At 63.5% G+C, this 57,671-nt stretch carries 50 protein-coding genes (1 of these 50 cut by a window edge); 35 read left to right on the top strand and 15 right to left on the bottom strand.

The genetic code is table 11. The features are described from left to right. Window positions 1–521 precede the first annotated feature (521 nt). From GC162_02305 to GC162_02285, 5 genes are all read left to right on the top strand, one after another. The gene (locus GC162_02305) at window positions 522–1,544 is read left to right on the top strand and encodes a prepilin-type N-terminal cleavage/methylation domain-containing protein (GenBank protein ID MBI1367466.1); all 1,023 of its coding nucleotides are present in this window, start codon (window positions 522–524) and stop codon (window positions 1,542–1,544) included. A gap of 235 nt (window positions 1,545–1,779) precedes the next feature. Next, a complete protein-coding gene (locus GC162_02300) occupies window positions 1,780–2,409 on the top strand; it encodes a hypothetical protein (protein ID MBI1367465.1) in 630 nt (209 codons plus the stop codon). A 57-nt stretch (window positions 2,410–2,466) separates the two neighbouring features. Then, window positions 2,467–3,819, top strand: coding sequence for a hypothetical protein (locus GC162_02295; protein ID MBI1367464.1), 1,353 nt, complete (start codon window positions 2,467–2,469; stop codon window positions 3,817–3,819). After that, window positions 3,820–4,947, top strand: coding sequence for a rhomboid family intramembrane serine protease (locus GC162_02290; protein MBI1367463.1), 1,128 nt, complete (start codon window positions 3,820–3,822; stop codon window positions 4,945–4,947). 17 nt (window positions 4,948–4,964) lie between these two features. After that, the gene (locus tag GC162_02285; protein MBI1367462.1) at window positions 4,965–5,636 is read left to right on the top strand and encodes an N-(5'-phosphoribosyl)anthranilate isomerase; all 672 of its coding nucleotides are present in this window, start codon (window positions 4,965–4,967) and stop codon (window positions 5,634–5,636) included. On the opposite strand, the gene GC162_02280 is transcribed toward GC162_02285, so the two are convergent. Continuing rightward, window positions 5,628–6,653, bottom strand: a complete 1,026-nt coding sequence (locus tag GC162_02280) for a tetratricopeptide repeat protein (GenBank protein MBI1367461.1) — start codon at window positions 6,651–6,653, stop codon at window positions 5,628–5,630. The genes GC162_02285 and GC162_02280 overlap by 9 nt on opposite strands. A 136-nt stretch (window positions 6,654–6,789) precedes the next feature. Between GC162_02280 and GC162_02275 the strand changes: the two genes are divergently transcribed. Then, complete coding sequence (locus GC162_02275) at window positions 6,790–8,262, top strand: hypothetical protein (GenBank protein ID MBI1367460.1); 1,473 nt, start codon at window positions 6,790–6,792, stop codon at window positions 8,260–8,262. A 63-nt stretch (window positions 8,263–8,325) separates the two neighbouring features. Here the strand turns inward: GC162_02275 and carB are convergent, their stop codons facing one another. Beyond that, complete coding sequence (gene carB / locus GC162_02270) at window positions 8,326–11,802, bottom strand: carbamoyl-phosphate synthase large subunit (GenBank protein ID MBI1367459.1); 3,477 nt, start codon at window positions 11,800–11,802, stop codon at window positions 8,326–8,328. A 183-nt stretch (window positions 11,803–11,985) separates the two neighbouring features. Between carB and glsA the strand changes: the two genes are divergently transcribed. Then, window positions 11,986–12,990 (top strand): glutaminase A, encoded by a 1,005-nt coding sequence (gene glsA / locus GC162_02265; protein MBI1367458.1) that lies wholly within the window; start codon window positions 11,986–11,988, stop codon window positions 12,988–12,990. 136 nt (window positions 12,991–13,126) lie between these two features. Here glsA and GC162_02260 read toward each other — a convergent pair whose 3' ends face one another. Then, the gene (locus GC162_02260; GenBank protein ID MBI1367457.1) at window positions 13,127–13,900 is read right to left on the bottom strand and encodes a P-loop NTPase; all 774 of its coding nucleotides are present in this window, start codon (window positions 13,898–13,900) and stop codon (window positions 13,127–13,129) included. 23 nt (window positions 13,901–13,923) lie between these two features. Next, window positions 13,924–14,775, bottom strand: coding sequence for a GAF domain-containing protein (locus GC162_02255; GenBank protein MBI1367456.1), 852 nt, complete (start codon window positions 14,773–14,775; stop codon window positions 13,924–13,926). A 144-nt stretch (window positions 14,776–14,919) separates the two neighbouring features. Here GC162_02255 and GC162_02250 point away from each other — a divergent pair, with 144 nt between their 5' ends. After that, the gene (locus GC162_02250) at window positions 14,920–15,984 is read left to right on the top strand and encodes a Cof-type HAD-IIB family hydrolase (protein ID MBI1367455.1); all 1,065 of its coding nucleotides are present in this window, start codon (window positions 14,920–14,922) and stop codon (window positions 15,982–15,984) included. A 7-nt stretch (window positions 15,985–15,991) separates the two neighbouring features. Here GC162_02250 and GC162_02245 read toward each other — a convergent pair whose 3' ends face one another. The 4 genes from GC162_02245 to GC162_02230 form a co-directional block, all read right to left on the bottom strand. After that, window positions 15,992–16,837, bottom strand: coding sequence for a hypothetical protein (locus tag GC162_02245; GenBank protein ID MBI1367454.1), 846 nt, complete (start codon window positions 16,835–16,837; stop codon window positions 15,992–15,994). A gap of 229 nt (window positions 16,838–17,066) precedes the next feature. After that, on the bottom strand, window positions 17,067–18,677 hold the full coding sequence (locus tag GC162_02240; GenBank protein MBI1367453.1) for a hypothetical protein: 1,611 nt from the start codon (window positions 18,675–18,677) through the stop codon (window positions 17,067–17,069). Window positions 18,678–18,693: 16 nt separating this feature from the next. Beyond that, window positions 18,694–19,512: a hypothetical protein gene (locus GC162_02235; GenBank protein ID MBI1367452.1), complete on the bottom strand. Its 819-nt coding sequence runs from the start codon at window positions 19,510–19,512 to the stop codon at window positions 18,694–18,696. A gap of 77 nt (window positions 19,513–19,589) precedes the next feature. Next, window positions 19,590–20,159 (bottom strand): hypothetical protein, encoded by a 570-nt coding sequence (locus tag GC162_02230; GenBank protein ID MBI1367451.1) that lies wholly within the window; start codon window positions 20,157–20,159, stop codon window positions 19,590–19,592. Window positions 20,160–20,251: 92 nt separating this feature from the next. On the opposite strand from GC162_02230, the gene trxB reads away from it, so the two are divergent. Together trxB and GC162_02220 are read left to right on the top strand one after the other, a co-directional pair. Beyond that, window positions 20,252–21,292 carry a thioredoxin-disulfide reductase gene (trxB, locus tag GC162_02225; GenBank protein MBI1367450.1) on the top strand — a complete coding sequence of 347 codons (1,041 nt, stop codon included), beginning with the start codon at window positions 20,252–20,254 and terminating at the stop codon, window positions 21,290–21,292. Window positions 21,293–21,403: 111 nt separating this feature from the next. Further along, window positions 21,404–22,663, top strand: a complete 1,260-nt coding sequence (locus GC162_02220; GenBank protein MBI1367449.1) for a hypothetical protein — start codon at window positions 21,404–21,406, stop codon at window positions 22,661–22,663. Window positions 22,664–22,673: 10 nt separating this feature from the next. Here GC162_02220 and GC162_02215 read toward each other — a convergent pair whose 3' ends face one another. Both GC162_02215 and GC162_02210 read right to left on the bottom strand, forming a co-directional pair. Continuing rightward, entirely contained in the window at window positions 22,674–26,027 is a 3,354-nt protein-coding gene (locus GC162_02215; GenBank protein ID MBI1367448.1) for an MMPL family transporter, read from the bottom strand. Window positions 26,028–26,117: 90 nt separating this feature from the next. Continuing rightward, the gene (locus tag GC162_02210; protein MBI1367447.1) at window positions 26,118–27,260 is read right to left on the bottom strand and encodes an efflux RND transporter periplasmic adaptor subunit; all 1,143 of its coding nucleotides are present in this window, start codon (window positions 27,258–27,260) and stop codon (window positions 26,118–26,120) included. A 463-nt stretch (window positions 27,261–27,723) separates the two neighbouring features. Between GC162_02210 and GC162_02205 the strand changes: the two genes are divergently transcribed. From GC162_02205 to pilO, 7 genes are all read left to right on the top strand, one after another. Beyond that, window positions 27,724–28,323: a prepilin-type N-terminal cleavage/methylation domain-containing protein gene (locus GC162_02205; GenBank protein MBI1367446.1), complete on the top strand. Its 600-nt coding sequence runs from the start codon at window positions 27,724–27,726 to the stop codon at window positions 28,321–28,323. Window positions 28,324–28,437: 114 nt separating this feature from the next. Further along, a complete protein-coding gene (locus tag GC162_02200) occupies window positions 28,438–28,968 on the top strand; it encodes a hypothetical protein (protein ID MBI1367445.1) in 531 nt (176 codons plus the stop codon). Between the two features lie 40 nt (window positions 28,969–29,008). Then, window positions 29,009–29,266, top strand: coding sequence for a hypothetical protein (locus GC162_02195; GenBank protein ID MBI1367444.1), 258 nt, complete (start codon window positions 29,009–29,011; stop codon window positions 29,264–29,266). Between the two features lie 24 nt (window positions 29,267–29,290). Beyond that, window positions 29,291–29,791, top strand: coding sequence for a prepilin-type N-terminal cleavage/methylation domain-containing protein (locus GC162_02190; protein MBI1367443.1), 501 nt, complete (start codon window positions 29,291–29,293; stop codon window positions 29,789–29,791). Between the two features lie 3 nt (window positions 29,792–29,794). Next, window positions 29,795–30,940, top strand: coding sequence for a hypothetical protein (locus tag GC162_02185; protein ID MBI1367442.1), 1,146 nt, complete (start codon window positions 29,795–29,797; stop codon window positions 30,938–30,940). Next, a complete protein-coding gene (locus GC162_02180) occupies window positions 30,937–31,671 on the top strand; it encodes a hypothetical protein (GenBank protein ID MBI1367441.1) in 735 nt (244 codons plus the stop codon). The genes GC162_02185 and GC162_02180 overlap by 4 nt, the downstream gene beginning before the upstream one ends. Further along, window positions 31,661–32,203 carry a type 4a pilus biogenesis protein PilO gene (pilO, locus tag GC162_02175; protein MBI1367440.1) on the top strand — a complete coding sequence of 181 codons (543 nt, stop codon included), beginning with the start codon at window positions 31,661–31,663 and terminating at the stop codon, window positions 32,201–32,203. Before GC162_02180 ends, pilO begins: the two co-directional genes overlap by 11 nt. 356 nt (window positions 32,204–32,559) lie before the next feature. Here the strand turns inward: pilO and GC162_02170 are convergent, their stop codons facing one another. Continuing rightward, window positions 32,560–32,832 (bottom strand): hypothetical protein, encoded by a 273-nt coding sequence (locus GC162_02170; protein MBI1367439.1) that lies wholly within the window; start codon window positions 32,830–32,832, stop codon window positions 32,560–32,562. On the opposite strand from GC162_02170, the gene GC162_02165 reads away from it, so the two are divergent. From GC162_02165 to GC162_02130, 8 genes are all read left to right on the top strand, one after another. After that, window positions 32,831–34,852 (top strand): hypothetical protein, encoded by a 2,022-nt coding sequence (locus GC162_02165; protein MBI1367438.1) that lies wholly within the window; start codon window positions 32,831–32,833, stop codon window positions 34,850–34,852. The genes GC162_02170 and GC162_02165 overlap by 2 nt on opposite strands. Window positions 34,853–34,933: 81 nt before the next feature. After that, window positions 34,934–36,136 (top strand): tetratricopeptide repeat protein, encoded by a 1,203-nt coding sequence (locus tag GC162_02160; protein MBI1367437.1) that lies wholly within the window; start codon window positions 34,934–34,936, stop codon window positions 36,134–36,136. Between the two features lie 47 nt (window positions 36,137–36,183). After that, entirely contained in the window at window positions 36,184–37,668 is a 1,485-nt protein-coding gene (locus tag GC162_02155; protein ID MBI1367436.1) for a PAS domain-containing protein, read from the top strand. Continuing rightward, window positions 37,665–38,060, top strand: a complete 396-nt coding sequence (locus GC162_02150) for a response regulator (GenBank protein MBI1367435.1) — start codon at window positions 37,665–37,667, stop codon at window positions 38,058–38,060. The genes GC162_02155 and GC162_02150 overlap by 4 nt, the downstream gene beginning before the upstream one ends. Next, complete coding sequence (locus GC162_02145; protein MBI1367434.1) at window positions 38,057–39,709, top strand: HD domain-containing protein; 1,653 nt, start codon at window positions 38,057–38,059, stop codon at window positions 39,707–39,709. The genes GC162_02150 and GC162_02145 overlap by 4 nt, the downstream gene beginning before the upstream one ends. Next, window positions 39,706–40,041 carry an anti-sigma factor antagonist gene (locus GC162_02140; GenBank protein MBI1367433.1) on the top strand — a complete coding sequence of 112 codons (336 nt, stop codon included), beginning with the start codon at window positions 39,706–39,708 and terminating at the stop codon, window positions 40,039–40,041. Before GC162_02145 ends, GC162_02140 begins: the two co-directional genes overlap by 4 nt. 38 nt (window positions 40,042–40,079) lie before the next feature. Next, window positions 40,080–41,810, top strand: a complete 1,731-nt coding sequence (locus tag GC162_02135; GenBank protein MBI1367432.1) for a type II/IV secretion system protein — start codon at window positions 40,080–40,082, stop codon at window positions 41,808–41,810. Between the two features lie 32 nt (window positions 41,811–41,842). Next, the gene (locus GC162_02130; GenBank protein ID MBI1367431.1) at window positions 41,843–43,072 is read left to right on the top strand and encodes a type II secretion system F family protein; all 1,230 of its coding nucleotides are present in this window, start codon (window positions 41,843–41,845) and stop codon (window positions 43,070–43,072) included. A 249-nt stretch (window positions 43,073–43,321) separates the two neighbouring features. Here the strand turns inward: GC162_02130 and GC162_02125 are convergent, their stop codons facing one another. Further along, window positions 43,322–43,915 carry a hypothetical protein gene (locus GC162_02125; protein MBI1367430.1) on the bottom strand — a complete coding sequence of 198 codons (594 nt, stop codon included), beginning with the start codon at window positions 43,913–43,915 and terminating at the stop codon, window positions 43,322–43,324. 40 nt (window positions 43,916–43,955) lie between these two features. Then, window positions 43,956–46,880 carry an excinuclease ABC subunit UvrA gene (gene uvrA, locus GC162_02120; protein ID MBI1367429.1) on the bottom strand — a complete coding sequence of 975 codons (2,925 nt, stop codon included), beginning with the start codon at window positions 46,878–46,880 and terminating at the stop codon, window positions 43,956–43,958. Between the two features lie 243 nt (window positions 46,881–47,123). On the opposite strand from uvrA, the gene GC162_02115 reads away from it, so the two are divergent. The 10 genes from GC162_02115 (at window position 47,124) to GC162_02070 (ending at window position 55,429) form a co-directional block, all read left to right on the top strand. Beyond that, a complete protein-coding gene (locus tag GC162_02115) occupies window positions 47,124–47,519 on the top strand; it encodes a hypothetical protein (protein ID MBI1367428.1) in 396 nt (131 codons plus the stop codon). Window positions 47,520–47,538: 19 nt separating this feature from the next. Beyond that, a complete protein-coding gene (locus tag GC162_02110; protein MBI1367427.1) occupies window positions 47,539–47,919 on the top strand; it encodes an acyl carrier protein in 381 nt (126 codons plus the stop codon). A gap of 90 nt (window positions 47,920–48,009) precedes the next feature. Next, entirely contained in the window at window positions 48,010–48,528 is a 519-nt protein-coding gene (locus GC162_02105) for a beta-hydroxyacyl-ACP dehydratase (GenBank protein MBI1367426.1), read from the top strand. A 120-nt stretch (window positions 48,529–48,648) separates the two neighbouring features. Further along, entirely contained in the window at window positions 48,649–49,182 is a 534-nt protein-coding gene (locus tag GC162_02100; protein MBI1367425.1) for a sigma-70 family RNA polymerase sigma factor, read from the top strand. Then, complete coding sequence (locus GC162_02095; GenBank protein MBI1367424.1) at window positions 49,179–50,519, top strand: hypothetical protein; 1,341 nt, start codon at window positions 49,179–49,181, stop codon at window positions 50,517–50,519. The genes GC162_02100 and GC162_02095 overlap by 4 nt, the downstream gene beginning before the upstream one ends. 149 nt (window positions 50,520–50,668) lie before the next feature. Then, window positions 50,669–51,583 carry a hypothetical protein gene (locus tag GC162_02090; GenBank protein MBI1367423.1) on the top strand — a complete coding sequence of 305 codons (915 nt, stop codon included), beginning with the start codon at window positions 50,669–50,671 and terminating at the stop codon, window positions 51,581–51,583. A gap of 220 nt (window positions 51,584–51,803) precedes the next feature. Further along, on the top strand, window positions 51,804–52,607 hold the full coding sequence (locus tag GC162_02085; GenBank protein ID MBI1367422.1) for a prepilin-type N-terminal cleavage/methylation domain-containing protein: 804 nt from the start codon (window positions 51,804–51,806) through the stop codon (window positions 52,605–52,607). Between the two features lie 64 nt (window positions 52,608–52,671). Beyond that, window positions 52,672–53,952 (top strand): xylosidase/arabinosidase, encoded by a 1,281-nt coding sequence (locus GC162_02080; protein ID MBI1367421.1) that lies wholly within the window; start codon window positions 52,672–52,674, stop codon window positions 53,950–53,952. A 61-nt stretch (window positions 53,953–54,013) separates the two neighbouring features. After that, window positions 54,014–54,313, top strand: coding sequence for a metal-sensing transcriptional repressor (locus tag GC162_02075; protein MBI1367420.1), 300 nt, complete (start codon window positions 54,014–54,016; stop codon window positions 54,311–54,313). A gap of 9 nt (window positions 54,314–54,322) precedes the next feature. Beyond that, complete coding sequence (locus GC162_02070) at window positions 54,323–55,429, top strand: hypothetical protein (protein MBI1367419.1); 1,107 nt, start codon at window positions 54,323–54,325, stop codon at window positions 55,427–55,429. 1,026 nt (window positions 55,430–56,455) lie between these two features. Here the strand turns inward: GC162_02070 and GC162_02065 are convergent. Together GC162_02065 and GC162_02060 are read right to left on the bottom strand one after the other, a co-directional pair. After that, on the bottom strand, window positions 56,456–57,115 hold the full coding sequence (locus tag GC162_02065; GenBank protein ID MBI1367418.1) for a DedA family protein: 660 nt from the start codon (window positions 57,113–57,115) through the stop codon (window positions 56,456–56,458). 147 nt (window positions 57,116–57,262) lie between these two features. Continuing rightward, on the bottom strand, window positions 57,263–57,671 hold the final stretch of the coding sequence (locus GC162_02060) for a TetR family transcriptional regulator (GenBank protein MBI1367417.1). 530 nt of this gene lie beyond the right edge of the window; 409 of the gene's 939 nt are visible here — the last part of the coding sequence; its start codon lies beyond the right edge, outside the window; its stop codon occupies window positions 57,263–57,265.

The raw sequence follows: 57,671 nt of genomic DNA, 5'->3' as shown, positions 1-57,671 counted from the left end.
GGGCATGAAATAAGCGACTCCCGTCAATCCGGCGAATCTGGGGCGATTGTCAAAAATGGACAAAACGTAAAAACGCCACTTGACAGGCCCGCTCCCTCTCCGTATTCTGAATGATGTAAGAGAGTGGCAGCATCCTGCTCATACCGCAATCATCTACCTATTCGATCCTTGTTCTACGCTGCACACTCCGCTTACGCGTTCGCTTCCGGGGCTTGACTCCGGGGGATTCCGGTGGTTTCCGGGGATGCGGAGTTCGCTTGGGGAAAAACCGTTGTCTGGACGGTCGTCGATGTCGCATCGATGCGGTCCGCGACGGGTCAAGCGGCAACAGGCCTCGATCAACGTGATCGGGGCATTGCAAGTGTGGCACTGGAGCGTCTGGATCCCGCGAGGCCGATTTATCATCCCGTCCGTCTGATCAGACCCCTCGCCGAAGGTCGGCGTGCGAGTCTGGCGGTCATCGCGAGCATCCCATTCGTCACCAGCCCAAAAACCGGTTCTCTCTCTTTTGGAGTCTCGCAATGAAACGTCAAGGTTTTACCCTCATCGAGCTGCTGGTGGTCGTGGCGATCATCGCGCTGCTCATCGGCATTCTTCTGCCGTCGCTGAGCCGCGCTCGTGAAGTCGCCAACCGCACCGTCTGCTCGACCAACCTGTCGGGTATCTACAAGTCGATGTACACGTACTCGATCACCGACAAGAATCAGCGCTTCCCGATCTATCACTCGACCGGCGGCACCGCTGCCATCAAGATTCAGGGCTTCGCCCTCGTCGGCGCGGTCAACGGCCGTGGCATCGCCAACCCCTCCGACGTGACCAGCACCGGTGCGTCCAAGGCCCTGGCGGACAGCAACGCGACGGCCGCTCTTTGGAGCCTCGTCCGCAATGGTTCGACCGCTTCCAAGCAGTTCGTGTGCCCCTCTGACAAGGGTTCGGAAGTCGATCCCCTCGTCGGCGGCACCGGCACCCCGTTCGTCTTCGACAGCAGCAAGACGATCCCGCTGGATCAGCTCTATGACTTCGTCTCGTCCAAGAGCTTGAGCTACTCGATGATGAACATGTACGACCTCCAGACCGGCGGTCAGTGGAGCGCCGACGTCAAGCCCGACTGGGTTCTGATGTCCGATGATAACTCCAACGACGGCACGTCCAACACCAAGCCCACCGGCTGGACGCAGAACCTGCACGAAGCCGTCAAGGCCACGGCCAGCCAGAGCCCCGAAGCCCTGGCTTCGACCGAAAACAGTCTGACCCACTCTGAAGGTGAAGGTCAGAACTTCCTGTTCGGCGACGGCCATGCCTCCTTCGAGCAGAACCCCTTCATCGGGCCCTCCAACGACAACGCCTACGCGGTCAACAGCAACGCTGCCGCCGGTGGCGCTGAAACCGCCAAGCAGGTCCTTGCCCCCGGCACGGCTGCTCTGTCGCTCGGTACGGCCATGGTGAACACCAACAACCGTAAGACGGACACCCTGATGGTCCCGATCCAGATCGGCGGCACCATCTCCGCTTCCGGCGCCAAGGACATCAGCCAGGGCAAGTAATTCCCTGCTGATGCGGACATGCACCGCATGTCCAAATCCGTGTGATCCCAAAGACCGGTCGCCCTCGGGCGACCGGTCTTCTTTTACGCGCCGCGCACCGGTGCAAGGCGGGGGGACTTAAGTCCCCCCGCCTCGGGGGGGATGGGGCGACGCTCGGTGTTGCGCCCGCGTGTTTTTATGAGGCGGGGAGACTTCAGTCTCCCCGCTTCGGACTGTTCGGATATACTCCGCTTTCATGGGGTACACGCGCAAGTCTTCCGGGCACGACCGCGCCCATCAGGGCGAGCCCCATTTTCAACACTGGTACCGCGACAATCAGGCCTATTTCATCACCGCCCGATGCCATGAGCGCTTCCCCGCGTTCGCGTCCGAAGCGGCCAAAGTGATCTTCTGGCGGCAATTCGAGAAATACACGGCGGCGCATCACTTCGAGCCGTGGGCGACATCGCTTATCGACAATCACTATCACGCGATCGGCTATCTGCATCGCGGCGACGACTTGGCGCCGATGATGCGAAAGATTCACGGATCGGTGGCGAAACTCGTGAACGATCAACTCGAATCCGAATACAAGACGGGGGGACTTAAGTCCCCCCGCCTCGTGAACGGGAGGTTATCGCCGTTTTGGCATGACTCGAAATCGAAGACCTATTTTGACGGATGTCTGCGTGACGACAAACAGGGCCGCGCGGCCTATCGGTATGTGCTCATCCAGCCGGTGCGTCACGGGGTATGTGAACAGTGGGAGGACTACCCGCACACGCGGATTCGTGTGGATATCGAACAAGCGATGCGCTTCGCACGCGCGCGGGGTGCGTTTCTGGAGGGGGTGAAGTATCGTCGGTATGAAGGCGGGGGGACTTAAGTCCCCCCGCGTCTTGTGCTAAGATGGGTGGGCTTAACGACGGAGATTTCCGATTCGATGTTCGTCCTGACTTGTCCATCCTGCGGTCATTCGGTCAGCACGCGGTTCGCGCGCATGGGCGCGGTGGCGACGTGCGCTTCGTGCAAGCAGCAGTACAAAGTCGACAGTCAGTCGCTGAAGGTCGAGGCGGACGTGGCCGAGGCCGCGCCGCCGCCGACGCAGGAGGAACTCAAGCTTCAGGCGGCCCCGGTGGAGGAACTGAAGGTGCAACGGGCGCCCAAGCCCGCGCCGCCGCCTTCGGAAGCGGAACCGGCGGCCGAAGCGCCGAAGGAATCACCAAAGGAAGCGCCGCCGACGCCCGTCGCGCCGGATGCGGCGGCGGCGCTGGCGCAGGCCGCCGCCGAAGTCACCAAGCCCGCCCCCGCGCCCGAGCCGGCCGCGCGTCCGACGCGCGCCGCCAAGGGGGCGAAGCCGACGCGATCCGCCAAAGCGCCCGACGCTCAGCAGTCCGCCGTCGCGCGCGAGCGACTCGTGCGTCGCAAGAAACGCAAGCTCAACGCGCCGCTGCTGATGGTGATCTTCGCGATGGTGTGCATGATCTTCGTGATCGTGTTGATGGTGTTCAAGCGGGGCGGGGGCGTGACGGATGTGACGCCGGAGCAGGGCACGAACAAGCCGCCGGTCGCCGTCACGCCGACGACGCCCGACAAGCCGGCGCCGCCGCCGGGTCCGAAGCTCGATCCGAATCTGCCGGTGGTCGAGTTGTCGGTGCCTCCGCTCTTCAACGCCAGTTGGTCGAAGATGTCCACGCCGGTCGACCCGATCAAGCCGAGCGTCGGTTCGGACGTGGTGCTCTGGTCGACGGACCTGCTCAACTACGGCGCGCCGGACCGCGCGATCATCAGCGGGCTTTTCGTCGCCGACTCGCCCAAGGTGTATCAGCGCGGCGTGCTGCACGTGCAGCTTCTCAACAGCGACGGCATGGTCTACGCGGAGAAGCAGGTGTTCGTGCCGGTGGTGTGCGCGAAGCAGGGGCTTGCGATGCGGCTGCCGGTGCCCAAGGATCTGATGGCGGGCAAGCCGTCGGTCGTGGCGGAGTTCACGCCGCTGGAGCCGGTGGCGGACGCGGCGCCGCTTGAGATGGTGCAGGGCGGGGTGGAGCGCGTGGGCGATCCGGCGTCGGGCGCGCTGAAGCTCAGTGTGCATAATCCGTCGGATGCGACGCTCAAAAATCCGACCGTTGTCGTCGAGGTCATGACGCAGGACGGTTGGCCGCTGGGCCTGTGGCAGGGCAAACTGGCGGAGACGATCGGACCCAATCAGACGCTGACCTTCCAGGCGGTGACGAGCGTCGATGACGCGACGCGCATCGGCCGGGTCGTCGTGCGCGGCTACGGCCTCAAATCCTGAATGTTCATCATCCCCATCCGCTCCGATCGCCGTCTCGCCCACGCCGTCTGGGTCAATCACCTTCTCATCTTCGCCAACATCGCCTTCTTCATCGCCCAGATCGTCGGCCAGTCGCGACAGGTCAATCCCTGGTTCAACAGTCTGATCCTCACACCTGTCCAGCCCCACTGGTACCAGTTCTTCACCTATCAGTTCCTCCATCAAAGCTGGGACCATGTCATCCTCAACATGCTCTTCCTCTACGTCTTCGGCGACAGTCTCGAAGACCGGCTGGGCCCGATCGGGTACATGTGTTTTTATCTGGCCGGCGGCGTCGTGGCGGGCGTGGGACATTGCGCGGTCGGTTCGACGGCACCCGTGCTCGGCGCCAGCGGGGCGGTTTCGGCGGTGACAGGGGCGTACCTGGTGCTCTTCCCGTTTTCGTACCTGACCTTCACGCTCTTTTTCCTGAGGCAGTTTGAAGTCGCCAGCTACGTCGTCGTGCTCTTCTCGTTCGCCCGCGATCTGTTCTATCAGCTCGCGGGGCAGTCGGGCGTGGCGTACATGGCGCATGTGAGCGGCAACGTGTTCGGGTTCGTGATCGCGATGGGGCTGCTCGTCACGCGACTCGTTCCGCGCGAGCCGTACGATCTTCTGACGTTCGTCGGTCGCTGGCGTCGCCGGCGGCAGCGACGGGTGTTGCATGACGGATCGGATGCGCCGGCGGTGTCGGCGGGCGCGGAGCTGCGCAACATGACGGTGCAGATGAAGGAGCAGGTGGCGCACGTGCGGTCGGCGGTCGAGCAGGCGCTGCGCGAGCGCGATGCGGTCGCTTCCGTCGAGGCGTACGAGGAACTGCTTGATCTGGACCCGCAGCAGGTGCTCACGCGGCAGGAGCAGTTGGATGTGGCCAACGACGCCATGGAGCGCGGCCGCTACGCTACCGCCGCCCGCGCCTATGAGTTGTTTCTCGCCACCTTCGCCGGCGACCCCTTCGCCGATCAGGTCCAGCTCATTCTCGGCCTCATTTACGCCAAATACCTCGACAATCCCCGACGCGCCCGCCCGCTGCTCACCGCCGCCGCCGAGTCGCTCACCGATCCGCGCCGCCGCCAGCAGGCCCGCGAAATGCTCGAGCAACTCGAATAGCGCATATCATTGACGACATGACTGGCGCCCCGCACATCAAAATCTGCGGCCTCAAAACGCTCGACGCCGCGCAGACCGCCGCGCAGTTCGGCGCGGACGCCATCGGCTTCGTCTTCGTCGCCCAGTCGCCGCGCTGTATCAGCATCGCCGCCGCCGCGGCGATTGCACACATGGTGCGGCCCCGCGTGCAGATCGTCGGCGTCTTTCAGGGCGCGACCGTGCCGGAGATCGCCGAGCATGCGCGGCGCGTGCCGCTCGATCGCGTGCAGATCCACGGCAAGGTGGACGAAGCGATGATCGCCGCGCTGGCGCCGACGCCGCTCGTTGTGGCGATTTCGTTCGAGCCGGATACGATCGAGGCGGATCTGCGCTTGTGGAATGATGTGCGGAGCCGTCACGCCCACCTTGTCGCGCTGCTCATCGACACGCCCGACCCGTCGCGCCTCGGCGGTGGGACGGGCAAGACGTTCGATTGGCCGATGCTTCGGGCGGCGATGGATCGCGTGCCCGTGACGCTGCCGATCTACCTCGCGGGCGGACTCAACGCCGTAAACGTTGCCGACGCCGTGCGCACCGTGCGCCCCCAAGGCGTCGACGTCTCCAGCGGCGTCGAATCCGCGCGCGGCGTCAAAAGCAACGCCAAAATCACAGCGTTCTGCGAAGCGGTCCGGCACATGACTTCAGTTTGATTTGGCCAGCGCGTCGCGCAGCGCATTGGCCTTCGCCTCGCGCGGATCGATGCGCAGCGCCATGTCGATATACTGGCGGGCGTGACGATCGTCGTCGGCCCGGTGATAGGCCCAGGCCGCTTCCCCGGCGGCGCGGGCGTTCGTCGGCTCCAGCGCGAACAATTCCGACCACACCGCCGCCGCCTTCGCCGGCTGATTCATCATCTGGTAGCAGTCGGCGATGTGCTCGACGACCGCGCCCTTCTGCTGATCCGCCGTGTCAAGCGAAGTGAGCAGACTCAGCGCCGCAGCCGGATCATTGTTGCGACGCAGAAGCTGCGCCTTCTGAAGCACGTAGTTGAGGCGCTTGGCCGCATCATCCTTGCTCAGGTCGATCGCCTTGTTGACCTCCTCGATAGCCATGTCGATCTTGCCCCGCCGCGCCGCGATCTCCGCCTGCATGGAATACGCCACCGCTAATGACGTGTCGATCCGCTGCGCCCGCAAAAGCTGAAGCTGCGCCGCGTCGAGGTCGCCTTGGCGCAGCAGCACCGCGCCGAGATAGAGCGGGTACTTGGCCTGATTCGGATCGAGCATCGAGGCGCGGGTGAAATGAAACTTGGCCTTGTCGAGGTTGTCCAATTCCTGCGCGAGCCGGCCGGCGAGGAAGTGCGCCTCGGGATTGCCTTCATCGTACTTGAGGCCCTCGGCCACATGGTCGTACGCGTCCTGCGTCTTGCCCTCGGCGATGAGCACCTGCGCCAGAAGCACATGACTGGGCGCATCATTGGGATAGTCGGCGAGCACCGCCTCGAGAATCTTCCGGGCCTTGGCGTGCTCGTTGGAGACGATGTAATGCTGCGCGGCGGTGTGGGCTTCTTCGAGTTTGTCGCGGACGACGGGGTCGGTGATGGAGGGCGAGGCCTGCGTGTGCTCGGGGCCGCGCGTGTAGTGCCACGTCCCGCCGATCACGCCCGCCAGCAGCACCATGGCGACCACGACCCCCGCCCGACGACGTTGTTTGGCATCCATGCTCATGTTTCAAAGAATAGCCGATCCGATGACCGAGTCCACACAAGCCGGCCCCGCGCCTCGCCGATGCATGTATAATCAGGACATACACGCTCGATCGATGGAGCGTGCCCGCTTCTCTCACCCGCCAAGAGAGCCCCTTGTGAGCGATCCCAACGACCAATTCAAGCAACTGGCCCAGGCCGCGTCGCGCAAAAGCAGCGGCCCCTCCGCTCGTCACCGCCTCCCCAAAAAAAAGAAGAAATCGATCGCGTCGATCGTCGTGCCCATCATCGCGCTGGGCGGGATGATCATCGTGGTGGTGGTGCTGGTTCAGCATCGACCCAAGGACGAGCAGGTCGAGGCCCCGCCGCCTCCGCCGCCGGTTGCCGCGCCGGTCGATCTGGTCGCCACGCCGCGGCAGATGGAAATCAAGAATCAGGCGGACGCGCTGTGGGCCAAGCTCAGCAAGCTGGACAAGACGCCGCGGTTCGCCCCGCTGATTCAGGAGGCGTCGGATCGCATGGCGCATCTGCAGCAGCTTTGGGACGAGAAGAAGTTCGACGAAGTGCAGGACTATTTCCCCAAGGCGTCCGATGCGCTGGGCGCGGTGGAGCAGCTTGACATCGCGCGGTCGCAGGCGATGGACGCGGACAAGGCCTCGGCGGCGATGCGCGGCGAGGCAGAGAAGCTCGGCGCCCCCGATCTGACCAAGGCGCTTTGGGCCAAAGGCAATGAGCAACTCGCCACGGCCAAACAGGAATACGACGCCGAGAAATACCAGGAAGCAGGCGCGACATGGCTCGCTGGAAAGAAGTCGTTCGAGCAGTCGCGGGATCTGTCGCAGATGGCGATCACGGCTCAGGACATGAAAAAGGAATTCGCCACGCGCAGCGTGCAGAATTTCTCGAAGGACGAACTTGACGAAGTCGGCGGCGAGGCATGGGTCAAGGCCAACGCCCTGATGAAAAGCGGCGAGGAATCCTTCAACGCCCTTGCGTATGACAAGGCGTTCAACGATTACAAGGAAGCGCGCGGGCTCATCGACGTCTACGAAGCGCGCGTCAAGCAGATTTACGGCACATACATGTGGGCGGTACGGGCGGGGTATGACGCGACGGGCTTACTGCTGTCGGTCGCCGCGGGCAGGAAGCTCGACGACAAGATGATCGAGCCGCTCGGCACGGCGATGACGAACATGCGACTCACGCAGACGGCCGCGCAGCTTGTCCCCGGAGCCGGGGCGCCGTTCGCTTCGTACTCGCAGGCGCTCTTCGAGAAGCTTCCCGCCACGCTCGAGTCCGCCCACGGCCCCGTCGCGCGCAATTGCTTCAACATCGGCGTGCAGCTCCGCCTCATCGCCCGTATTGTCGAGGAAGATCGCGAAGTCCTCGACCCCAACGATGCGTCGGAAATCAGAAAGTCGCTCACCATCGTGCAGACCGAAGCGGAGTCCGCCCAGTTCGCGGACCCGGCGTTCGAGGTCATCAAATCCATCGGCACCGCCCTGAATGAGAAGCCGCAGTTTCAGGCGATCCGCCACATGCGCCAGCTTGTCGCCGACCTGATGGAAAAGCTCTCCGACTATGACGAAGCGCTCAAGCTCGTCCCGCGCGGCGGCAAGAAAAAGAAGTGAACCACACCCATGTTCATCAAGGCGGGGGCACTTCAGTGCCCCCGTTTTCATATCACCACAAACTCACCGCGCCGCCGTCTCCTGCGCCGCCCGCGTCCGCCCGGTCTGATACACCGGGTAGTAGTCCTGCAGCGCTCGGACGGTCCATTCGCCGCGGCGCAGTGCGGTGATCGCCTGTGCGGCGGCGGCGCCGCCGGTCGTCGTCGTGATGATGGGCACGTTGAATCGCACGGCCGCGGCGCGAAGCTTGCCTTCGTCCGTGTTCATGCCCTTGCGCGTGGGCGTGTTGAGAATCAGATCGATGGTGTCGTTCTTGATCAGGTCCAGCGCGTTGGGCCGGCCCTCGGAGATTTTCTTGACCAGTTCCGTCTCGACGCCGTGCTCGGAGAGCCACTGGTGCGTGCCGACGGTGGTGTAGATGTGCATGCCGCAGGCGAGCAACTGCTTGGCGACTTCGACCACGTGCGACTTGTCGCTGGACCGCACGGACAGGAACACGTTCCCGCTCGTCGGCAGCGGGGAGTTGGCGGCGATCTGACTCTTGGCGAACGCCACCGCGAAGTCCGTATCCGCGCCCATGACCTCGCCCGTCGAGCGCATCTCCGGCCCGAGGATGACGTCCACGCCGGGGAACTTGCTGAAGGGGAAGACCGACTCCTTCACGGACGTATGCGCCGGCAAGTAGTTTTCGCCGACGCCGATGTCCTCGAGCGTCTGCCCCGCCATGACTTTCGCCGCCACGCGCGCCCAGCTTACGCCCGTCGCCTTCGACACGAACGGCACGGTGCGCGACGCGCGCGGGTTGACCTCCAGCACGTAGATTTCGTAATCGGGATGATCCTTCGACGGGCGCGTGATGGCGTACTGGATATTCATCAGTCCGCGCACGTTGAGCGCCTCGGCGAGCCGGCGGGAGGAATCGACGAGCTTGTCGATCGTCCGCTTCGGCAGCGAGTAGGGGGGGATCGCGCAGGCGGAGTCGCCCGAGTGAATGCCCGCTTCCTCGATGTGCTCCATCACGCCGCAGATCAGCGCCCGGGGATTCGGCGAGCCGAAGTCGCCGACCACATCGACATCGCACTCGATCGCCTCGGCGAGGAAATCGTCGATGAGCACGGGGGCGTTGGCCAGTTCGCTGACATCGACGGCGGTCTTCATGTAAAGGCGAAGCTGCTCTTCGGTGAAGCATGTTTCCATGCCGCGCCCGCCGAGCACATAGCTGGGCCGCACCAGCACGGGGTACCCGATGCGAGCGGCGATTTCGACCGCCTGATCGAGCGACCGCGCGATGCCGTTGGCCGGCTGCTTGATATTCAGTTCGTGCAGCAATTTCTGGAAGCGGTCGCGATCCTCGGCGAGGTCGATGGAGTCGACACTTGTTCCGATGATCGGAACGCCCGCTTTTTCGAGTCCATGCGCGAGATTCAGCGGTGTCTGCCCGCCGAACTGCACGATCGCGCCGTACAGATGCCCCGGCTGCCCCAGCGGCGCGCCATTGAGGCGCTCGCAGATGTTGAGCACATCCTCGAGTGTCAGCGGCTCGAAGAACAAGAGGTCCGACGTGTCGTAATCCGTTGAAACGGTTTCGGGGTTCGAGTTGACCATCACCGCTTCGAAGCCAAGCTCCTGTGCCGCGAAGGCCGCCTGCACGCAGCAGTAGTCGAACTCAATGCCCTGACCGATGCGGTTGGGCCCGCCGCCGAGGATGACGATCTTCTTGCGATTCGTCACGCGGACTTCATCATCGAATCGCATCTCGCCGACTTCGCCGGCGTAGCACACGGGCGAGGCGTTCTTTTTGGCGTCGTCGCCGACGATCGTGAACGGCGACTCGTACGTCGAGTAGTAGTACGGCGTCTGCGCCTCGAACTCCGCGGCGCAGGTGTCGACCAGCTTGTACACCGGCTCGACGCCCAGCTTCTTGCGATGCGCTCGCACGGCGAGAATCGCGTCCGTCGAAATCTCGCCCATGTACAGATTGGCAAGCTGCGGGTCGGAGTAGCCGAACTGCTTGGCCTGTCGCAACACGTCCGCGGGCACGTCGGCGAGCTTCTTGTACTGGCAGAGCACGTCTTCGAACTTGACGAGCTGCTCGACCTGATCGAGGAACCACGGATCGTACTTGGTCAGATCGTGCACCTGCTCGATGGTCCAGCCCATTTTCATGGCGTAGCGCACATAGTAGAGCCGGCCCTGCGACGGGACGGTCAGCTTGCGGCGCAGCTTCGTTTCATCAATGGGCCATTCGACGCCTTCGACGCCCCGACGCGCATTGAGCCATTTGTCGTTGCGATCGAGCCCGAGCCCGAAGCGCTTGACCTCCATCGACCGGATGCCTTTTTGCAGACTTTCCTTGAACGTCCGCCCGATCGACATCGCTTCGCCGACGCTCTTCATCTGCGTCGTCAGCGTTTCGTCCGCTTCCGGGAATTTCTCGAACGTCCATCGCGGAATCTTCGTCACGACATAGTCGATCGTCGGCTCAAAGCACGCGACCGTCTTGCCGGTGATGTCATTGGGCAACTCATCGAGCGTGTAACCCACCGCCAGTTTCGCGGCGATCTTGGCGATGGGGAAGCCCGTCGCTTTGGACGCCAGCGCGGAGCTGCGCGACACGCGCGGATTCATTTCGACGACGACCAGTTCGCCGTCGGCGGGGTTGACGCCGAACTGCACGTTCGACCCGCCGGTCTCGACGCCGACGGCGCGCATGATGGCGACGGCGGCGTCGCGCATGCGCTGGTATTCCTTATCCGTGAGCGTCTGGGCCGGGGCGACGGTGATCGAGTCGCCGGTGTGCACGCCCATCGCGTCGATATTTTCGATGGAGCAGATGATCACGACGTTGTCGGCCTTGTCGCGCATCACTTCCAGTTCGTATTCCTTCCATCCCAGCACCGACTGATCGATGAGCACCTGATTGGTCATCGAAGCGTCGAGGCCGCGGCGGATGATCTGCTCGAACTCCTCGCGGTTGTAGGCGATGCCGCCGCCGGTCCCGCCGAGCGTAAACGCGGGGCGGATGATGGCGGGCAGTCCGCAGATCTCAAGGAACTCCCACGCTTCGTCGAGCGTGTTGACCGTCTTGGCCAGCGGCTGCTTCAAGCCGAGGCCTTCGACGATTTCACGGAAGCGTTTGCGGTCTTCGGCGCGGTGGATGACTTCGCGATTGGCGCCGATCATCTGAACATCGTGCTTTTGAAGGATGCCCATGTCCCAGAGCTTGCACGCGCAGTTGAGGCCGGTTTGTCCGCCGAGCGTCGGCAGGAGGGCGTCGATGGGATGCCCGGATTCGCGTTCTGCGATGATGATCTTCTCGACGGTCTCGGGCGTGATGGGCTCGATGTAGGTGCGGTCGGCGAACTCGGGGTCGGTCATGATCGTCGCCGGGTTCGAATTGACGAGCACGACGCGATAGCCCTCCTCTTTGAGGGCTTTGCAGGCCTGTGTGCCGGAGTAGTCGAATTCGCAGCCCTGGCCGATGACGATCGGGCCGGCTCCGATGATGAGGATCGTATGGATATCGTCGCGACGGGGCATGTTTTTTCCACTTTGCAGGAGGGCGATTCCGGTCAAAGATAGCGGTTTGGACGGGGTGAGGCAAACGCCGCCGATGTCGCCCCGGTTGCCGAGCCCGAAGCTTGAATGGCCCGCACTTTGCATGTGCTGTAGCATCACGCATCAAGAGGCCCCGCCATGCCTGACAAATCGTCAAACAATGCCATGGATTCCCTCGTCGGCGACCTCAAGGCCGTCGTCTCCCCATTGCGGGCCAAGCTCTCGGAGATACACCGCAAGTACGCCGCCGTGAATGACGGCGCCCTGGCCGACTACATCCCCGAATTGACCAAGGCCAATCCCGACTGGTTCGGCATCTGTCTGACCACCGTGGACGGCCGCGTCTTCTGCATCGGCGACTCGGGTCAGACCTTCACGATTCAGTCCGTGTCCAAACCCTTCGTGTACGGTCTGGCCCTCGAAGATCACGGGCGCGAGGGGATGCTCAAGCACATCGGCGTCGAGCCGACCGGGGACGCCTTCAACTCGCTCGTCAAGCTCGAAAGCTTTGGGGGCAAGCCGTTCAATCCGATGATCAACGCCGGCGCCATCGCCGCCGCATCGTTCATCGAAGGCAAAGACGAGCCGACGCGCTTCAATCGCGTGCTGGAGATGTTCGAGCGCTACGTCGGCCGCCGTGTGCAGGTCGACATGGCGGTCTTCACCTCCGAGCGTTCGACCGGTCACCGCAACCGTGCGATCGCTCACTTCCTCCTGAACTTCAACAATCTGGGCCACGCCCTCGAAGAATCGCTCGATCTGTACTTCAAGCAATGCTCCCTGCTGGTCTGTGCGCAGGATCTGGCCATGATGGGCGCGACGCTCGCTAATGGTGGGGTTCACCCCGTCACACAACAGCGCGCCATCGATCCGCAGTACATCAAGGACCTGCTGTCCGTCATGAGCACCTGCGGCATGTACGACTACTCCGGCGAGTGGTACTACCGCGTCGGACTCGCCGCCAAAAGCGGCGTCGGCGGGGGCATCTGCGCCGTCGTCCCGGGCGTGGCCGGCCTCGGCGTCTTCAGCCCGCTCCTCGACCCCCGCGGCAACAGCGTCCGCGGCATCCTCGCCCTCGAGGAACTGTCCAAATACTACGAACTGCACGTCTTCGGCTGTCACAACAACTACGAGAAACTCGTCAATGATTGCAGTCGAAGGGGGAGATAGGGATCGGGGGTCGGGGGTCTGGGATCGGGGTTAAGACAGGATGACACCTGCGTGACATCGCCCCGTTTGCACGGCATTTTTTCTGTACCCCGATCCCGGACCCCTGATCCCCAACCCCCAACGCCCGATCCCCGACTCACTCCGCCAACATCGCGGCGACGTCGAGCAGGGTGCGCGTCAGTTCGTGATTCGGGTGATGCAGACAGAAAAGATCGCGGCTGGCCATCTGCACCATGTCTTCGGTGAGCGCGATCGTCGCGGCGACGGGGACGCCGTACGCTTTTTCCGTATCGCGTTTGAGCGCCGCCTTGTCCGAACGCGGCGGGACTTTGTTGACGATGATCATCATCTTGGGCACCTCGAGCCGGCGCGCCAGATCGACGGTCACGGCCGTGCCCTGATAGTCCTGATGATCGGGGCGCATGATCAGCACAAGCATGTCGGAGATGGCGATCGACAGAAGCGTCTCTTCGTTGACGCCCGGATGCGTGTCGATGAACAGGTAATCGAGGTCGAGCTTTTCGATGAGCGTGTGAAACCCGTCGTTGAGTTTCGCCACGTCGTAGCCCTCGCGAAGAATCTTGGCGATTTCACCGCCTTTGATGCTCGAAGGGATGAGGAACACCTGTCCGTGCCCGTTGAGCGAGGGATACACCGCGCTGGCGCCCGGCGGGGTCACATCGTAGGCGGCGTCCTCGATGTTGCACTTATCCCAGAGATAATCGTTGAGCGCATGCGTGATGCGGTCTTCGGTGAGGCCGAAGAGAGTATGGATCCCGGGCGACTGGATATCGGTGTCGACGATGCCGACCTTGTTGCCGCGCGTGGCGATCATGAGGGCGAGGTTTGCGGTGGTGTTGGATTTGCCGGTTCCGCCGCGGAACGAGTGGACCGAGATGATTTTGGCCATGCCTTTTCCTTCAAAGCGTTCGGTTACTGCCGGCGGCGCTGCGAATCACTGCGGATGGCGGCAGCCCTGGCTTTGAGGTCGCGGAAGTAGTCGGTGTCGGCGATCTGCGAAACTTCCTCCGCCCGCTTGGCGTGGTCGATTTCGACTTTGAGCTGGGCGATGCGGTCGCGCAGCTTCGCCTCGTTCTGATAGTGCTCCAGCGCGGCGGCGGCAAGCGTAGCGAGCGCCTCGATGAGCCGCTGCATGTTGGGATCGAAAGCGATGATCTTGCCGTCATCATCGGTGGCGTTGATCATCTGCAGCACGCCGATGGTGCGATCGGTCTGACTGCGGAGCGGGACGGTGACGAACGATGTCGATCGGTAGCCGGTCTTCTGATCGAAGCGCTTGGCGCCGGAGAAGTCGAAATGCGGGTAGCCGTAGGCGTCGGGGATGTTGATGGTCTGCCCGGTGATGGCGCAGTGCGTGGCGATGTGCGCGAGATTGGGGGCGCCGGTTTCGGGATGGTAAAGCTGGAGCGATTCGAAGGGCGGACCCTTGTCGGCCGTGCCGCCCATGGCGATGTTCAGCGAGGTGTTGCGGACGATGGCGAACTTGAGCGCTTGCTCCTCGGTGAGGAGGTAGAGCGTGCCTCCATCGGCTCGGCAGAGTTTCTGCGTTTCGACGAGAATCCGCTCCAGCAGCACATTGTAATCGCGTTCGTAAAAGAGCATCGCGCCGATCGGGATGACGACGTCGATCAGGGCGTGGTAACGGTTTTCCAGATCGCGATATGGCTGGTCAACATCGGCGTCGACATCGGGTCGCGTCAGATTGAGAGCAACGGTCTCGAAACGCAGTTTCGAGGCGATGGTTTTTTCGCTGCTGATGCTCAAAAACGGCCGTCCAATCGTTTGGGCTGCACCCAGCCAATGTCGTCATGGGTACGACATGGCGCCTCCATCCGCCGAAACGGATGACACAAGAAATTATCAGCAAAAAACGGGCCGTTAGTTTTTGGGCGAATTGAGCCGATCTGAATGATATGGATTGCATCATTTTTGTTCAGAATGTTGGGTTTGCCTATATACTGTGCAGGTCAGCCGCCCGCAGGACGCGGCGTGGGACGAGAGGTTTGTGCGATTGACATGACTGACGAGCAACCGACGAACCCATCGGGTCCGACCCCTGAACCGCCCCCGGAATCGCCGCCACGCCCGGAGCCGCCGGTCTGGCCGCGCATCGACCTGGTCGCCATCGACATCGACGGCACGCTGCTTTCGACCGAGAAGCTGCTGCCGGTGACGACGCAGCGCGTGATCGCCCGGTGCGTGGAGCGCGGCGTCAAGATCGTGCTTGCCTCCGCTCGCCCGCCGCGTAGCGTCCGCGAAATTCACCGGCTCCTCAAACTCAATACCATGTCCATCCATTACAACGGCGCGCTGATCTGCGATCTGCCCGCCAATCGACATTGGTGTCACGTCCCGCTCGATCCCCAGCTTGTCAAATCCATCATCGCGCTGGCGCGCAAGATCAACCCCCGCGTCATGATCAGCGTCGAAGTCCTCGACAAGTGGTACACCGACGGCGTCGAGGAAGCGTACATGCCCATGACGGCGCCCGCCGGTCGCTCGCCGGATTTCGTCGGCCCGCTCGACACGGTGCTCACCAGCCCGGTGACCAAACTCATGCTGCTCGACGAGCCGTCGCGGCTCGCCCCCGTGCGCGGGTCGATCGCCAAGGTGTTCGCCGGCCGGGTCGCCATGGCCGTCAGCGACAACTATCTGATTCAGCTCATGAACCCCCAGGCCGACAAGTCCGCGGCGCTGCAGCGTGTGGCGACGGCGTACGGGATTCCGCAGCGGCATGTGATGGCGATCGGCGATGCGCCCAATGACTGCGGCATGCTGCGATGGGCGGGGCTGGGCGTGGCGGTCGCCAATGCGTGGGTCGAAGTGCTCGATGCGGCGGATGCGGTGGTGCCGCCCAATGATGTGGGCGGCGTGGCGTATGCGCTTCAGCATTACGTGCTCGACCATCCGGAGCGGCAGGCGGCCGAACCAGCTTCGATCGCCGTCGGACAGGTCACGCCGGCGATGGAATAACAGCGATTTACGCGGAAAGCGCGATCAATTCCGGTTCGGCGGGCGGCGCGATTTCGCCGAGCAGACAGCCGATCTCGAAGGGCGCCTCCATGACGGCGTCGAAACCGACGGGGATGTCGCCTGTTCGGTCAGGCACGGGGTTGTTGTAGAGCGCGATGATCGGGCCGCGCACGCCGGCGTTGCGGCAACGCAGGGCGAGGCGCGACGGATCGCCGTCGGGCAACGCCATGTCGATGAACACCCGATCGTACGGACGCCCGCCGAGGCGCTGTGCGGCGATCGTCGCGCAGTTGGCGGAGTCCACCATGCACGACGCGGCGCTGAGCGCATTGCTGATCGCCGATCGTGTCGCCTGGTCCACATGCACGCACAGCACGCGCATCACTCGGGCCAGCGGCATGCTCAGGCGGTTGGATTCGCTGGCCAGCCCGACGTCGCCGACGAAGGCGGATACGTTGATCGACTGATCGAATTCCATGAAGACTTCGTGTGCCAAGCCCTCGACATGTCGGCAGGCGACGACCCGCCCGCTGACGGCGCGAAGCTGGCGGTTGAGCGACAGAAGGTGCAGGATGCACCGGCTGCCGGCATGCAGAAACCCGCCGTGAAGGAAGCTGACGCTCGTAGAGCCCAGCTCGCGCGGATAGATGCGGAACCTGCAGGCGCTGCCGCCGGGGTGGGTCACGCTCAACTGCAGCCCCTCCGCGACATCGAAGGGAATCCGAGGCTGGCGCGGATGAGCCGTGTCGACGCGATGATCGACGGATCGGGCGCGTTCGAGCAGGTGCTTGCGGAGGGCGCTACTGAGCCGGAGGGTGTCAAACGGAGCGGTCAAATCACCGGATACGTACATGGCGGTCCTCAGTTCATGGAAGATCAATGTACACCATGAAGATCGAATACTTTCGACCGTCCGGCCATAGGTGATTACCTCGATAGGGTTGTCGATTACTGCATCGATAGACCGGCTGCGACCGGACAAAGACGCCGTGCGAGCGTCGCGGGAGTTGACGTATTTCCACCTATGGCGTCGCCGCTTGGCGCATCGGTCCGCTGGCCGCGTTCGGCGGCGCGCGGCGTGGTCAGAGATCGGGGCCGAACAGATCGTCGTCGAGCGGTTCTTTTTCGAGCCGGCGCGGCGGGGCGTCGGCGACGACGAGCGTACGGGCGACCATGTCGCCGAGGCGTTGATGATGGCCGCTCATGAGCGGCAGGACGAGCAGGAGCGGGGCGGCCAGTTCGATGGCCTTGAAGAGATTGCGGGCGAGGACCTGCCAGAGGTGCGGGTATCCGCCGTAGAGGTTCGACACGCGGATGCCCATCAGCGCCTTGCCGAGCGTCGACGCCAACACCAGTTCGGTCAGCGTCGTGTGTGCGATGAAAAGCCCGACGGCGGCGGCGGCCGGGATCACGGTCCGCCAGTCATTGGCGCTGAACCAGGGTGTGATGAGGTCGGCGGGATTGCGGATGCCGAAATAGATCATGGCGGCGGCGATGGGCGGAGCGAAGTCGAGCACGGCCGCCATGACGCGCGAGAATCCGGCGGGCACGAGCGACGCGGGCAGTCGGGGCGCATTGGACCCCGGCACGCGCCGGGCCGTGCCGAACAAAAAGAGCATGCCGACGATGATCGCCACCAGAAAAATCGTCGTCGTCGGATTGACCTTGAACGTCGGCGTCGCTTCGCCCAGCGGCGTGAAGACGGCGTTGTGCGCCGAGCCGGTCTCGAGTCCCTTGTTGGCCCAAATCCAGTGATTGTCCGCATCGGTCGTCACGACCGCGGCCTGATTGTCATAGTACGCGGTCCACCAGGGATTGAACGTCTGGATGGGTCCGAGCGTGCCCAGCGGCGTCGCGCTGCCGAGCCGCAGGTAAAATACATTAAGCTGCGGCGACTTGACGCCCGCCAGCGGCACGATCATCGCCAGATCCCCGTGCACGCCGACCGCCTGCGAAAGCGGCGAGAATTTGAGCGGATACTGGTGTTTGGCCCAGGTGATGCCCGTGAGCATGTGCACGGTCAATCCGCGCGGCGGGCGCGTGTCGCACAGCAGGGCGATGCGGCCGTACTTCGGGTCGGCCATGACCACCTGCTGAAGCTCATTGGCGTTGAGGTCCGCCGGCAGATCGATCGGGGTCCACGTATCGCGATGCAGGCGCAGCAGGCGAAGCGGTTGAAACGGAGCGGGTTCCGCGCTGTCGTGCTCGGCATCGCCGTCGGGTTCGTGCGTCGCGTTCGTCGTCGTCTCGGCGCCGCGCGCCTGCGGCTGAAACTTCAGTAGCGCGACCGGCCCGTCCGCCCCGGCAATGAGCCCCATGAGTTGCCCATCGCGCGGCAGCGGGGCGAGCTGCTGCGTCTGAAGCGCCGGCAGATAGCCCGAGTCGCGCGACCCGAACGTCAGCGACTGCACCGACATGTCCGAATAGACGCAGTAGAGCAGATTGTGATCGGCGGCGATGGCGACGGGGTGACCTTTGCCGTTCAAGGCGCGATAGATGACGTCCGACGGGTCGTCGGCGGCGCGGTGCAGCAGGACGAACGACCCGTCGGTCTGGGCGTTGACGATCCAGAGATTGCCCGCATCACCGCTGACGAAAACGGAAGCGGATGTCAGCGGCGCGACCGATAAAACGACCGCCGCCGCCCCCGCCGCGATATACAGAGCTTTTGCGCGCATCAGCTTCCAAAGCATATCCGATCCATCGGCTCTAAGGATGGGCGGGCATAAGCACTTCGACGCGATCGGGCTTTAAGGCGTTGACCAGTTGATCGAAGTCGAACTGGGCGTCGTGAACCTGATCGCGCGCCCGCCCGTTGGTCGGGCTGTCGAGGTTGATGCTCATCGAAGCGTCACGGTCGGCGAGGGTGATGAGCAGACGCGTGGCGATCGACGGCCAGCCGCCGGGCCCGATGTTCGCCTTCTGAAGCGGCGCGAAGGCGGACAGTTCAGCGCTGACGATCGGCTCGCCCGCCGGGTCGAGCAGTTCGATATGCGACGGCAGGGCGGACGGCGCATCGAGAATCATGCGCGAGCCCGCCCGTTCGACGACGACGCGATGGTCCACGACGCTCATGCGGTCGCCGTCGCCGATCGGCGTGACGCCCAATAGTTCGATGAGCTGACGCGGGTGAATCGGCAGGGGCATCGCCTTCATTCCCGGCTTGCCGACGTCGGCGTGTTTGCCCACATAGGCGACGTGCGGCTGATCGTTCCCCCCCGTCAGATCGAACATCCAGAATTGCTCGCGATTGGACCCGATCCAAAAGAGCGTGTTGCCGAGTTTACCCACCGCGAGGGCCAGGTCGTCGGGTTTGCGAATGATCAGCGGGCCGTCGCCCTGCTCGAAGTGCGACTTGTTCTTGTCATCGACCCATCGCAGTTCGACGATCGCCCGCGACCAGACCTGATCGATCATCGCCGCCCGGGCGTTGAACTTCTGCCGCAAGGCGGGAAGCGATTGGGGCGAAATTGGCGGCAGGTCATCGGGCTTCTTCTTCGGTTCGCACGCACCAAGCATCGCTCCCATCGCTAGGATCAAAGCCCAGCGCACGCCGGTCGATTGGATGGCGGATCGCACCATACGCATGACACATCCCGCCTGGATCACAATTCCGCCTGCAGGATTTCGCCCAGTTGATCGGTCACCGCCCGGATGCCCGCCTCGTCCAGATGCGGATCGAGCACTTCGAACGTCCGCCCGTCGTCCCATTTTCCCAGAGGCCCCTTGCTCAGATCGAGCTTGGGCGTCAAGACCCACCAGTCCTGCATCGCCGTTTCGCCGCCGTCACTGTCCGCCTCGCGCTTCTCCGTGCGGTCGTAACGCAGCACCTTCTTGCGCATCAGAATCAGCATGAGCACGAAGCGAAAGGACTGCCGCTGCGGCTCGCCCGCGTCGGAAAGCCGCTCCAGAAGGTTCATTAGCACCGCATCATCAACGAAAAGCTTCTTCTTCACCGTCGGCTCGGGCACGACGGCCTTCCAGTAGCTGAATAGATGCTCCGGCCGCTTCCCGTCCTCCCATGCCGCCAGCGACACGTCGACGCGCTTGAAGCCCTCGCCTTCCTCGACCAGCGCGGCGATGTAATGTTCGTGCGGTTCGAGCACGCGCCCGGTGAAGGCGCATTGGCCCGTCGGCCGCTCAATGTCGTAGGCGGGGGCGTTGAACTGGCTCATAAACGCATTGTAGTGACCCCGCCGCGTGTGTGCTATCATGTGCGGCCCGTCACGGCTCGATTCACGAAACACGTTTGGAAAGACCCGATCCGATGAACGCAAGCAGCGCCGACAAGCCCGTGGAAAAAGTGGTCATCATCGGTTCCGGCCCCGCCGGCTGGACCGCCGCCGTCTATGCCGCCCGCGCCAATCTAAACCCCCTCGTCTTCCCCGGCCGCGCCACCGGCAAGGACCTTTTGCCCGGCGGACAGCTCATGCTCACCACCGATGTCGAAAACTACCCCGGGTTCCCCAACGGCGTCCGCGGGCCCGAGATGATGCAGATGTTCTTCGATCAGGCCATGCGCTTCGGCACGCGCGTCGTGACCGATGACGGCGTGAAGATCGGTGACCAGGTTCGCGGCGGACTTTTCACGCCCTTCCAAAACGTCAAAAAAGTCGACCTGTCCAAGCGCCCGTTCCACATCACCGGTGACAACGGCTACGCGTGCTTCGCCGAAGCCGTCATTATCGCCACCGGCGCGAAGGCCAACTGGCTCGGCCTCGACAACGAGCAGCGCCTCGCCCAGTCCGGCGGCGGCGTCAGTGCGTGCGCGGTCTGCGATGGCGCCCTGCCGATGTTCCGCGAGAAGGAAATGGCCGTCGTCGGCGGCGGCGACTCGGCGGTCGAGGAGGCGTCGTACCTGACGAAGTTCGCATCGAAGGTGTACCTGATCGTGCGCCGTCACGAATTGCGGGCCAGCAAGATCATGCAGGAGCGCGCCGCGAAGAATCCGAAGATCCAAATCCTCTGGAACAAGACCGTCGAAGACGTGCTCGGCGACGAAGTCATCACCGCTGTCAAACTCAAGGACACCAAAACCGGTGCGATCAGCGAACTGAAAGTCGGCGGACTGTTCATGGCGATCGGTCACACGCCGATCACGGAGTTTCTGGATGGCCAGCTCGACATGGACGAAGCGGGCTACATCAAGCTCAAAGACGCCGGCCGCTCGTTCACGAATATCGAAGGCGTTTTCGCGGCGGGTGATGTGTCGGACCATGTCTATCGGCAGGCGATCACCGCCGCGGGCATGGGCTGCCGCGCCGCCATCGATGCCGAACGCTGGCTCGCCGAGCAGGGCATCGATTGACCCCCGGAAGCAGCGCTTGGCGGTAGTCAGCGGGTGACGATCTTGATCAAGTGATCGCGGCGGGGCGACGATAATGCCTTTACTGGTTTTCGTCCCTCCGGAGCGCCTGCTGTGCCGTTGGTCTACAAACCTGAACAGCTTGAAGTGGGCATGACGCTGCACTCGGCCGTGACGCGCGGCGCGATGGTGCTTTTGCCCGCCGGTCGCACGCTCACCCAGGAGGATCTCAATGTCCTGCGAAAGCGCTTCCCCGAGCAGCGCGTACGCGTCGGCGATCCGGACCTCGACAGCGTGGTGAAGTTCGAGGACGACGGGGCCGACAGCCGCGTGTTCGCCTCGGTGATGGCCAAGACCAACGAATGCATGTCGATGGTCTTCTGCGATGTCAAAGCCGCCAGGACCAAACCCAACGCCAGCAACTACACGGACATCGAGCGGGCGGTGTCGAATGTCATCGCGTATCTCGTCGCCAACCCGATCGGCCGGATTCTGCCCAAGTGTCCGTTCAGTCCCGATTCGTATCTTGCGGATCACATGGCCAACGTCTTTTACCTGAGTATGCAGCTTGGGTCGCGCCTGCGGTGGTACGTCGTGGCGGAGCGCGAGCGGCAGACATCGTGTCGCGATCTGTCGTTCGTGCTGGCGCAGAGTCTTCTGCCGCTCGGCCTCGGGGCGCTGTACATGGACATGGGCATGCTCGATCTTTCGCAGATCGAAGCCAACACAGGCCCGCTCACCGAAGCGGACTGGGCACAGGTGCATCATCATCCCGAGACGGCCCTGGAGCGCCTGCCGTCCAACATGTCCGCCGCCGCACGCATGATCGTCCGCACCCATCACGAAAACTGCGAAGGCACCGGCTACCCCAATCGCCCCGACCCCTGCAAGCTCCATGTCTTCACCCGCATCATCCGCATCGCCGACGTCTTCGACGCCGCCACCACGCCGCGTCCCTATCGCCCCGCCAAGTCGGCGATTCGCGCGTTGTGGGAAATGACCTACGGCCCCGAGCGCCCGTACTACGATCCGACGCTCATCAAGGCGTTCAACGAACTGGTCATGCCCTTCCCCGTCGGCACGCGCCTCGAACTCGACGACGGTCAGACCGCCATCGTTTTCGGCCCGAGCCGCGATCCCTTCGCGCCGCGCGTGGTCTTGCCCTTCGACGACGACGGCAAGCTCAAGCCCGCCGATCAGATCGCGCCGCCGATCGTACTCGACGCCGAGTCCGGCCGCCGCATCGCACGCGTCGATGATGAAGACGTGTCGTATCTGTACACCACGCCCGCCGCCGATAATCCGCCCGCCGCGCCGCCCGCGCCCGCATGGCGCAAACCCGGCGCACCCGAATCCTCGAATAAATGCGGCTGATCTCGTCGCCTCAGGCGCTCGGCGATTCAGTGCTCGAAGCGGCGGGCGTGACTTTCGACATGCTCGTCACGAACAGATCGCGCACGTCGAAGACAAGACTCAGGAGCAGGGGGACGAGAATGAGCGTGAAGAGCGTCGAGCAGACGAGGCCGCCGACGACCACGCTGCCGAGCCCGCGGTACAGTTCGGAGCCGGCGCCGGGGAAGAGCACAAGGGGGAGCATGCCGCCGACGCTGGTGAGCGTGGTCATGAAGATGGGGCGCACGCGGGAGCGGACGGACTCGGCGATCGCCTTCTTGGGCGGCAGTTTCTCGGCGACGACGCCTTCGACCTGCACCTCGGCGATGCCGTTGATGAGATTCAGCGCCTGGTGCACGATGAGAATCGCGTTGTTGACGACGATGCCGATGAGGATGACGAAGCCGAGCATGGTCAATACGTCAAGCTGCTGGCTGGGGATGATTTCGTGCGTGATGCGAAGGGCGAGGAACCCGCCAACGGTCGCCAGCGGCACGCTGAACATGATCACCAGCGGATAGAACCAGCTCTCGAACAAAGCCGCCATCAGCAGGAACACCACGATCAGCGCCAGGAACATTCGGCTGCCGATGAGACTCAGAAGACTCTGTGGATTGAATCCGGTCCATTGTCCGAGCAGCGCGTTTTTGACTTCCCGAAGCTTCGCGGCCGAGCCGGCGAGATTCGTGCTGATCGTCGGCGGGATCAGACCGGCGGTGCGCATCTGCGCGATGTCGCCGTTGATCTGATTCATCGCCTCTTCGAGCGGCATCGACGGCGGCAGATTGATCGACAGCGTCACCGCCCGCTGTTCCTCGACGCGGTTGATCTGCTGCGCCGCGACGGTCCGTCGAATCTCCGCCACGCTCAGCAGCGGCACGGTCTTGCCGATCGGCGTGGCGATCGGGGCCTGATCGAGACTGGCCACGGCGTCGCCCTGATCGCCGCTGCCGGTGATGACTTTCAGGTCAATGTTCTTGCCGGCATCGAGATAGTCGCCGATGATCGCACCGTCGCCGAGCATCTGCACGGCGGTGTTGATGTCGCCCTGCGTCAGGCCCACGTCCGTCGCCTCGACGGGCCGCCGCTGCACGAGAATCTCGATGCCCGGCAGGTTGAAGTTCGCCGGATCGGGACGCAGAAGCTGATACCCGAACTGGGCGCCGTAACGCTGATAGAGCAAGTTGGCGACGTTGTTGACCTGGTCAAGCTCGGGCCCGGCGATTTCGAGTTCGAGCGCGTCGCCGGAGCCGCGCAGCGAAGTCTGAAAGAGCGGGCGCTGCATGGCGAAGCCCATCACATCGGGAATCCCGCGCATCGAAGCGTTCATCAGGTCCGCCACCGGCGCGACGTTCTGATCGTCCGAGCTGATCCCGCCCATGAAGATCATGTCCGGCAGCGCGACGAAAAAGAAGTTCTCGACCGGCGGGGTATGGACCATCGTCATCCGCCCCGTGTGCGGATTCATCGAAGGCACCGGCGGCAGCGCGGCCGCCTGTTCGGGCGTCTTCGCCTCCCAGTACGGACGCATATACGCCTCGATCCGCTCTCCGATCGACTGCTGCTGATCGATGTTGTAGCCCGGCGGGGTGAGCATCACCGCGAACACCAGATTGCGATTGCCCGGCGGCAGATAGCTCGACGGCGGCATGAGCCAATAGCTGGCGAAGATCGACAGGGCGGTCAGGCCCACGATGATGATCGGCCGCAGCACCCACGAATGATTGAGCCATTCGACGAGATCGCCCAGCCCGTCGACCATCGCCGACGGCAGATGCAAAAGCATATACATCACGCCGCGCTTCGCCGGCCTGGGCTTCGGCTCGACGGCGTCGCGCTTGTTGAGCCATTTCGCCGCCGCGCAGGGAATCACGGTGATCGACACGAGCAGACTCAGCGCCACCGAGGCGCAGATCGCCAGCGAAATGTCGCGGAAAAGCTGGCCCGCCTCTTCCTGAATGAACAGCACAGGCAGGAACACCGAAAGCGTCGTCAGGGTCGATGCCAGCACCGCGCCCCAGACTTCCTTCGTCGCCCGGTACGCCGCGGTGGCGGGGCCCTCCCCGAGACTGCGGTGGCGGTCGATGTTCTCGAGCACGACGATGGCGTTATCGACGACCATGCCGACCGCGAACGCCAGGCCGGCGAGACTGATGACGTTGAGACTTCGGCCCATCGCCACCATCGCCACGAACGTCCCGATCACCGAGATCGGAATCGCCAGCGCGATGATCAGCGTCGAGCGGATGCTCCGCAAAAACGCCAGCAGCACGAGCACCGCCAGCGTGCCGCCGACGTAGAGATTGCTCCGCACCAGATCGAGGGCCTGATAGATGTAGATGGTCTGGTCGTAGACCTGCTCGGCGTCGAGCGTGCCGTTGAGATGGAGCCGGCGGGCCTCGGCGGGGAGGATCGACTGCTTGACCGATTCGAGACGTTCCTTCACCGCCTCCATCACTTCGATCACGTTCGACCCGACTTCGCGCTGCGCGTTCATCGCCACGACGACGCGGCCCTTATTCCGGACGATGCGGTCGGGCTCCTTGTGGGTCAGCACCGCCGTCGCCACATCGCGCACGCGCACCACCGGCTCGCCCGGCTCCGACAAAAGCGTGTTGTCGATCTGGTCGAGCCGATCGTAGCGCCCGACGCTGCGGATGCGGATGTCGCGCTTGCCCTCGGCGAGCTGACCGGCGGAGGCGTCAAGGTTCTGCGCCCGCAAGGCCGCGACGAACTGCGAAGGCGAAATGCCCCGCTGCGCCAGCGCCGCCATGTCCACGCGCACCTGCACCTCTCGCTCAATTCCGCCCACCACGTTCACTTCACTCACGCCCGGCACGCGCTCGAACTCGGGCTTGACCCGGTCTTCGAGAAAATCCTGAAGCGTGCGGATGTCGTAGTCGGGGTCGGTCGTCGAGAAGATGATCCACGCGATGTAGTCCCGGTCCGCCGGGTTCGTCGCTTCGACGACCGGATTGTCCACATTCTCCGGGTAATCCGGCACTTCGCGCAGCTTGTCCGACGCCTCGCGGAGCGCATCATCCTTCGTCGTGCCCTGCGCGAACTCGAGCGTGATCTGGCCCTGTCCCTGCGTGCAGACGCTGAGCATCTTCGAGAGCCCGGCGATCGCCTTGAGCTTGTCCTCCTGCTCCTGAATGATCTCCGTCTCGACCTGCTGCGGCGTCGCGCCCTCCCAGTGCGTCGTGATCGACACGACGGTCGTTTCAATATTCGGCGTGAGCTGAATCGGAATCTCGCCGATGGAGATGACCCCGAAAAGCACGATCAACAGCACCCCCACGCTGATCGTCACCGGCTTCGAGATGGCGTAACGAATAATGTCCATGGTTCATGTGGTGAAGCGGCGATTTGGTCAAGTGGTGATGTGAGCATGGCACATCGCCATATCACCACATCGCCATATCGCCACTTCCTTTCATTTTGCAGATTCGGCCGGCGCTTCCGGAGCTTTTTCGCCGACGACTTTCAACGGCTGCCCCGGGAACAAGCGCTCGTTGCCTTCGATGACGACCTGTTCGCCGTCGTTGAGCGCGGCGTCGACGACGAAGCGGTCGCCTTCGCCGAAGCGGATCAGGACGGGGACGGCGATGGCCAGTCCGCCGCGGGCGGCGAAGACGATGTTGCCCGTCGGCGTGGTTCGCACGGCGTCGCGCGGGACGGTCATGGCTTCGATCACCTTGCCGGTGGGAAGCTGAGCCGAGGCGCTCATGCCGGGCTTGAGCATTCCGTCGGCATTGTCGAGCTTGAAGAGCACGCGGAACGTGCGGGCCTTGGGGTCGGCGTCAGGCACGATGCTGAACACGTCGGCGGAGCGCTTGGCGTCGATGGCGTCGAAGCTGATTTCGACGGGTCTGTCCATCGGGACCTGTGCGATCATGAACTGCGGGACTTCGAGCTTGACCTTGACGCGCTGGGTTTCGACCAGCTCGACGACCGGATCGCCCGGCGCGACCCATTGTCCGACTTCGGTGGACTTGCGGGTGATGAACGCATCGAAGGGCGCGATGACTTTGGTCTTTTCGAGCTGCACGTTAAGCCGATCGCGCTTGGCCTTCATCTGCGCGAGCACGGCGTTGGTGACATTGAGCCGGGCGCGGGCCATCGATTCCTTGTCGACGGCGTCATCGAGTTCCTTCTGCCGGGCCACATCCGACGCGAGCAACTGGGCGATGCGCTTGCGGTCGCGCTCCACGGAGGCAAGGGCGGCCTCCATTTCATGAATGGACGACTCGGCTTCATTGACCTGGGCCTCGGCGGCGTCGCGATCAATTTTCAGGAGGGCGTCATCGATCTGCGCGACGGTTTGCCCGGCTTTGACCTCGGTGCCCGGTTCGCCCGGGCCGACGGTCACGCGCCCGGCGCCTTCGGCGGCGACGAGGGATCGTCGGGCCGGTTCGATCTGCCCGGTGACGAGTCGCTGCTCGATGACTTTCATGGTTTTGACGACGCCGAGGCGCACATTGGCGGGCGGAGGTCCGTCGGCGGCGCGTGCGGGCGCGCCGAGGATCGCAACGGCGAGCAGGGCGGACAGGGTGTGAATCAGGCGGCGTTGGCACATCGTTGGAACGTCCGTTTGAGCGAGGAGCGCACGAGTTTCGAGACGGTCAGTCGTGGAGCGCTCGATGGTCTTGAAACGGGCCGGCGCGCTTGTTGGGGAAGCGGGGCGGCGTTGGTCCAGCAATCTAGAAGTCTTTGCAAATGAAGTCAAGAAAGCGGGGCGAAGTCAGGGTGTTTGAAACAAACTGAAAAAGTGACACGGATCGGGTGCGATTGGGGAGGATGCGGAAAATTGTGAAGCTGCGGTTGGGTCCGCGTTGGTTATATCGTCGATTCGTTCTGTTGAGTGCTCGATGGCGGTAGGGCATGGAGCACAGCGCCTCACGCGGCCCGGACGAACGGGAAAGTGGGCGCGGCTTGGGGAATGTTTAGCGCACTTAAGTCGGCCCGACGAGTGGCCGATCAGAATGTGGAGCATGTCGACGGACCGCTGAGGCGGCGAGGCGACGGCTCAGGGAAACGGAATGAACGTGGCAGGTCGGAGAAAGGTTCACCGACCGGAAAACGGAAAGCGTCCTTTTTGGGAGGTCTCTCACATGGTCCGTCAGCGTCGCAACACAGGCTTCACGCTTGTGGAAATCCTCATCGTGGTCGTCATTCTCGGCATTCTCGCCGCGATCGTGATCCCGCAGTTCACGAACGCGTCCGAAGACGCCAAGAGCAGCAGTCTGTTCACGCAGCTGCAGACGATTCGCTCGCAGCTGGAACCTTACCAGGTGCAGCACAACGGCGTGTATCCCACCGAAGCTCTGGTCACGCAGGGCACGGATGACTGGGAAGGTATGAGTCTCAAGAGCAACGTCTCGGGCACCACCGGCACCGGCGCGGGTTTCGACTACGGTCCTTACCTGCAGCAGGCGCCGCGTAACCCCCTGACCAACTCCTCCAAGATCTCGATCGTCACCGGCACCACCGACCCCGCCACCAGCGCCACCGGCATGACCGTCACGGCCGCTGCCACCGCGGACGTCGGCTGGGTCTACAACCCCGACACCGGCCAGATCGCCGCCGCCGCCTTCGATGAAGCCACCGGCGCGGCCGTCACGACCGCTCCCGAACCCTAATCGGTTCGCCTGAGCAAGCAATCTTCAGACGTCTGGGCTTGACGGCCCAGACGCCTCTTTGAGGCGGGAGAACGCATGTTCACCCGCCTCTTTTTTGATCGCAGGAAACGACTCATGTCCGCTTTCGATCACGCCCATCCGACGCGCCGCCCCGGCCTGACGATCGTCGATGTCATCTTCACCATCGCAATCCTGGCCGTCCTCGTCGTGCTCATTCCCCCTCAACTGTCCAGCGCTTCCTCCGCCGCGCTCAACAACACGCTGCGCGAGGATCTGAAGAATCTCCGCCGCCAGATCGAGCTTTACGCAGCGCAGCATCACAACGTCGGCCCGGGGTTCCGTGACGGCAACACGCTCTCGCAGCCGACCGAGTCGGCGTTCATCGAGCAGATGATCGGATGGACCGACGGATCGGGGCGCGCGTCGGCCAGCAACAGCAGCGTGTTTCGGTACGGGCCTTACCTGCGCGCCGTGCCGGCGGACGCGGTCAACGGACGTGCTTCGATCCGCATGATTAACCTCGGCGCTCCGTTGCCCGATAAGGCAAGAGGCGAGGCCGGCTGGATCTATCACGCCGGCACGCTCGACATCCGCCCCGACGCCCTCGGCGCCGACGAGCAGGGCGTGCGCTACTTCGACTACTGAACCACGTGTACATCAACCGCATTTGAAAGAGGACAACACCATGAAGAGTCTGGCATATCTCAACGGCGTACTGACGGTGCTGGCGGTGCTTCTGGCCCTGCAGCTTTGGACAAGTTGGACCAGCAGTCCCGATATCGCGTCGCCGGCGTATGCGCAGGGCATTCCCGACGAGGGCGCCCAGCGCAACCAGATCATCGATCAGCTTAAGCTCCTCAATCAGAAAACCGAAGAAATGAAGGGGCTTTTGCTGTCCGGCAAGATCAGCGTCAAGGTGACGCTGCCCGCCAAGGGCGAGTAAACGCACCCGCGCTGTGGAGTGAGGATGAACCGCGCATCGCGCCAATCCGCTCGGGGGTTCACGCTCATCGAAGTGCTGGTGGTCGTGATCATCCTCGGCATCGCCGGCGCGATCGTCGTGCCGCACATGCTCGAAGCCGGCACCCTGAGCATTCAGGCCGCGGCGCGCATGATCATCAGCGATGTGCTCTACGCGCAGAACGAGGCGATCGCCCGGCAGGCGACCTACAAGGTCGTCTTCGACGCCGCAAACAACAGTTATCGCCTCACCGACGCGAACGATGTGACGCTGTCGGCGGCGTGGCGCGGCGGGGCCTTCGTCGTCGACTTCGATCAGGACCGTCGCTTCAGCGGCGTGCAGATCACCAAGGTCGACTTCGCCGGCGGCAACACCGTGAGTTTCGACGAGCTGGGCGCGCCGAGCACGGGTGGAACGGTCGAACTCTCAGCGGACGGTCATCAATACCGGGTCACGGTGACCGCGTTCACGGGTCGGGTCACAGTCGCTCCCATTTCAGGAGGGTAAGCGGTGGCAGGAAAATGGTTCGCCAAGAAGGTCATGCCCATCGGGCTGGACCTTGGCGCTTCGAGCGTCAAGATGGTCCAGTTCGCATCGGGGTCCAACGGTTTGTACATCGCCGCCGCGGCGCGTTACGACCTGCCGCCTCAAGCCATGCGCGAAGGCCCCGAGCGATTCGCGGCGCTTCAGACCGCGGTGGGCGAACTCTACGCGTCGGCGCCGTTCACCGGACGCCAAGTCGTCTCGCTGCTGCCTGACGCCGTCGTGCAGTACAAGAACGTGCGCATGCCCATGATGCCGCCGGACGAACTGGCCAGTGCGGTGCAGTTCGAGGCGAACGATCGCTTCAACAGCGCCAACGGCCCGGCCGCGGTGCAGCATGTCATCGCCGGCGAGGTGCACCAGGGCGACGAGACGCGGCTGGAGGTCATGCTCATGGCCGCGCCGCAGGCGACGATCGATGCGTACATGAACGTGTTCACCGAGAACAATCTGCATCCCATGGCGCTGGATGTGGCGCCGACCGCGCTGGCGCGCTGCTTCGGGCAGGGCGCCCGTCGCGAGAGCGACGCCGACACCGTGCGGGTGCTTGTCGATCTGGGCTACGCCTCCAGCAAGGTATTGATCATGCGCGGCCACCAGATCGCCTTCTACAAGGGTATCGACCTGGGCGGACGCGCCATCAACGACGCCGTCGCCGCTCATCTGAAGATCACCCCCGCCGACGCCGCCACGCTGCGTCGCAAGAAGATGCTCGGCCTCTTCGACGCCGCATCGGAAGACCCCAAGCTTTTCGGCTCGACGCGCCGCGAGGACGTCGATCGCGCCTTAAACGATGCGGTCCGCCCGGTGCTTGACGATCTGGCCAAGGAAATCGGACTCTGCCAGCGCTACCACTCCGTCACGTTCCGCGGGGCGCGCTCCGGCGAGGTCCATCTGTGCGGGGGCGAAGCTTACGACACGCAGATCGCCTCCGTGATCAGCGAGCGGCTGGAGGTTCAGACGACCGTCGCCGAGCCGCTGGCGCGGATCGATCTGGGGGATTGCAAGCTGATGATCGAGCGTCGGGGCGCGATGCCCGAATGGGCCGCCGCCGCCGGGCTCGCCCTGCGCGGTTGCGCCTCGGAAGCCAACGAACTGCGAGGTGCCGCATGAGCATTTTCGGATCGTCCCAGTTGTACAACGAAGTCGACTTCGTCCCGGCATGGTACCGCCGCAAGGAGGCCAATCGCCGGAGCACCAAGCGGCAGATGGTCATGGTCGTCGTGCTGGTGGCGGGCATGGCGGCGCTGCTGGTGCAGAACTGGCACACGCATGAAGCGCTCGCCAGCTACGCCGACCAACTGACCCGCAAGCTCGAATCGACCAAGATGCAGATTACCGAGGCGACCAAGCTTCGCGCTCAGCAGGCGGCGCTCGACAAGCAGCTCCGCGTGCATCGTGAACTGCACAAGCCCATCGACTACAGCCACATCATCGGCACCATGGCGCACATCGCGCCGCCTTCGATCTCGATGCGCGACCTGTCGATGGAAACCGAGAAGGTGACCTACACCCGCCCGATCGCCGCCGGCGACAAGGGCTTCGCCGATTCGGCCAAGGGCAAGGGCGCCGCCGGCGCAAAGCCCAGGACGGTCACCGAATCGTATTGGGTCGTGTCCGTCGAACTCGAGGGCATCGCGCCCAACGATCGCGACGTGGCGAACTTCATCGGCGAACTGGCCGCCAGCAAAGTGTTCCAGAACGTCAAGATGATCTATTCCAAGGCCGGAACCTTCGGACCGTACGTGACGCGAAACTTCCGCATCCGCATGGAGGTGCCGCTCGACTGCAAGTACGAGGACGCCAACCGCGCCAAGACAGGGGAGGTCGCCAATGCGCGCTAACTTCAAAGGCAAATGGCTGACGATCGGCATGGTCACGCTCATCGCGGCCTTCGTCGGGCTCGGGTGGTATCCGCTCCGCCGGGACATTCAGCGTCTCCGCGCTCAGATCGCCCAGACGCAGCAGTCGATTCTCGGCGCCGAGGGCAAGGCCGACGACCTGACGGAACTGGACCGCACGGTCAAGCAGATCCGTCAGGAGATCGCCTCCACGAGCAAGGTCATTCCCGAGCAGGGCGAGCTGGCGAATCTGATTCGCGAGTTGAGCACGACGATGGAGGCCTCGCACCTGACCGATCCGAGCATCGCCACGGACGCCACGGTCCTGGGCGCCAACTACGCCACGATGCCGATCCGCGTCAGCTTCAAGGGCAAGTCCGCCGACGCCTTCGACTTCATCCGCAAGATCGACCACATGTCGCGCCTGGTGCAGGTCACCAATCTGGACTTCCACGGTCAGAACGGCGAAGGCCTGATCAACGCGGAGATGAAGCTCAACACGTACTTCTACACGACGCAGGAGGGCTCGCGATGAGTCTTCAGGTTCAGATGAACAACATGAAACGCCAGCTCATGGCGGACAAGAAGAAGCTGAGCATTCTCGTGACGATGGTGCTGGTGGGGCTGCTGCTTTGGGGCCGGCTGCTGATGCAGAACGTGCCCAAGACGGCGACGGCGATGCCGGTGCCGCGCAAGGCGACGGCGGCGACGTCGTCCGATAAAACGGCGGCGTCGGCGACGAACGCGAAGCTCAATGTGATTGAGGCGTCGCTGTTCGACACGGCGGATCGCGATCTGTTCGCCGTCAACGGCGCCGGATATCCGCGCATCGAGAAAGGCGAGGAAAACAGCACGGGTGTAACAAAGTCGGTCGTCGATTCGGCCGATGGTTCATCCAAGGCACAGGCGGCGATCGAGCACGAGGCGCAGGGCCTCAAGCTCCAGAGCACGATCCTGGGCGCGCGTCCTCGGGCGATGATCAATGGCACATTGGTCGCGCCCGGCGAGACGGTGCAGGGATTCGAGCTTGTCGAAATCCGCCCGCGTGCGGTGACAGTGAAAAAAGACGGCGTGGTCGTCGTCCTTGAAATGTAAACGAGGCCAAGAGAGCACCACAGGGGAGCCGTGAGAGGGCTCAGGAAAACGCACAAGGAGTCTGAACATGTTCAGCATGCGAACGAAGCTTTTGACGGCGACTTTTTTTTGCACCTTCGGGTGGGTCTGTAACGGTCAGGCGACGGAGGGAACCGAGCAGTTCACCGAAGGCGCCGCCGCGCCGGTCGCCGCTCCCGCTCCCGCGGCCGAGCCGACGCCTGACGACGTGATCCAGGCCGTCTCCGACGCCGTGTCCAAGGGCCAGGTCAAGGCGCCCGCCGACGCGACGCCCGTCGCCGACACGACCGCGCCCGCCGCGCCGGCCGCCGACGCCATCGACGCGGGCAAGAAGGGCGTGTCCGTCACGAACTTCGACACCGTCTCGCTCAACGTGCAGAACACCGACCTGGCCAACGTGCTTCAGCTCCTGTCCATTCAGGGCAAGCGCAACATCGTGCCCAGCCCCAAGGTCTCCGGCACCGTGACCGCCAACCTCTATGACGTGACCTTCCATGAAGCCCTCGACGCCATCCTTCAGCAGAACGGCGCCGGCTACATCGAGAAGGGCAACTTCATCTTCGTCTACACCTTCGACGAATTGCAGAAGATCAAGGACGCGGAGCGCAAAGTCGCCCACCGCATCTTCAAGCTCAACTACATCACCGCCCAAGACGCCTCGACGTTCATCACGCCGCTCCTGTCCTCCGCCGGCTCGATCGCCATCAGCGGGCAGGTCGCGGCGGGCTTCCAGCCCTCGACCTCCGACGGCGGGGCCAACAGCTTCAGCCATGCTGAAACCATGATCGTTCGCGACTATCCCGAACACCTGGAGGAAGTCGCCAAGGTCGTCGAGCAGATCGACACCAAGCCCGAGCAGGTTCTCGTCGAAGCGACGATCCTCAAGGCCGACCTGACCGAAGACCTCGCCTTCGGCGTCGACCTGTCCATCCTCGCCGACATGGGCCTGGCCACCGGCGGCGTCTCCAACCTCGCCAACACCGTCAACAGCATGATCGACGGCACCATCAAGTCCAACCCCACCGGAGCCGTGACGACTTCCGTCGGCAACGTCTCGACGGGCAAGAGCGGCGTCAAGGTCGGCATCCTGACGCACAACGTTCAGGTCTTCGTCCGTGCCCTCGATCAGGTCACCGACACGACCATCCTCGCCAACCCCAAGATCATGACGCTCAACCGTCAGCGGGCCGAAGTGCTCGTCGGCGAAAAGGTCGCCTACCTGTCGACCACCGCCACCGCGACCGCGACCACGCAGACCGTCGAGTTCCTGGACACGGGCACGCAGCTCACCCTGCGTCCGTTCGTCTCCAGCGACGGCAACATCCGTCTGGAACTCAAGCCCTCGATCTCCAGCGCGACGCTCCGCGATGCGGGCGCCGGCGCCAATGTCGTGACCCTGCCTGACGAAACGACGCAGGAGTTGACCACCAACGTGATGGTTCCCGACGGCCGGACCGTCGTGCTCGGCGGGCTCTTCAAGGAAGAGACCACCATCAGCCGCAATCAGGTCCCGGGCCTGGGCGAAATCCCGCTCGTGGGCGAGGCCTTCCGCGGTCACGACAATACGGTCGACCGCAGCGAAGTGATCTTCCTGATCACGCCGCACATCGTGAAGGATTCGGCGCTGGCGGCGGCGGGCGAAGCGGCGTCGAACGGCGTGCAGATGGCGCGCCTGGGCGCTCGCGAGGGCCTGCTGCCCTGGAGCCGGTCGAAGATGACGGCGGCGCATGTGCGTGACGCGCTCAAGTACATGGAAAGCAATGACAAGGACAAGGCGCTGTGGGAAGTGGACATGGCTTTGAGCATGGACCCGAACCTCACCGAAGCGCGTCGTTTGAAGGAGAAGCTGACCGGTCAGCGTGCCTACTGGCCCGGCAACAACCTGCTCGACGATGTGGTCGATGTGATGGTCGGCGATCAGACTCGCCGCCGGGAGATTCAGGGTGTGAAGATCACGCCTGACCCGACGCCGACGCTGCCCCCGCTGGGCGACGCCAAGGCGGCCGCCGCTGCTGACCCGGCGACGACGCCGACCGCTTCGGTCGACACCGACGAAACCTCGGGCGACTGAAGACCGATGAAACATCCGGCCGGTGGTCTGAAAGGGACAGGCCACCGGCCGTTTTAGTTCACTCACGTAAAGGGAACACGCATGGGACGCAATCGAATCAAATGGGCATGGATGCTCGCGACGGCGCTGGCCGTCATGGGCTTCGTCAGTGGTTGTGCCGGTCAGCCCAAGCAGTCGGAGGCGCGCAAGATGGCGCGCGAGCGCTGGGCCGACGCACGCTCGAAGATCATGTTCGCCATGGCCAAGCAGCAGTTCGAGAACGGCGAGCTGGACAAGGCGGACAAGACCATCACCGAAGCGATCAGCATCAATGCCACACAGGCCCCGTACTACGATCTGGCCGCCCGCATCCTGATGGAGCGCGGCCAGCTTGAGCGGGCCTACAACACCGTCGGGCACTCCATTGAGCTCGACGCCAAGCGCACCGAGTCGCACTACCTCATGGGCGTGATCGAACAGCGCTGGCAGCGCTACGAAGCGGCGCTTGAGCAGTACGACACCGCCTACCAGTGCACGCCCGACGACGTCGCGCCGCTGCTCGCCGCCGCGGAGATGCTCGTCAAGCTCGACCGCACGGACGAGGCGATCAAGCGCCTCGAGGAAAAGCGCTCGTACTTCGAGAACAACGCCGGCCTGCGCGTGTCGCTCGGCCGCATGTACCTGTTGAAACGCGACATGGCCAACGCCACGGCCCGCTTCAAGGAAGCGGCCCTGTTGGCGCCCGAGGACATGAGCATCATCGAGCAGCTCGCGATGGCCGAATACGCCGATTCGCAGTGGGCCGATGCGATCTTCCATTTGACGAAACTGCTGGGCGATCCGGCGTTCTCGGATCGTTCGGAACTGAAGATGGCGCTGGGCGACTGCTACATGGCCACGAGCAAGCCCGTCGAAGCGCGCCGCGTGTTCATGGACCTGACCCGCGAGAACCCCAATGACGTCAACGCCTGGGTGAAACTCGCGGAGTCGGCATGGACGGTCGGCGATGCGGTGCGGCTCAACGAGGCGGCGGCGCGCGTGCAGGCGCTGGCGCCCGAACGGTCGGAAGGATATCTGCTCCGCGGCATGATCCTCATGCGCGACGGGCGGTCGCAGGAAGCGATCGCGTGGTTCGACAAGGCGGGTCAGCTCGCCTCGACGAATGCCATGCCGTGGATCTTGAAGGGCATCACGCAGGAGCGCATGGGCGACAAGCACGCCGCCGCCGAATCGTATCGGCAGGCGCTGCGCGTCGCGCCCAACGATGCGCGTGCACAGCGTTTGCTCGTGGGAGTCAATGAGTAAACGTCCGCCTGGAGGCGGATGACGTACGCGGAAGGAGCCCCGGTTCAGTGAACCTCTCTCGCACGCTCAGTCTGATTGTCGCAACCACCGCCGCCATTGTGCTGGCGGTGGTGCTGTTGGGCGCGCCGGAGGGGGGGTGGGCGTGGACGGAGACGGGCTGGTGGATCGTGCCGGGCGTGATTCTTATCGCCGCCGGCGCCATCGCGCTGGTGCACTACGTCTGCTCCAGCGCCCTGATCGATCGTCCGCTCCAATCACTTCGCAAACGCATTGACATGCTCGACGGCGAAACCGCCGCCGCGCCCGCCGCACCGATCGACGGCTGGCTCGCCCCCTTGTCGCAGGCGATCGACCGCACGCTCTGCCAGCACCGCGCCCGCGTGGATCAGCTCCGCACGGACCGGCGGGAGCTGGAGATCCAGGTGCGCGTCGCCGACGCCGAGCGCAAGCACGCGGAGGCGATTCTTCATTCGATCAGCGACGCGGTGATCGTCACCGATGCGTTCAACGAAGTGGCGCTGGCCAACGAGACGGCGGCGATAACGCTCCGCTTCAATCTCACCGCCGCGCGGCGTCAGCCGATCGACCGGGTGATCAGCGATCCCGCCCTCATCAAGCTCATCAAGGACATGCGCGAGAGCGGCCGCGGACGGGCGAGCCGGCACATCGAGCACCGCATCACCAGCAGCGGGCGCGCGAAGGTGTACGACGTGACGCTGGCGTGCGTGAGCACCGACGAGGGCGACGTGACCGGCGTCGTCACGATCCTGCGCGACGTGACGCGCGAGAAGGAAATCGCGGAGATGAAGAGCGATTTCGTCTCCGGCGTGTCGCACGAACTTCGCACCCCGCTGAGCTGCATCAAGGCGTATGTCGAGATGCTCGTCGACGGCGAAGCGGCCGACGAACAGACGCGCGCCGATTTCTACAACATCATCCAGTCGGAGACGAACCGGCTGAGCCGGCTCATCGACAATATTCTCAACATCAACCGCATCGAGTCGGGGATCATCCGCGTGCAGCGCGAGGACATCTGCCTCTCGTCGGTGATCAGCGACGCGGTCGAGGTGATGCGTCCGCAGGCGCGGGCCAAGCAGATTTCGCTCACCGAGCAGGGCTCGCCGCTGGGCTACAGCATCTACGCCGACAAGGACATGATGTATCAGGTGCTTTTGAACCTGATCTCCAACGCCATCAAGTACACGCCCGCCGGCGGGAAGATCACGATCGACACGCTCGTCGACGACGTGAACCGCAGCGTGACGGTCAGCGTGACCGACACGGGCGTGGGCATTCCCGAGGACGCCATGCCGCACCTGTTCGGCAAGTTCTACCGCGTTCCGGATCACAAGAAGATCGCCAAGGGCACCGGTCTGGGCCTCAACCTCGTCAAGCACGTGGTGGAGACGGTGCACATGGGCAAAGTGCGCGTCGAAAGCAAGCTGGGTGAGGGCAGCCGTTTCTCGGTGACGCTGCCCATCAGCGACAGCGCCGTCACACCGATCGCCAGCCCCACAGGAGGCGCCGCATGAGCGCGGACAAGAAGCGTATCCTCGTCGTCGATGATGAATCGCACATTCTCAACGTGCTGAGTCTCAAGCTCCAGAACGCCGGCTATGACGTGGTCACGGCTGCGGACGGCGAAGAGGGCTACGACCTGGCGATGCAGACGACGCCCGACCTGATCATCACGGATTTTCAGATGCCGTTCCTGACGGGTCTGGAGCTGTGCGAGAAACTCAAGCAGACGCCCGCCACGCAATCGACGCCGGCCCTGATGCTCACGGCGCGCGGGTACAGCTTGACCCAGAAGGATCTGGAAGGCACGAACATTGTCGGAGTTCTGAGTAAGCCCTTCAGCCCGCGCGATGTGCTGGCGAAGGTGCAGGAGCTGGTGCAGATGCGCCCGGTGGAGAAGTCATGAGCCCGAGTTCGTCTCAGATTGAGTTGATCGGCCCTGACGCCGATCTGGCGCAGCGCTGCGGAGCGCTGGGCATCACGCTGCTGGAGGTCGACCTCAACGGCGCGGTGTGCCGAACGTATCTGCGACCGGACCGGCCGCTGGAGGCGGTCGTGGTCGGCTCGCCGATGTTCCGCCTGGGACTGGCGGGCGAAGCCCGCCGCTGGGCGACGCAGGACACGCCGCGCGTGGCGCAGCTCTGGAGCGGATGCTACATCCTGCCGCTGGCCCGGACGCAGCGCCGCCGCCGCTTCGCCTATTACGTCGCAGTCGTCATCACCCCCGAGCTCGCCGCCGCCGAGCAGTTCCATGCGCTGTGCGACAGCGCCCGTCTCGATCGCGTCACCGCCGCGCAGCGCCTCGCCAAACAGCCCGCCGCCTCGCCGCAGGAACTCGGACGAAGCGCCACGCTGCTGGCATGGATGACGCAGGACATCGAACGCATCGCTCAGCAGGATTCGGAAATCGATCTGCTCAGCCAGCAGCTTGGTGAAACCTACGAGGAACTGAACCTCGTCTACAAGCTCTCGGCCCACATGACCGTCACGCAGGATTCGCGCACCTTCCTTCAGGACGCGCTGGCGGAACTGCATCAGGTGGTGGGCCTGAAGTGGACCGTGCTCCAGCTTGGCGACACCGATGTCCGCCTCGAAGCGCTGCAGGGTCAGTCGATCATCTGCTCCGACGAACCGCACGACGAGGCGGCCTTCCGCAAGATCGGCCTGGAACTGCTCGAGCGTCACGGCCACGCCGGTCCCGCCATCATCGAAAACGCCCGCTCGATGGGCATCGAAGCGCTCGCGGCGATCGCCGACCGCATGTTGATCGTGCCCATTCTCGTCGAGGGCCGCCCGCTCGCCGTCCTCTTCGGCGCTGACAAGCTCGACGGGTCGGAGCTTTCGAGCGTGGACTCGAAGCTGGTGACCTCGACCGCCCAGAACATCGGCATCTTCCTCGAAAACGCAATGCTCTATGAAGACATGCAGGACATGTTCATGGGAACCCTGCATGCGCTCGTCAGCTCGATCGACGCCAAGGATTCGTACACCTGCGGTCACTCGGAGCGCGTCGCCTGGCTCAGCCGCCAGCTCGCCGAGGCGGCGGGGCTCGATCCTTACACCGTCGAGCGCGTGTATCTGTCGGGGCTGATTCACGACGTGGGCAAGATCGGCGTGCCCGAGGCCGTCCTCTGCAAGCCCGGCAAGCTCACCAACGAAGAATTCGACATGATCAAGACGCACCCGGAAATCGGCGTGCGCATCCTGAAGGACATCCGCCAGATGCAGGACCTTCTGCCCGGCGTGCTGCACCATCACGAACGCTGGGACGGGCGCGGCTATCCGTACAAGCTCGCCGGTCAAGACATCCCGCTTTTCGGTCGATTGATCTGTCTGGCGGACAGCTTCGACGCCATGAGCTCCACGCGCACCTACCGCAACGCCTTGCCGCTGGAAAAGGTGCTCCAGGAGATCGAACGCTGCGCCGGGGCCCAGTTCGATCCGGAGCTGGCGAAGGTGTTCGTCAAGCTCGATTTCGAGCCGTTCAAACGTATGGTCGAGGAACATCAGCAGCGCCGCAGTCCGCTTCATCAGGCCATGAGGAGCGTGTCATGAAGATCGCACACGAAGACTATGACCAGATTTCCGTCATCAAGCTCAACGGCGAATTGACCGCCGACGAACTGGATCCGTTGCGCCGCGTCGTCAACGACCGCCTGGGCTCCAACGTCCGCGACTTCGTCGTCGAGATGAGTCAGCTCGACTTCGTCGACTCGCGCGGGCTCGAGACTTTGCTCTGGCTTCAGGATCAGGCGGGCGAAAACCTCGGACAGGTCCGTCTCGTCAATCCGCCGGAGAACGTGAGGAAGATTCTTCAGATGACCCGGCTCGACAAGTGCTTCGATACGCATCAGGACGTGGACAGCGCCTTGAAGAGTCTGCGATGAACGCCGGCTCGTTCCGCGATCGCCATGGAAGGTGAGATATGACCGAATCGAACACGAACCACACCGCGACTTCCGCCAAGCCCAAGCAGATCGGCGGGCTGCTCCTGCATCACGGCCTCATCACCGAGCAACAGATCGCCGACGCCCTCGCGTATCAGAAGGAGCAGGGCAACCGCAAGCTGCTCGGCGAAGTGTTCATCGAACTGGGCTACGTCACCGAGGATCAGGTCGCCGAGGTGCTCGCCGAGGCGTACGAAGTGCCCTTCGCCAAGATCAATCCCAAGATCGCCGACCCGCGCGTCGTCGAGATGCTCCCGCGCGAGTTCATCGAAAAGCACAACGTCCTGCCGCTCTTTCACGTGCAGGGCAAACTGACGATCGCCATGACCGAGCCGTCCAACGTCTTCCTCATCGAGGAAATCGGCCGGCTCGCCAACTGCCCCGTGCAGATCGTCGCCTCGCCCGTCGCCGACATCCGCGCGACCCTGCAGGCGCATCTCCCCAGCGCCAACGTCTTCGTCATCGATGAGCTTGTCGACGACGTCAAGCCCGAGGATTTCTCGGTCGTCGAAAAGCAGGTCACCGAGCTGACGAACCTCGAAGAGGTCGCCGGCCAGTCGCCGGTCGTCAAGCTCGTCAACTATCTGATCTACTCCGCTGTGCAGGACGGCGCGTCGGATATTCACATCGAACCCGATGACAATCGCCTGCGCGTGCGCTACCGCGTCGACGGGCGCATGTTCGAGAAGCTGCGTCCGCCTTCGGGTATGCAGGCCGCCGTCGTCAGCCGCATCAAGATCATGGCCAACATGGACATCTCCGAACGCCGACTCCCGCAGGACGGCGGCATTCACGTCCTTCTCGACGGCCGCCCGATCGACCTGCGCGTCTCCTCCATGCCCGGCAAGTTCGGCGAAAAAGTCGTCATCCGCGTCATCGACAATTCCAACATCTCCGTGAGTCTCGACAAGATCGGGTTCAACCGCGAGATGCTCGAAAAATTCCGACACGCCCTGCACGAGCCGCACGGCGTCATGCTCGTCACCGGGCCGACCGGCTCCGGTAAATCGACGACGCTCTACTCCATGCTCTCGGAAATCAACGACGAAGACGTCAACGTCTGCACCGTCGAAGATCCCGTCGAGTACAACCTCGCCGGCGTCAATCAGTTCCAGGTCAACGAAAAGGCCGGGTTCACCTTCGCCGGGGCTCTCCGCGCCCTGCTGCGTCAGGACCCGGACATCATCATGGTCGGTGAAATCCGCGACCTGGAGACCGCGCGGATCGCCACGCAGGCCGCGCTGACCGGACACCAGGTGCTCTCGACCTTGCACACCAATGATGCGCCGAGCACGATCACGCGGCTGGTGAACATCGGCGTCGAGCCGTTCCTCATCGCCGCCGCGCTGCGCGGCGTGCTGGCGCAGCGGCTCATCCGCAAAATCTGCTCGCACTGCAAGGAGCCCGTCGAACCGACCGCCGTGCAGCGCAAGGCCTTGACCGACACGTTCGGCAAAGCCGACACGATCTACCACGGCGCCGGCTGCCCCAAATGCCGTGGCACCGGATACAGCGGGCGACTGGGCATCTTCGAATACCTGTCGATGAGCGATTCGGTCATCGAGCTGGTGTCGAGCGGCGCCGGTCCCGCCGCCATCCGAAAAGCCGCCGAAGCCGAGGGCTTCGTGCAGCTTCGGCGCGACGGCATGGAGAAAGTCATCGCCGGGCTCACGACCGTGGATGAGGTCCTTTACGCCACCGCCGTCTGATCGACGCGAGCCGCCGCGCCGGAGAAAGCATCATGGCCACGTTTCAATACACCGCTCGCGACACCAAAGGCGCTCTGATCAACGGGATCATCGCCGCGCCCAACGCCTCTGACGCCGGTCGTCTGCTGCGCGCCGAAGGCAAGTACGTCGTCAAGCTCAACGAGACGCGCAACGGCGCCGTCGCGGGCGAACCGATTCTCACCCTCGAGCAGGCCGCCCGCCGCGTCAGGCGTGACGACGTCATCTATTTCACGCACCAGATGTCCATCATGGTCCAGACCGGCGTGCCCATCAGCGAAGCGCTCGACTCGGTTTGCCAGCAGACGACCAACGAGCACTTCCGCCGCGTCCTGGAGGACGTCGCCAACACCGTCAACAGCGGTTCGTGCCTCTCGGCCGCGCTGAGCAAGCACATGAGCGTGTTCCCGCAACTGATGATCTCGCTATTGGAGGCGTCGGAAGCGTCGGGCACGATGGGCTCGATGTTCGAGCGCATCAGTTTGTATCTGGGCAAGGAACGCGCGACGGTCAAGAAAGTCCGCGGGGCGATGATGTACCCGGCGTTCATGGCGACGATGGCCATCGGCGTGACGATCTTCCTGCTCACGTTCGTGCTCCCGCGCTTCGCCAACATCTACGCCGGCCGCGGCGCGACATTGCCCGCGCCGACGCGCATTCTGATGGCGACCTCCGGCGTGCTCATTCAATACTGGTATCTGTTTCTGGGCGGATTCATCGGGGCGATTGTCGGATTCCTCTACATCCGCACCACCGACTGGGGCCGCAGCGCCATCGATCAGTTGAAGTTGTCCACGCCCGTCCTCGGCACCATGTTCAGCCAGCTCTACATCACTCGCGCGATGCAGACGATGGGCACCATGATCGCCGCCGGCGTCCCCGTCCTGGACATGATCGCCATCACCAAGCGCGTGACCAACAACGTCCACTTCAAGAAGCTCTGGGACTCCGTCGACGCCCGGCTCCAGCAGGGCAGCCAGCTTTCCGACGCGCTCCACGAAAGCCCGCTCATCCCCAAGTCCATCTCCCGCATGATCAGCTCCGGCGAACGCGCCGGCCGACTCGGACAGGTCATGGAGAAGATCGCCGAGTTCACCGAGAACGACTTCGACGAATCCGTCCGCCGGGTCACGCAGTTCATCGAACCCCTGATGATCTCCGTCATGGGCACGATCATCGGCGGCGTCGCCATCAGTCTGCTCCTGCCGATCTTCTCGATCAGCAAGGTGATGACGGGGCATTGAAAAAGCGCTCAGAAATCAGCGGTCAGCGATCAGCTTTCTGCTGCGAATGACACGCGCAGTACCTGCTTCCGCTCTTGCTGACACCTGATGCCTGAATGCTGATGCCTTCGGATTCAAGTCACCTGCCGCTTGCACCGATAGACCAGTGGGAAGGGTGAGCAGGACAGTCGGGGCGGAGTGAAGCAAGAGGGTGAGATAAACCGCCCGGCGTGCGGAGGAGCACGCCGGGCGGTTGTTTTTGCATGTGTGTCAGGGCAGATGTTCCAGATCGTCCTGATCCTTGGTCCGTCCGGCGGCGCGTTTGTTTGCGCGCAGGTCGTTTGGATGAATGATTGACACCTGGACGCCGTCGATTTCCGCGACTATTCGGCGAGCGTAGCAATCTCGAAAATCCACCCCGCTGATTGTTGTCAAGAGTTCGATCCGCATCGGCGGCACACCCATGCGGATGATCTTCTCCGGCGTTTGAAAGAGCTTCGGTTCGACGGATGGATCATCGAATCCATATGCATTGAGGGCTTGAGTGATCCGCTGAGCATTGGTCTTGTCGGTGGCGATCCACAGGTCCAGGTCACCGGTGGTGCGAGGGTAGCCGTGGTATCCGACCGCATATCCGCCGACGAGCAGGTACTCAACGCCGGTCGAGCTGAGCAATCTCAAGAACTCTTTGAAGTCGGACGGTAGTCGGATCATAACCGTACATCTGCTGGCGAAGGGATTCGAGGGCCTCGAGCCGCTCGTGAGGTGTCCGGGTGCGCCAGTATGCGGGGCTGTCGTCGGCGTCCCGGAGCGATGATACCGAAAATGACTTGCGATCGACACGGGCGACGGAATGAGCGTCATGCGGCTGCATGAGGCATTCTATGACGACACGGGGATTGAATCACCCCGCGGCGGCGGGGCGTTTGAGGTGTTGGGCGAGGTACTGGCCGGTGTGGCTTTTGGGGTTGGCGGCGATCTGTTCGGGGGTGCCCTCGGCGATGATGGTGCCGCCGCCTTCGCCGCCTTCGGGGCCCAGGTCGATGATCCAGTCGGCGCACTTGATCACGTCCAGATTGTGCTCGATCACGAGCACGGTCTGATTGCGCTCCACGAGCTGATTGAGCACGTTGAGCAGATTGTGAATGTCGGCGAAGTGCAGGCCGGTCGTCGGTTCGTCGAGTACATACAGTGTGTGGCCGGTGGCGTTCTTGCCCAGTTCGGTGGCGAGCTTGACGCGCTGCGCTTCGCCGCCGGAGAGCGTCGTGCTCGCCTGACCCAGATGCACGTACCCGAGGCCGACGTCGCGCAGCGTGCGGACCAATTGCGTCACCTTCGGAAACGCCTCGAAAAATTCCAGCGATTCCTCGACCGTCATGTTGAGCACGTCCGCAATGCTCTTGCCGCGGTAAAGAATCTCCAGCGTCTGCCGGTTGTACCGCGATCCTTTGCACACTTCGCACTCGACATACACATCGGGCAGGAAATGCATCTCGATCTTCTTGGTCCCCTGACCCTGACACGCTTCGCAGCGCCCGCCCTTGACGTTGAAGCTGAATCGGCCGGCCTTGTAGCCGCGGATTTTCGCCTCCTTCGTCATGGCGTACAGCGTACGGATCAGATCGAAGATGCCCGTGTATGTCGCAGGGTTGGACCGGGGGGTGCGGCCGATCGGGGACTGGTCCACCTCGATGACGCGATCCACCTGATTAAGCCCGTTGATGCGGTCATGCGCCCCGGGTTTCTGACGCGTGTTGTGAAGATGGCGCGTCACGGCCCGCAGCAGAATCTGATTCACGAGCGTCGACTTACCCGACCCGCTCACGCCCGTCACGCACACAAGCCCGCCCAGCGGGAAGCGCACTTCGATGTTCTTGAGGTTGTTCTCGCGAGCGCCTTTGACGACCAGCGCGCTGTCCGCCTTGAGCGGGCGGCGATGATCGGGCAGTGGGATCTGACATTCGCCGGTCAGATACTTGGCCGTGATCGAATCGCGCGAGGCGATGAGCTGGTTGTAGTCGCCGGTGGCGACGACGCGCCCGCCATGCACGCCCGGGCCGGGCCCGATGTCGGCGATCCAGTCGGCGGCCCGGATGGTGTCCTCGTCATGTTCGACGACGATGACCGTATTGCCGATGTCGGTCAGATGGCGCAGCGTGGCGATGAGCCGGTCGTTGTCGCGCTGGTGCAGGCCGATCGTTGGTTCATCAAGCACGTAGCAGCATCCGACGAGTCCGGAGCCGACTTGCGTGGCGAGTCGGATGCGCTGCGCTTCGCCGCCGGACAGCGTCCCGGTCTGTCGATCGAGCGTCAGGTAGTTGAGGCCGACGTTGGACATGAAGCCAAGTCGGGCGCGGACTTCCTTGAGGATGGGCTCGGCGATGAGCGTCTTTTCCTTGTTGAGCGGGAGTTTCTCGAAGAAGGGGACGGCCCGTCCGATGGTCATGGCGACGACGTCGGCGATGTTGACGTGATCGGGCGCGCCCGTCTGCCGAGCACCCTCACCCCGGCCCTCTCCCGGAGGGAGAGGGAGGAAAACATTGAGCGCTTCGGGGCGGAGTCGGGCGCCGTGGCAGGATTCGCAGGCCGCTTCGCTCATGTAGGCGTGCAGCCGCTGCTTGACGTATTCGCTGTCGGTCTTTTCCCATCGGCGCTGCAAGTTCGGGATCACGCCCTCGAAGTGCGCCGCGTATTTTTTCTCATCCTTGTCCGTCGTGCCGCGGAGAAGAATCTCGCGGATCGCCTTGGGCAAATCCTTGTAGGGCGTCGCCGGATCGATGTTGAAATTGCGGCAGAACTGGCGCGTGGTGCGCCCATAGTAAATGTTCATCCGCTTGCCATGCTTGCGCCACGCATCAATCGCCCCATCCTCCAGCGAACGCGTCTGATCCGGCACGATCAGATCCTCATCAAACTCCATGATCGTCCCCAGCCCGTCGCATTCCGGGCACGCGCCGTAGGGACTATTGAAGCTGAAGAGCCGCGGGGCCAGGTCTTCGAGCGAACATTCCGGATGCTCCGCACAGGCGTACTTCTCGGAAAAAAGCTGATCGGTCCAGACTTCCTTGTCCTCGCTGCTGGCCTTCTCGTCGAGCGTGGCGATGATGACCAGACCCTGCGCGAGTTTGAGACTGATTTCGATCGAGTCGGCGAGTCGGGAGCGGATGGCTTCCTTGACGATGAGCCGATCGACGACCGCTTCGACATCGTGCTTGAAGTTCTTGGCCAGCGTCGGCGCCTGCCGCAGGTCCATGACATTGCCGTCGATGCGCGCGCGGACGAAGCCCTGTTTGCTGATGGACTCGATGACTTCGACATGCTCGCCTTTTTTGCCGCGGATGAGCGGGGCGAGGACCATCAGCTTCGTGCCCTCGGCGTAACCCATCACCGTCTCGACGATCTGCGAAGCCGACTGGCTTTCGATGGGCTTGCCGCAGACTTTGCCCTTGCCCATCGGGTGCCAGCAGCGCGGTTGCCCCGCCCGGGCGAAGAGCAATCGCAGATAGTCGTAAATCTCCGTCGTCGTGGCGACGGTCGAGCGCGGATTGTGCGATGCGGACCGCTGCTCGATGGCGATCGTCGGCGGCAGGCCCTCGATCTCCTCCACGTCCGGCTTGTGCATCTGCTCCAGGAACTGCCGGGCGTACGCGGACAGCGACTCGACATACTTGCGCTGCCCCTCGGCGTAGATCGTGTCGAAGGCGAGGGAGGATTTGCCGGAGCCGGACAGGCCGGTGATGACGACCAGCTTGTCGCGCGGGATGTCGAGGTTGACGCCCTTGAGGTTGTGCTCGCGGGCGCCTCGGATGGACAGGTACTTGGGGGTCATGGTGTGGTGCGCATCGGTTCAAGGTGTGGGCAAACGATCCATGATAACGCCCACGTGTCAGGTCGCCAATGCGGGCAGACCAGTAGGAAGTGGTGATATGCGAAGCGGCGATATGGCGATGTGAAAGGCCTTCGGACATCACCACATCGCCATATCACCACATCGCCACTTCCCCTTGCGATGGGAACTTGATCCGATTACGCTACCGGACTACTGTCGCGGCGGCGACTGGAGCAATAGCGCTTGCGATTCGAACTCATTGACACGGTCATCGCCGCTGAGGGCGACAAGCTGACGGCGATCAAGAACGTCACGGCGGCGGAGGAGTACCTCGGGGATCACTTCCCGACGTTTCCGGTGCTGCCGGGCGTGATGATGCTCGAAGCGATGGTGCAGGCGGCCCGGAAGCTGCTTGGCTCAAAAGTGCCCGAAAAGGGGCCCTGGGTGCTGGCGGAAGTCCGCAATGTGCGGTACGGTAACATGGTCCGTCCGGGTCAGCAGTTGCGCGTCGAGGTCGAACTGCTCAAAAGCGATCAGGATCGTCACAGCTTCCAGGGCCGCGGGCTCGTCGAGGCCAACGTGGCGGTGCAGGGACGGTTTACACTGCGGCCGGCTCAAAAATCACCGGCCCAACATTAGAAGACGATGGAGCAAGCCCATGACGCACGATGAAATCTTTGAAAAAGTCCGCGAAGTCCTCGTCGACGCGCTCGGCGTCGATGACGACGAAGTCACCCCGGACGCCACCCTGACCGGCGACCTCGGCGCGGAGTCCATCGACTTCCTCGACATCGTCTTCCGCCTCGAAAAGGCCTTCGGCATCAAGATCAGCCAGGGCGAACTGTTCCCGGACAACGTGCTCCAGAACGCCGAATACGTCCAGGACGGCAAGGTCACCGCGCAGGGCATGACCGAACTGAAAAAGCGCATGCCCCATGCCGACTTCGCCAACTTCGAAGGCGACCCGCAAGTCGCCAAGGTCGGCGAGATCTTCACCGTCGAAGCCGTGGTGAAATTCGTCGAAGCCAAACTCAAGTAACCGAGTGCGGAGCTGGGAGTTGGGAGTGCGGAGTAAAATGCCCCGCGTTCCTCACTCCGCACTCCGAACTCCCAACTCCCCACTCCACTCATGCGCTGGTGCTGGATCGATCGGATTCTGGAGCTTGAAAAGGGCGCGCGGTGCGTGGCGGTCAAGAACGTCTCGCTCGCCGAGGAGCATCTGCACGATCATTTCCCCGGCACGCCGATCATGCCCGCTTCGCTCATCGTCGAAGGCATGGCCCAGACCGCCGGCATCCTCGTCGGCCACGCCCGCGACTTCAAGGAAAAAGTCATCCTCGCCAAAATCGGCAAGGCGAATTTCGAAGCCGACGTGTACCCCGGTCACACGCTCATCTACTCCGCCGCCATCGACCGCATTGACGACTCGGGCGCGTCGACCACCGGCACAGTGACCCTTCTCGATCACGCCCACCACGCCGACGCTGAGCGAAGCGAAGCGTCTGGTACCGTCATCGGCACCATCGAACTGATGTTCTCCCACATCGACAAGAACATGCGCGGCCTGGGCTTCCCCGAGCACAATTTCGTCTTCACCGACCAGTTCATGAACCTGCTCAAAAACAGCGGCTTCGCCCCGACTGGCTGAGCCGATAAAAAACCTAAAATTCTGTTGCAACAGCGATTATAAATCCAACCGGGCGGATTTTGATGGCGTTTTTATATATTTTGTGTACAGTTTCGCAAAAGGTGCGGGATAACCAGGTGCATGACGCTCGACCACGCGCAACTTGTGCAGGCGCTGATCGCCGATCGCGCCAGACTGCTGGCGTACATCCTGTCGATCGTGCGCGATGAGCATGCGGCGGAGGATGTCTATCAGGAAGTGTGCACGCTCGCGCTGGAGAAACGCGACGAGATCAACGACGCCGATCATCTTGCGGCCTGGGTCCGCCTCACCGCGCGGCACCGGGCGCTGAAGGCGGTCGAAAAGGGGGCGCGCCGGCCGATGGTTCTCGATGCGAAGATGCTCGATCTGTTGGAGCAGCATTGGCAGTCGCTGGAGGCGGTGGAGTCATCGGAGATGGTCGATGCGTTGCGCACGTGCATGCGGGAGCTGACGCCGCACGCGCAGCAGCTTGTCCGCATGCGTTACGCGGAGGGCATCCGCTCCAGCGTCATCGCGCAGCAGCTCAATCGTCAGCTCAACGCGGTGTACGTCGCCATGACGCGCATTCATCGTCAGCTTGCCGAGTGCATCCGTCATCGGATGGGCATCGCCGAGCGCGGGGGTGAGTCATGACGCATCCGCTGGCGCCGATTCTCTGCGTCGACCGGCCGGATGATTTTTCCGATCTGGTGCTGCGCTATCTGGAAGGCGACATGAGCGAGGAGCAGGGCGCGTCGATGCGTGCGTCGCTCCAAGCCAGCGCGTCGTTGCGTCAGCTTTTTGTGCTCATGTGCTACGAATCGCGCCTCATCGCCGAGGCCGCTCGGGCAAAGACGGACAATGATCAGCTTGCAGGGCCGCGGGCCGGCGGGGTCTGGTGGTTGAGACTGGGATATGCGGCGGCGGCGGCGTTGGTGATCATGGCTCTGACGCTGGGCGCGTTCCTGCAGCGCGCCCAGCATTCTGATGAGGCGTGGCTCGTCGGCATGAGCGACGGGAGGCGCGGCGTGGCGATGCTCTCGGACCGTTCCGACGACGCGAAGTTCGACGGCGAGCCGCTGGCGCTGGGCGAGAATCTGCCGGCGGGATTGATCCATCTGACGACGGGGCGGGCGCAGGTCGTGTTCAAGTCGTCGGCGGTCGTCGATCTGAACGGGCCTTGCGCATTTGAGATGACGGGCGTCAATCGCGGTCGACTCAACGCCGGTCAGATCGAAGCGTACGTCCGCCCCGAAGCGCACGGATTCACGGTCGACGTGTCCGACGACGCCCGTGTCATCGATCTGGGCACGCGGTTCGAACTGACGGCCTTGCCGAAGCTGGAGCCGACGGTGCTGGTGACGGAAGGGCGCGTGCGCGTCGAAAGCGGAACGCAGACGGCGATAATGCACATAGGTCAGGTCGGGCGGCTATCGGAAAACGGATGGGTGGTGTCGAACGTGTCGCCCTCCGGGATCGCGTCGCACAGTCCGAATGTGCGGCTCGTGTACTTTCCGCCGGTTCGTTTGAGCGACGGCGGACTCGATTCGGATACGGACTTGTTCGTGATGGCGGAGCGGCGGGGCGTGGATGCGGGGCGGCGCTGGGTCGCCGTCACGCAGACGGGCCAGTTCACGCTCGGCACAGGCAAGCCCGGGCAGCTTCCGCCCGATGCGATCGTCGACAGCTACCTGCTGCACGCCGACGCCGTCGCCGAGAGCGGGGCGACGATCGATGCGAGCGTCACCTTCGATCGCCCGGTGCTGGGCGTGATCCTCGCCGAGGGGCTTAACACATCCGACAGCGAATTGGCGTTGCCCGACGAGCCGCACGAGGCGTTCGATCATCGCGGCCCCGAGCGCGACGATCATTTCACGCTCAGCGAAGATCGCAAGACCGTCACGATTCATTTTCAGACGACGACGCCCGACGAAATCCGCGTGCTCATCCGTTCGGCTGTCGATCGAAAGGCCGGCGCTTCGGCGCCGTGATCGATCCGCCGGGGAGACCCGCCGCGATCGTGTTGGAAAAATCGGCCCGAGTCTGGTGAGAGGAACTGCAGACCGCTCACGAGGCGCCCCGGCGACGGATGTTCCGCCGCCGGCGGGAAGAAGAATGGTTCGACGTAAGGAGATTTTCAATGGTGCGACTCATCAGCAAGCGTGCAGTCCTCGCCGCGACGATCGTGGCGATGAGTGCATGGCCCGGCGGAGCGGCACACGCCGACACGGTCTACTTCAACGACACGTTCGAAAACATCGGCGGCACGGCGACGCGCGATAATGACACCGCCGCCGGCAACACCGCCGACATCGCATGGTTCACCAACGGCAACTTCGGCACGTTCACCGTCGTCAATGCCGGCGGCGCCAACGGCAACATGCTCGAATTCAGCCCCGGCACGTCCAACGTCCGGATTGCGGGCGTCTTCGACGCCGACGTCTCCGACAACAATCCCCGCGCGGGCACGGCTTCCGACGGAGACGGCAACGCTGTCCTGCCGGTCGGACTGGGCAATCGGCTCGAGCTGTCGATGGACTTTCGCTTCAACGCCGCGATCCCCAATCCCAGAGCATGGAACTTCGGGCTCTTCGAAGACACGACCGCCGGCGGCGTCGTCACCGCCGACAATCTCGGACATAACGCCTTGCTGGGGTATTACGCATCCCTGAACACAGGGACGGCGTCGGCCGGATCGAGCGTGTCCGAAGGCACCAACTCCTTCGGCGGCGGCGGGTCAACGACGCTGGGCTCCGCGGCGAGCGGCCTGATCAGCGACACCGCGATCCATACCCTCAAGCTCGTCCTCGAAAATGTCGCCACCGGCATCAACGTCCAGTTCTATCTGGACAACGCGCTACAGACCAGCGGGATCGACACGACCTCGCCCTACAGGAATTTCAACACCGTCGCGATACAGACCACCAGCAGCACCAACTATCGATTCGACAATGTGAAGCTTCTGCAGGTGATCGTCGTCCCCGCGCCTGCGGCGCTGCCGGCGGGGCTGGGGCTTTTGTCGCTGGGCATGATGCATCGCCGGCGGCGGCGATGATGAAATGGATCACCCCCGCCCGGTGCGTTGCCGGGTTGCGGGGCGGGCGCTGGATCCGCCGTAACGAAACCTTGGCGGGCTTCGTGTTCGAGTGATTCGGACTCAAGGCGGATCGAGCTTCATGCGTTCGGCGCACGAAAGTGCGTCGAACGCCTTTTCGGATTACGATCCGGCGACTCGGCCGCGAGCGCCATGTGTGGCTCATCAACAGGGCTGAACCATGAATCGCCTCCGCACCGGCTTTACGCTCATCGAATTGCTCGTCGTCGTGTCGATCATCGCGATGTTGATCGCCATCCTCTTGCCGTCGATGGCGGCGGCGCGCGAGACGGCCCGACGGGTGGCCTGCGGATCGAACCTGCACCAGATGCACCTGGCGCATTATCAGTGGGCGATCGATCACAAGGGCTCGTTCGTCGAGGGCCAGCCCATCTATGACGAGCAGGCCGACGCCGGCAATCGCGGGGGCACGGGCCACTACGCCCTTTGGATCCGCACATGGACCAACCCGTCCAAAGGCAGCGAATACGGCGGATCCTACACCAAGGAAGGCGCCCTTGTGCGCCGCGGTTATCTGCACGACGGCCGCACCTTCTACTGCCCGAGCTGGACCGGCGTCCTCAAATATCAGCAGACCGGCAACGAATTGAGCCCCACCGGCGGCGGATGGTATGAAAAGGAATCCGATGTCCCCGCGGCGCAGAGGTACATGCAGACCGCCTATCACTACAACAGCTCCTTCGACGCCGACAAGTCCGCCTTCATCAAGGATTGGCGCTCCGCCAACGTCACCGACCCCGGCACGATCGCGCTCAAGGCCGACGCCTTCTCCGATCCCGCACGCGGCGTCGATCTCCATCATGTGACCGGCTACAACGACCTGAAGCTCGACGGCTCCGTCTCCTTCTACGACGACCCGAGCTTCACGATCCGCGACCTGAAGGGCGGAACCTCCTACTCCGCCACCGCCTCCGACTACAAGCTGTTTCAGACCGTCGCGTGGCGAATGCTCTCGAACAACTGATCGCCGCTTGCGCTTGGCATCGATCCGGTCGCATCGCCTCCCGCGCACCGCTAAACTTGCATCGATGATGCAATGGTCACGACGCCGACTCCTCGCCGCGCTCGCCGCGATGGGCTTGACCCCGTCGCTGTTGCGCGCCGACGCCGCGCCCGTCGCGCCCGCGCCGCCGCATTCCGATACCGACCTCGATCGCCGCATTTTCTGCGGGTATCAGGGCTGGTTTCGCACCCCCGACGACGGCGCGAACCTCGGCTTCGTCCACTACGCCGGTCTGCACGGGTTCAAACCCGGTAGCTGCGGCATCGAACTCTGGCCCGACGTTGCCGAACTCGACGCCGATGAAAAGCACGCCACCGACTTCCGTCACGCCGACGGGTCGATCGCCCAAGTGTTCAGCTCGCACCATGTCAAAACCGTCGAGCGGCATTTTCAATGGATGAGCCAGTACGACATTGACGGCGCGTTTTTGCAGCGTTTCCCCGTGCTGCTTGATTCGCATGTCGAGCCGTCGATGAATGATGTGCTGAGTTGGTCGCTCGACGCGGCGGACAAACACGGCCGCCGCGCGGTGATCATGTACGACCTGACCGGCCTGCGCGAAGGGCAGATCGGGCGCGTGCGCGACGACTGGGCGAAGCTGATGGCGATGCATATGCACGAGCGCCCGCTGACCGTGCGGCACGGGGGCAAACCGCTCGTCGCGCTCTGGGGCGTGGGCTTTGCCGATCGCCGCGCGTACACGCTCGACGACTGCCGCCAGCTCGTGCGCTACTTCAAGTCCGATGCCGCCGGCGGCTGCGCCGTCATGCTCGGCGTCCCCTTCTACTGGCGCGATCAGAAAGCCGACGCCGTCAACGACCCGATGTTTCACGATCTGCTGCGCGAAGCCGACGTCCTCTCCCCCTGGTCCCCCGGAAGGTATGGCACGCCCGACGACGTCGCCGCGCGTATTGCCAAGCACTGGTCGCGCGACGCCGCATGGTGCGAGCAGCACGGGCTGTACTTCATGCCCGTCGCCTTCCCCGGCTTCAGTTGGCACAACCTCGAAAAAGCCCGGGGCCGGGACGCGATTTTCGATGCGATCCCGCGCCGCAAGGGCGAATTCTTCTGGTCGCAGATCGTCGCCGCCCGCGCCGCCGGCGCGCGCTCCGTCTACATCGCCATGTTCGACGAACTCGACGAAGGCACCGCCATCTTCAAATGCGACCCCGACCCCCCCATCGGTGAAACCCGCTTCGTGAACGAAAAAGACCTGCCCAGCGATCACTACCTCTGGCTGACGAGTCAGGCCCGCGCGTATCTGCGCGCCGATCTGCCCGACGCCGCGCTGCCCAAACGTAATTGATTCGTTCGCGGAAATGACCACGGCACTTGACATATCCTATCCAGGGGGATAGGTTTTTCGCATGGTGCACAAGCATGAACATCACGATCACGGGCATCTGCATCAGACCCACCCTCAGATCATCAAGCGCCTCAAGCGCGTGAGCGGGCATCTGGCCAAGGTCATCTCGATGATCGAGGAGCAGCGCCCGTGTCTGGACCTGGCGCAGCAGCTTCACGCCGTGGAAAAGGCCGTGTCCAGCGCCAAGGCGACGCTGATTCATGATCACATCGATCATTGTCTGGACGAGACGATGCGCCGCCCCGGCCCCGGTTCGCGCCGGGCGATGGATGAGTTCAAGCAGATCACGAAATACCTGTAGAGGTTCGACATGGATCATTCATTGACGTTGGTGTATTTCCCCTCCGCGGTGGTGCTTGGGGCGCTGCATGCGCTGGAGCCCGGTCACGCCAAGACGCTCACCGCCGCCTATCTGATCGGCGTCAAAGGCACGAAGCGCGATGCGATCCTTCTGGGGCTTTCCGTGGCGACGACGCACAGCATACTCGTGATTCTGCTGGCGTTTGGGGCGCTGTGGCTGGGGCAGGAGGCGTTCACGGATCAGGCCACACATTGGCTTCAAATCGGCAGCGGCGTCGTGGTGATCGCGCTGGGGAGCTGGATGCTCTGGCGCCGCTGGCCGCGCGTGCGGCGGGCGACCGGACATGACCATGCTCACCATCACCATCACCATCATCATCACGCCCCCGATCCCGTACTCGTCAGCAGCCCCCTGGCGACCGGGCGGCTTGAAATCGTCGACACGCCCGCGGGCGAACGCCTGCGGCTGACGCTGGATCAGCCGGCCCCGGGACTGACGGCGCGCGTCGACATCACGCGCCCCGATGGCGAAATCGAGGTGCTGACGCTGAGTGCTCTAGCGGGCGATCCCGGCGTTTATCTCAGTAACGAAGCGCCGCAGGAACCCCACGAGTTCGCCGCCGTCGTCGAACTGAGTCGCGAACAGCAGCGCGACACCCTGCCGTTCGAAATGCACGAGCCGCACGATCATGACCACGACCACGATCACGACCATGCTCACGCGCATCATCATCATGATCATGACCTGATGGACGAAGACGAGCACGCGCGGGCGCATGCGGCGACGCTGCCGGAGTATGTGCGTCGCGGGGAGCGGCCGTCGCTTGGGCAGATCGTCGCCTTCGGAGCGGCGGGGGGCATGATTCCCTGTCCCGCTTCCGTGACGGTGATGCTGCTGGCGCTGAGCGTGGGGCGCGTCGGCATGGGCATGTTCACCGTGCTGGGCTTCAGTCTGGGACTGGCCCTGGCGCTGGTGGGCATCGGCCTGATCGTCGTGGCGGGAATCAGCAAACTGGGTTCGACCAGCCGCTTCTCATGGTTCTCCCGCCGGGCGCCCGTCCTCAGCGCGGGCGTGGTGATTCTCTCGGGCATCGCAGCGCTCTTGTTCGCCCATTGAAGCACGGCCGCAACCCGGAGCCCGCCGCGAGCGGCGTCGCTGAACGGCACACCGTATTCCGCATTTTCCGCGCATGAAAAAACCGGGCCACACACCACGTCTGGTCCGGTCTTCAGCCCTCACATCTCATTCACACTCACTCGCGTGAGCGACCCGGGTTCTCAGGCCGGGTCAGCCGTCGTGTCCGATCGGGCGTCAGGGTGAGGGCTCCTGAACGCTCGACTTCCTCCGGACCGACGGTTCTCCTCATCCGCGCCGCTTCGGGGTATCTCAGGCCCCTGGGCGGCTATAGGCACTCTCCTGCCTGTGGTCTCCATTCCTGCCGTCTCACGATCCTCCGTCCGGTGGTCCGACTTCCAGGTCTCATTCTTGAAGCCGGGCCGAGGTTCACCTTTTCCAACCGTGTCTCACAATCCAGCTCCGACAAGTCTCAAAGTCCAACTCCGACGAACAGGTCCGTTCACCATGAACGGGTTCTCTCCGGTATTTCACCGGATATTTTCACCAGCGATGGGTCAAACCATCGACCGGTCAACGGGCTCGTTCGGCGAATGACCATTGCAACGGGTGTCAAACGCGCGTGACCATAAAGGTCTATGTTTTAGTTAACCGTCCGACCCGCAGGCCGTCCGTATCGAAGTGCGCCTCTCCCAAGGCAGGATGTAATTTAGCACGGGGCCGGACGGCTGTCAAGTTATCGGCACCGGATTTGAGAAATTATTTTCACCCGTCCCGGCGCCTCAAAAAAGGCCGCGGCGGGCGGAAAACGAGAGGGTTGGATGCGGCGGGGTGCGCGAGACGGTGCTTTATGTCAACGTAAGCAACGCGTTGGCGGAGCGACAAAGATGTCTGGCCGTCGGCAGTCCCGCTGCATCGAAACCTCTCGAACAACCCGAGCGATGCGGCCTATTTTGAACATCGGTCATGCGGGCGACGCGACTTGAGGCCGAAGCCGTCAGCGGTCCGTGGTCAGCAAAGACAGGGGGGCCCTTCTGGCTGACGCCTGACCGCTGACGCCTGACACCTTCAAAGCATTTTGATAATCGCAAACCCCGCGACAAGCAGTGCGACGAAGGCCAGGCACAGCCAGTTGAAATACTTATCGATGAACGGCAGCGCCTTGGGGCCGATCCAGTAGAAGAGTCCCGCCACCATGAAGAAGCGCATCGCGCGCCCGATCAGCGACACGCCGACGAACAGACCCAGCGGCTGGGCGAACACGCCGCCGGCGATGGTGAACACCTTGAACGGAATCGGCGTGAACGCCGCGGCGAACAGCACCCACACGCCCCAATGCTCGTACCAGCTTTGCACGCGCTCAAACTCGTGCGGCGAAAAACCCGGCACCCAGGTGTACATCCATTCCACCACCGGCGGGCCGACGAAATGCCCGATTGCGTACCCGCCCACCCCGCCCAGCACGCTGCCCACCGTCGTCACCGTGGCGAACCACAGCGACTTTCTGCGATGACCCAGACACAAAGGCGCGAGCAACACATCCGGCGGAATCGGGAAGAAGCTCGACTCGGCGAAACTCAACAGGAACAGCACCGTCGTCGCATGCGGGCGATGCGCGAACGAAAGCACCCAGTCGTACAGATGCCGATGCAAAGCCCAGCGTGAGACGACGACCGCCGACTCGGCGGAAGCGCGATCGTCGGGCGTGATTTCGGGGTGATCGTTCATGCCTTGACCCCTCCCCATTCGAGGGGGAGGTTGGGTGGGGGTGAATCCTATCAGCCCACGACCGCGTCCGCATCGAAACGGATGCGGAACCAACTGATGCGATTCACCCGCCCCCAACCCCGCCCTCAAGGGCGGGGGGCAAAACGCTCATAGCATCGTCACATCCTCGCCTTCGAAATCGACGTGCACCTGCGTTTCGGTTTCGTCGGAAAGCGAGGGGACGATCTGAATTTCGGGGCGCGGCGGGAGGGACACACTGGCTTCGACGGCGTCGAGGTCCCCGCCGAGCATGAGCTGCCCGTGCACCTGGGCCCAGCAGCGGCGGGCGGCCCCGGCGTCGCCGAGCAGACTCGTCCACCCGTCCAGAATCGCCAGAATCGTCTCCGGCGTCCGCGGATGGTCCGGTTCGTCCGCCGACTCGAGCCAGAACATCAGACGGTAAAGCTGCGCGTGCCGCTGCGCCAGTTGCACATACATCTGGATCGATTCGTCGATCCGCACGGCGTCGGCCTGCACATAGCGCACGACCGGCGAGAACACCCGCGCGGCGCAGGCC

Source organism: Planctomycetota bacterium, from assembly GCA_016125255.1.
Taxonomy (GTDB): domain Bacteria; phylum Planctomycetota; class Phycisphaerae; order Phycisphaerales; family Zrk34; genus RI-421.
Note: the sequence above shows the minus strand (reverse complement) of the source record. Positions and strands in the feature narration are given on the sequence as shown.

Bases quoted from the DNA above. Each gene is read 5' to 3' on its own strand.
- GC162_02305 (MBI1367466.1), top strand. From the start codon at position 522: ATGAAACGTCAAGGTTTTACCCTCATCGAGCTGCTGGTGGTCGTGGCG.
- GC162_02300 (MBI1367465.1), top strand. From the start codon at position 1,780: ATGGGGTACACGCGCAAGTCTTCCGGGCACGACCGCGCCCATCAGGGC.
- GC162_02295 (MBI1367464.1), top strand. From the start codon at position 2,467: ATGTTCGTCCTGACTTGTCCATCCTGCGGTCATTCGGTCAGCACGCGG.
- GC162_02290 (MBI1367463.1), top strand. From the start codon at position 3,820: ATGTTCATCATCCCCATCCGCTCCGATCGCCGTCTCGCCCACGCCGTC.
- GC162_02285 (MBI1367462.1), top strand. From the start codon at position 4,965: ATGACTGGCGCCCCGCACATCAAAATCTGCGGCCTCAAAACGCTCGAC.
- GC162_02280 (MBI1367461.1), bottom strand. From the start codon at position 6,653: ATGAGCATGGATGCCAAACAACGTCGTCGGGCGGGGGTCGTGGTCGCC.
- carB (MBI1367459.1), bottom strand. From the start codon at position 11,802: ATGCCCCGTCGCGACGATATCCATACGATCCTCATCATCGGAGCCGGC.
- glsA (MBI1367458.1), top strand. From the start codon at position 11,986: ATGGATTCCCTCGTCGGCGACCTCAAGGCCGTCGTCTCCCCATTGCGG.
- GC162_02260 (MBI1367457.1), bottom strand. From the start codon at position 13,900: ATGGCCAAAATCATCTCGGTCCACTCGTTCCGCGGCGGAACCGGCAAA.
- GC162_02250 (MBI1367455.1), top strand. From the start codon at position 14,920: ATGATATGGATTGCATCATTTTTGTTCAGAATGTTGGGTTTGCCTATA.
- GC162_02245 (MBI1367454.1), bottom strand. From the start codon at position 16,837: ATGTACGTATCCGGTGATTTGACCGCTCCGTTTGACACCCTCCGGCTC.
- GC162_02240 (MBI1367453.1), bottom strand. From the start codon at position 18,677: ATGCTTTGGAAGCTGATGCGCGCAAAAGCTCTGTATATCGCGGCGGGG.
- GC162_02235 (MBI1367452.1), bottom strand. From the start codon at position 19,512: ATGGGAGCGATGCTTGGTGCGTGCGAACCGAAGAAGAAGCCCGATGAC.
- GC162_02230 (MBI1367451.1), bottom strand. From the start codon at position 20,159: ATGAGCCAGTTCAACGCCCCCGCCTACGACATTGAGCGGCCGACGGGC.
- trxB (MBI1367450.1), top strand. From the start codon at position 20,252: ATGAACGCAAGCAGCGCCGACAAGCCCGTGGAAAAAGTGGTCATCATC.
- GC162_02215 (MBI1367448.1), bottom strand. From the start codon at position 26,027: ATGGACATTATTCGTTACGCCATCTCGAAGCCGGTGACGATCAGCGTG.
- GC162_02210 (MBI1367447.1), bottom strand. From the start codon at position 27,260: ATGTGCCAACGCCGCCTGATTCACACCCTGTCCGCCCTGCTCGCCGTT.
- GC162_02205 (MBI1367446.1), top strand. From the start codon at position 27,724: ATGAACGTGGCAGGTCGGAGAAAGGTTCACCGACCGGAAAACGGAAAG.
- GC162_02200 (MBI1367445.1), top strand. From the start codon at position 28,438: ATGTCCGCTTTCGATCACGCCCATCCGACGCGCCGCCCCGGCCTGACG.
- GC162_02195 (MBI1367444.1), top strand. From the start codon at position 29,009: ATGAAGAGTCTGGCATATCTCAACGGCGTACTGACGGTGCTGGCGGTG.
- GC162_02190 (MBI1367443.1), top strand. From the start codon at position 29,291: ATGAACCGCGCATCGCGCCAATCCGCTCGGGGGTTCACGCTCATCGAA.
- GC162_02180 (MBI1367441.1), top strand. From the start codon at position 30,937: ATGAGCATTTTCGGATCGTCCCAGTTGTACAACGAAGTCGACTTCGTC.
- pilO (MBI1367440.1), top strand. From the start codon at position 31,661: ATGCGCGCTAACTTCAAAGGCAAATGGCTGACGATCGGCATGGTCACG.
- GC162_02165 (MBI1367438.1), top strand. From the start codon at position 32,831: ATGTTCAGCATGCGAACGAAGCTTTTGACGGCGACTTTTTTTTGCACC.
- GC162_02170 (MBI1367439.1), bottom strand. From the start codon at position 32,832: ATGTTCAGACTCCTTGTGCGTTTTCCTGAGCCCTCTCACGGCTCCCCT.
- GC162_02160 (MBI1367437.1), top strand. From the start codon at position 34,934: ATGGGACGCAATCGAATCAAATGGGCATGGATGCTCGCGACGGCGCTG.
- GC162_02150 (MBI1367435.1), top strand. From the start codon at position 37,665: ATGAGCGCGGACAAGAAGCGTATCCTCGTCGTCGATGATGAATCGCAC.
- GC162_02145 (MBI1367434.1), top strand. From the start codon at position 38,057: ATGAGCCCGAGTTCGTCTCAGATTGAGTTGATCGGCCCTGACGCCGAT.
- GC162_02140 (MBI1367433.1), top strand. From the start codon at position 39,706: ATGAAGATCGCACACGAAGACTATGACCAGATTTCCGTCATCAAGCTC.
- GC162_02135 (MBI1367432.1), top strand. From the start codon at position 40,080: ATGACCGAATCGAACACGAACCACACCGCGACTTCCGCCAAGCCCAAG.
- GC162_02130 (MBI1367431.1), top strand. From the start codon at position 41,843: ATGGCCACGTTTCAATACACCGCTCGCGACACCAAAGGCGCTCTGATC.
- GC162_02125 (MBI1367430.1), bottom strand. From the start codon at position 43,915: ATGACGCTCATTCCGTCGCCCGTGTCGATCGCAAGTCATTTTCGGTAT.
- uvrA (MBI1367429.1), bottom strand. From the start codon at position 46,880: ATGACCCCCAAGTACCTGTCCATCCGAGGCGCCCGCGAGCACAACCTC.
- GC162_02110 (MBI1367427.1), top strand. From the start codon at position 47,539: ATGACGCACGATGAAATCTTTGAAAAAGTCCGCGAAGTCCTCGTCGAC.
- GC162_02105 (MBI1367426.1), top strand. From the start codon at position 48,010: ATGCGCTGGTGCTGGATCGATCGGATTCTGGAGCTTGAAAAGGGCGCG.
- GC162_02100 (MBI1367425.1), top strand. From the start codon at position 48,649: ATGACGCTCGACCACGCGCAACTTGTGCAGGCGCTGATCGCCGATCGC.
- GC162_02095 (MBI1367424.1), top strand. From the start codon at position 49,179: ATGACGCATCCGCTGGCGCCGATTCTCTGCGTCGACCGGCCGGATGAT.
- GC162_02090 (MBI1367423.1), top strand. From the start codon at position 50,669: ATGGTGCGACTCATCAGCAAGCGTGCAGTCCTCGCCGCGACGATCGTG.
- GC162_02085 (MBI1367422.1), top strand. From the start codon at position 51,804: ATGAATCGCCTCCGCACCGGCTTTACGCTCATCGAATTGCTCGTCGTC.
- GC162_02080 (MBI1367421.1), top strand. From the start codon at position 52,672: ATGATGCAATGGTCACGACGCCGACTCCTCGCCGCGCTCGCCGCGATG.
- GC162_02075 (MBI1367420.1), top strand. From the start codon at position 54,014: ATGGTGCACAAGCATGAACATCACGATCACGGGCATCTGCATCAGACC.
- GC162_02070 (MBI1367419.1), top strand. From the start codon at position 54,323: ATGGATCATTCATTGACGTTGGTGTATTTCCCCTCCGCGGTGGTGCTT.
- GC162_02065 (MBI1367418.1), bottom strand. From the start codon at position 57,115: ATGAACGATCACCCCGAAATCACGCCCGACGATCGCGCTTCCGCCGAG.